Here is a 57671-nt window from a genome sequence, read left to right on the forward strand (position 1 = left end):
TATCAAGGATTCCGGCCTCGGTTACAAGGAGGGCGTCGTCGAGGCCATGAAATCCTTCACAAACGTCAAGACGTGGTCGATGCCCTGGACCGCGTGAAACAAGAAAAGCCAACGCAGGCGGAGCGATCCGCCTGCGTTTTCGTCTGTCAGGGGAAGAAAACGTCGCAAGAGCGTTCAAACCAATCGAAAAACAGGGGATGAGAATATGAAGAACTGGCTTGCTTCCTGCGTCATCGGGGCCATCGCGCTCGCGCTTCCGGGCGTTGCCCAGGCGCAGAAGACCAAGGTCACCGTCTACACGGCCCTTGAGAACGATCAGCTCGCGCCGTTCAAGGCCTCGATCGAGAAGGCCGTGCCCGAGGTGGAGGTCGTCTGGGTCCGTGACTCCACCGGCGTCATCACCGCCCGATTCCTGGCCGAGAAGGACAATCCCCGCGCCGACATGGTGATGGGCCTGGCCGCCTCGAGCCTGCTGATGTTCGAGAAGGCGAACCTGCTCGAAACCTACAAGCCCGCCGGAGCCGATGCGCTGAAACCGGTCTTCCGCGACGGCAAGGAGCCCTACACCTGGACCGGCATGGACGCCTATCTCGGCGTCGTCTGCTACAATACGGCCGAGGCCAAGGGCGTGCCGGTCCCGAGTTCCTGGAAGGACCTGCTCAACCCGGCCTTCAAGGGCAAGATCGTGATGCCGCACCCGGCTTCGTCGGGCACCGGCTATCTGATGGTCGCAGGCTGGCTGCAGAGCATGGGCGAGGCCGAGGGCTGGAAGTTCATGGACGGGCTGCACGAGAATATCGGCGCCTACCTGCATTCCGGCTCGGCGCCCTGCGTCCAGGCGGCGCGCGGCGAGCGCACGATCGGGCTCGCGCTCGACATGCGCGGCGCTTCCGAGAAGAGCAAGGGCGCACCGATCGAGGTCGTGATCCCGAAGGAGGGCGTGGGCTGGGAGATGGAGGCCAGCGCCATCGTCAAGGGCTCCAAGAACCTCGCTCTCGCCAAGAAGATCGCCGACTGGTCGACGACCAAGGACGCCAACGAGCTCTATTCGAAGACCTACGCGATCGTCGCCGCGCCAGGCGTCGGCACCAAGCCGGCCAACTATCCCGCCAATGCCGAAGCCGGCATGATCAAGAACGATCTCGGCTGGATGGCCGATAACCGCGACCGCGTGCTCGCCGAATGGTCGAAGCGCTACGAGTCCAAGGCGGCGCCGAAGAACTGAGCCTTTGCCATGCCGCCGGCCGCTCGGGCGGCCGGCGGCATGGTCTGTGCAAGACGTCTAGAGAAGTCCCGCCGTTGTCCGCGGGACGGATCTCTGCCCGTTCAGATGAAGGCCGGCCCGATGTCCACCACCACGACCCCGTTCCTCTCGGTCCGCAATCTCGCCAAGAATTTCGGCGCGTTCCGGGCGCTTCACGATATCGATCTCGATATCCATCGCGGCGAATTCGTCTGCTTCCTCGGCCCGTCCGGCTGCGGCAAGACCACCTTGCTGCGGGCGGTCGCCGGCCTTGATCTCCAGGATAGCGGCACGATCCATATGGGTGGGCGCGACGTCTCGCATGCCAGCCCGTCCGAGCGCGATTTCGGCATCGTCTTCCAGTCCTATGCGCTCTTTCCCAATCTCACCGTCGCCGACAATGTCGGCTACGGGCTGGTCAACCGGCGCCGCACCCGCGACGAGATCGCCAAGCGCGTCAATGAACTCCTGACGCTCGTCGGCTTGCCGGAGCAGGGCAGGAAATATCCGGTCCAGCTTTCGGGCGGCCAGCAGCAGCGCGTGGCGCTGGCGCGTGCGCTTGCCACCGCGCCGGAATTGCTCCTGCTCGACGAGCCGCTTTCGGCGCTCGACGCCAAGGTCCGGGAGCGCCTGCGCGGCGAGATGCGCTCGCTGCAGCAGCGACTGGGTGTGACCACGATCATGGTGACGCATGACCAGGAGGAGGCGCTCGCCATGGCCGACCGCATCGTCGTGATGCGGGATGGCGCGGTCGAGCAGGTCGGCTCGCCCGAGGAGATCTACCGTCGCCCGGCGACGCCCTTCGTCGCCGATTTCGTCGGGCACATGACTTTCATGGACGCGATCGTGACCGGGCCGGGCAAGGTCCGCGTCGACGAGCTCGACCTCGTCGTCGCCAATGCCGCGCCCTTCGCCGCGGGCACGCCGGTGCGTCTGGCGATGCGGCCGGAGGAGGTCCGCACCCGCGGCATCGGCGCGGAGACGCCGAACCGCTTCGAGGCGACGATCGGGGATCTCGCCTTCCTCGGCTCCTATTGCCGGGCGCATCTTGAACCGACCGGCTCGCGCGCGACCCGGATCGCCGCCGATTTCTCGTCCAACGCGATGCGCGATCTCGGGATCGTGCCGGGGCAGGTGCGCACAGTCGCCTTTCCGCCCGAGGCCCTGCACGTCTTTGCCGGGGAGGGACGATGAGCGATCTCGTACAGCCCCTGCCGATGACCGATACCCCCGTGAAAGTCGCACCGCTGCGGGTCAGCGAGCGTCACGTCGCCGGCGCGCTCATCCTGGCCCTCTGCGCCGTGCTGGTCTTGATCATCGCCCTGCCGCTCTGGGCGCTGCTCTCCAAGAGCCTGGAGAACACGGACGGCAAGTTCGTCGGCCTCGCCAATTTCGTCAGCTATGCGACGACGCCCTCGCTGTTCTATTCGCTGCTGAACAGCCTGCTCGTCGCCGGCGTGACGACCGCGATCGTGGTGCCGCTCGCCTTCCTTTACGCTTATGCTTTGCGCCGCAGCTGCATCCCGGCCAAGGGCGCCTTCTACGCCGCCGCGATGGTCCCGGTCTTTGCGCCTTCGCTGCTCTCGGGCCTGGCGCTGATCTACCTCTTCGGCAACCAAGGCATTCTGAAATCCTGGATGATGGGCGCCTCGCTTTACGGCCCCGTCGGCATCATTGCGGCCGAGGTGCTCTACTGCTTCCCCCATGCGATGCTGATCCTCGTCACGGCGCTGGCACTCTCCGACGGCCGTTTGCGCGAGGCGGCGGACGCGATGGGCACCTCGCGCTGGCGCATCTTCCACACAATCACCCTGCCGGGTGCGCGCTACGGCGTGATCAGCGCGACCTTCGTCGTCTTCACGCTGGTCATCACCGATTTCGGCATTCCCAAGGTGATCGGCGGGCAGTTCAGCGTGCTGGCGACCGACGCCTACCGGCAGGTGGTCGGCCAGCAGAATTTCCCGATGGGCGCGGTCGTCGGCATCATCCTGCTGGTGCCGGCCGTGCTCGCCTTCTTCGTCGACCGTGTCGTGCAGCGGCGCCAGAGCGCCATGCTCTCGGCCCGTGCCGTGCCTTATGTTCCCAAGCCGGAGCGGCGCCGCGACCTCGGGTTGCTCGGCTTCGTCAGCCTGGTCGCGCTCGCCATCGTCGGCCCTTATGCGATCGCCTTCTGGGGTTCCTTCGTCAAATACTGGCCGTACAACCTGTCGCTGACGCTGGGCAATTACGACTTCTCGGCAGTCGAGCCCGATGGCTGGGGTCCGTATCGCAACTCGCTGCTGCTGGCTTCGCTGACGGCGGTGATCGGCACGTCGCTGATCTTCACCGGCGCCTACCTGATCGAGAAGGTGAAGCTGTTCCCGCGGCTGCGCGCCTTCGCCCAGTTCCTGGCGATGCTGCCGATGGCGGTGCCCGGCCTCGTGCTCGGCCTCGGCTATGTCTTCTTCTACAATGCCGGCTGGAACCCGCTCGGCTTCCTCTATGGGACGCTGGCGATCCTGGTGATCAACACCGTCGCGCATTTCTACACGGTCGGGCACATCACGGCGCTGACCAGCCTGAAGCAGCTCGACGGCGAGTTCGAGTCGGTTTCCGCCTCGCTCAAGGTGCCGTTCTGGTCGACCTTCCGCCGCGTGACCGCGCCGATCTGCCTGCCGGCGATCCTCGACATCGCGGTCTATGTCTTCGTCAACGCGCTGACCACGGTCTCCGCCGTGATCTTCCTCTATGGGGCCGACACCAAGCTCGCCTCGATCGCGATCGTCCATATGGACGAGGCGGGCGCCATGGCCTCGGCCGCGGGCATGGCGAGCGTCATCATGGCCACCGCGATCGCCGTGAAGCTCCTTCATGTCGGTCTCGACAATCTGGTCTTCGGCCGCCTGCAGCAATGGCGCCAGCGTTAGGATATCGACTGTGCGTCTTGGAGTGATCGCCGACATCCATGGCAACCTGCCCGCGCTCGAAGCGGTACTGGCCAAACTCGATGCGCTCGCGCCGGATCGCATCGTCAATCTCGGCGATTGCGCCTCAAGCCCGCTCTGGCCGGTCGAGACCGTCGCGCTGCTGCGGTCACGCGTGATGAGCCATGTCCGGGGCAATCACGACCGGGCGATGGGCGCGGCCTCGCCCGACGAACTCGGCACCTCGGACAGCTACGCCTGGCAGGCGCTCGATCCGGAGTCCCGTGCCTGGCTCGCCGGCCTGCCTGTCGAGATCACGGTGGAAGGCGCGCTCTGCTTCCACGCCTGTCCCGGCAACGACTCGACCTATCTGATGGAGGAGGTCCAGAACGGGTATCTCGTGCCGTCTCCGATCCCGACGATCGAACAGCGCCTCGCCGGGCGGACGGCGCCCCTCATGCTCTGCGGGCACAGCCATCAAACGCGCACGGCGCGGTTGAGCTCCGGTGCGGTGGTCCTCAATCCCGGCAGCGCCGGCAATCCGGCCTATCGCGACGCCAAGCCGCCCCATGTGTCCGAGAGCGGCATGCCGCACGCTCGCTTCGCCGTCGTCACGCTCGGGACGGAGATCACAATCGAGCATCACCTCGTCGCCTATGACTGGGAGCGCTCGGCCCGGCGTGCCGAGGAGAGCGGGCGAACGGATTGGGCGCACGCTCTGCGGACGGGAAGGGCGCTGCCCTAGCGCTGTCATCCACGCAGGGATCGCGCCAGCGCGAAGAAGGCCTGGATGATCTTGCTGTTGCGGCGCTCGTGCAGGCAGATCAGCTTCTCGTGCATCAGGAGCGGCGGCCCGCCGAGCGGGATGCGGACGAGCCGCGGATCGTCCTCGCCGAATTCGGCCGCCGAGACGAAGCCGATGCCGCCGCCTGCCGCCACGATGGCGCGCACCGCCTCGCGGCCTTCCGCTTCGACGGCGTAACTTAGCGCAACACCCTGTTCCGCCGCCCGCTGCTCCAGCAATTGCCGCGTGCGTGAGCCACGCTCGCGCATGACCAGCGGCCATGTCGCCAGCTCCTGCAATGAAAGCGCTGGACGCGCTGCCGCGGGATGGCCCTTCGCCGCGAAGGCGATGATCGGTGAGACGTTGAGCGGCAGCACTTCGAAGGGCCGCTCGTCGGCAAGTTCGCCGAGCACGCCGATCTCGGCATCGTAGCCGATCAACGTCTCGACGATGCTCCCGGTATTGCCCTGCGCGATCGAGACCTGGATGCCGGGATGGCGCTTGCGGAAGGCGGTGAGCACGTCGAGCACATGATGCACGGAATCGGCGACGATCCGGAGTGCGCCGGTACGCAGCGAGCGCTCCTCCTGCAGAAGCTCCAGCGCCTCGCCCTCGGCCCCGAACAGGCGATGCGTGACCGCGAGAAGCCTCTGACCGGCCGGTGTCAGGACGACCTGGCGATGGCGGCGGCTGAACAGCGCGACGTCGTATTCCTCCTCCAGCTTGCGGACCTGATCCGAGATCGCCGGCTGGGTGAGGTTGAGCGCCAGCGCCGCTTTCGAGAAGCCGCCGGACAGCGCGACCTGATGGAAGGCCCGGAGCTGGACATGACGCATGACGGACGAAGCCTCGAAAATCGATGCGCGACGATATCGCTGAAATTTATACCTGGATATGAAATAGCGATTTTTCAGATTGATAAGGCGCAGGCATTGTGACCTCGACAGCGCTGCACCGGCGCGAACCGAGGCCTTGCCATGCGCGCCGAAACCGCTGCCATCGTTCATACCGAAGGCGAATCCAACACCTCCGCGGCACGCAGCGACTGGTCTGCGGGGATCGGCGATGCTGGAACCCGCGAATTGCTGGCGCGCGATTCCGCCGCCTTCCTGCACCAGAGCCTGTCGAGTCCTTGCCTCACCGCCATCGCCAAGGCGGAGGGCATCTGGATCGAGGACACGATGGGGCGCCGCTACATGGATTTCCATGGCAACAGCGTCCACCATATCGGCTATGGCCATCCGCGCCTGAAGGAGGCGATCAAGGCGCAGCTCGACGAGCTCTGCTTCGCGCCGCGCCGCTTCACCTGCGAGCCGGCGGTCGAACTGGCCGAGACGCTCGCGCAGATGGCGCCGGGCGACCTCGGCAAGGTGCTGTTCACCACCGGCGGCTCGGATGCGATCGAGGTCGCGCTGAGGCTCGCCCGCGCCGCGACCGGCCGCTTCAAGACCTTGTCCTTCTGGGATGCCTTCCATGGTGCCGGCTTCGGCGCCTCCAGCGTCGGCGGCGAGGCGACTTTCCGCTCCGGCATCGCTGGGCCGTTACTGCCGGGCGCCGAGCATGTCGCGCCCTGGGGCACCCGCAACTGCGCCTATGGCCATGACAATCTGGAGGATTCGGCGCGCGCCTGTGCCCGCATGATCTCCTATGTGCTGGCGCGGGAAGGGGACGTCGCGGCCGTCGTCGCCGAGCCGATGCGGGCGACGCCTTATCCACCGGCGCCCGGCTTCTGGAAAAGCGTGCGCGAGGCCTGCGACCGGCATGGCACGTTGCTGATCTTCGACGAGATCCCGACCGGACTCGGCAAGACCGGGCGCTTCTTCGCCCATGAGCATGACGATGTGCAGCCGGACATGGTCGTGCTCGGCAAGGCGCTGGGCGGCGGTATCCTGCCGATCGCCGCGGTGATCGCGCGGCGCGATCTCGATGTCGCCGGCGGCTATGCGATCGGCCATTACACCCATGAGAAGAACCCGGTCACCACCCGTGCGGCGCTGACCACGATCAACATCATCCGCGAGGAGGGGCTGGCGGAACGCGCCGCTGAGCTCGGCGCTTATGCGATGGAGCGGCTGCGAAATTTCGGCGCGAGCTGCCCGGCCGTCGGCGACATGCGCGGACGCGGCCTACTCTTCGGGGTCGAGCTTGTCGCGGATCGCGATGCCTGGACGCCCGACAATACGCTCGCCGAGCGGGTCTATTACCGCTGCCTCGAAGCCGGGCTGAGCTTCAAGATCAGCCAGGGCAATGTGCTGACCCTGTCGCCGCCGATGGTGATCGCGCGGGCCGATCTCGAACGCGCGCTCGGCATTGTCGAGCAGGCGATCCTGGCCGGCTGAGGGAACGATGATGAAGGCCGTCCGCACCGACCGGGAACTGGAATGCCCGGAGATCGACGCCGGCTTGCGTGCGCGGGGCGTCGACCTCGTCACGCTCCCCGACGGGATTCCCGAGGAGGCGCTGATGCGGGAGGTCGCCGACGCCGACCTGCTATTGATGTGCTACACGCCCGTCACGGCGCGAGTAATCGCGGCGGCGCCCAGGCTCAAGGGCATCGTCAAATACGGCGTCGGCATCGATGCGATCGACATCCCCGCCGCGATCGCGCGCGGAATCCCCGTGGTCAACGTGCCCGAATATGCCGAGGAGACGGTCGCGGAGGGCGCCTTCGCCCTGATGATCGCGCTGGCCAAGCGCCTGCCGGAGATCGGCCAAGCCGTGCAAAGCGAGGGCTGGATTTGGCCGGCTGCGCGCTGGCTCGGCCGCGACATCGCCGGGGCGACGCTGGGCTTGGTCGGTACCGGCAAGATCGGCCGCAGCATGGCGCGGATGGCGGGGCAGGGGTTCCGAGCGCGCGTCCTCGGCTACGATCCGCATGTCGATGCCGCGACCATGGCGGCGGCCGGGATCGAGAAGGTCGACGACCTCCACGCGATGCTCCGGCAATGCGATCTGGTCTCGCTCCACAGCGTCCTGAACGATACGACCCGTCACATCATCGGCCGGGCCGAGCTCGCCTGCCTCAAGCCCGGAGCCATCCTCGTCAATGTCTCGCGCGGCGCGCTGATCGACGAGGCGGCGCTGGTCGAGGCGGTGCTGGCGGGGAAGCTCGGCGGTGTCGGGCTCGACGTCTACAGCCAGGAGCCGCTCGCCCGGCAGGGCCATCCGCTCAGCCCTTTGTTCGGCCGTGACGACGTCATCCTGTTCCCGCACCTGACCTTCTTCACGGCCGAGGCGATGCGGCGGCTTTCGGACGACACGCTGGCCCGCTGCTTCGAAATCCTCGACGGCAGGCTGGTCGAAATCCGCTCCTACGATCCGCGTCTGCGCGCACAAACGCGGAATGTCGCTTTCGTCTGAGCGGATCAGGCGAGCATCAGGGCGCTGCTCACCTCTTGCGGTCGAGTGGCGCCGCGAGGCTCGCGCTGACCGGAACGGTGGTGCCGGCGAGGTCGATCGCCCAGCTCCGTGCATCGAGCCAGGCCTGGTCGATCGGCTGGTCGCTTGAGGCCCAGCCCAGAGCCACGATGCCGTCGAGGCTCGCGCCGAAAGCGGCCGAGGTGATCTCGCCGACCGGCTTGCCATCCGCCAGGATCGCTTCGCCGCCCCAGGCCATTTGCCCGTTCGGGCGTGGCCCGACAAGAGCGATCAGCCGTTTCGTGCGCGACGCCGCCTTGGCGGCGACGAGCGCCTCCCGACCGAGGAAATCGCCCTTGCCGAGCTTCACCGCGAAGCCGAGGCCGGTCTCGTAGGGGTTGACGTCCGGCGTCAATTCGCGACCCCAGGCGCGAAAACCCTTCTCGATGCGCAGCGAGTCGACGGCGTAGTAGCCGGCATCGACCAGCCCGAGATCGGCGCCGGCCTCGTGCAGCGCGTCATAGATCGCGGCAGTGAACTCGACGGGCGCATAGAGCTCGAAGCCGTCGCCGAGATAGGAGCGGCGGCAGGCCCAGGTCGTGGCATAGCCGATCGTGATCTTGCGGATTGCGTTGGCTGGGAAATCGGCGAGGTCGAAGGAGGTCGGCGAAAGACGGCTGAGGATTTCGGGGACCTTCGGCCCGGCGAGCGAGAGCACGGCATAGGACGAGGTGACGTCCGTCAGCGTCACGCCCTCGGGCAGCTGCCGCCTGATCCAGTGGGCGTCGCGCGTCGCCTGGGCGGTGCCGGTGAGCAGGAGATAGCTGTCGGGCGCGATCCGGGCGGCGGTGAGGTCGCTTTCGAACGTACCTCGGGCATTGAGCAGCGCGGTATAGACGGAGGTACCGACCGGAACCGCGACATCATTGGCGGCGAGGCGTTGCAGGGCGGTCTCGGCCTGCGGCCCCTGCAGCAGGAACTTGGCGAAGCTCGACATGTCGACGAGCCCGGCCGCTTCTCGACAGGCGCGATGCTCGGCCGCGACCGTCTCGAACCAGTTCTGCTGACCGAAGGAATAGCCGATCGAGCGCTCTGCCTCGGTGCGGGCGAAATAATTGGCGCGCTCCCAGCCCATTTTCGAGCCGAAGACGGCGCCCTTGGCGGCGAGCCGGTCATAGAGCGGCGAGCGCCGGAAGGGGCGGGCGGTGTCGAGCTCGCGGTTCGGCCAGGGCATGGCGTAATGCAGCCCGAGCGTTTCCTTGATCCGGTCCTTCAGCCAGGCCGGGTTGTTGTTGAAATCGGCGAAGCGGCGGATATCGACCGGCCAGAGATCGCTCGTCGCCTCGCCCTCGACGATCCATTCGGCCAGCGCCCTTCCGGCGCCGCCGGCGGACGCGATGCCCATCGAGTTGAAGCCGGCGCCGACATAGACGCCCGCCACCTCCGGCGCCTCGCCGAGCAGGAAGTTGTTGTCCGGCGTGAAGCTCTCGGGGCCGTTGAGGAAGGTCTTGATCTCGGCCGTCTCCAGCGCCGGCACGCGCTGTAGTGCGTTCTCCATCAGGATGCCGAACTGGTCCCAGTCGTCGGGCAGGAGCTGGAACTCGAACGGATGGGGGATGCCATCCATGCCCCAGGGCTTCGCATCCGGCTCGAACCCGCCCATGACGAGCCCGCCGACCTCCTCCTTGAAATAGATATAGCCGTCGGGGTCGCGCATCACCGGCAGGTCCGGCGTCACGCCGGCGATCTTGCCGGTGACGATGTACATGTGCTCGGCCGAATGCAGCGGCACCGAGACGCCGCACATCTGGCCGATCGTGCGCGACCACTGCCCGGCGCAGATCACCAGCACCTCACATTCCACCCGGCCCTGATCGGTCTGGACCGCCTTGACCCGGCCCTTCTCCGTCTCGATGCCGGTGACGCGGACGCCCTCGCGCACGGTCGCGCCGCCGCTGCGGGCGCCGCGGGCCAGCGCCTGCGTGATGTCGGAGGGGTTGGCCTTGCCGTCGCCGGGCAGCCAGACGCCGCCGACGAGATCGTCGGTGCGCATCACCGGCCATTTATCGCCGGCCTCCTGCGGGCTGAGCTCCTCGATCTCGACGCCTTGCGCGCGCGCTGCCGAGATCGTCCGGCGCAATTGCGTCATGCGCTCCTCCGTGCGGGCGACCGAGACCGAGCCGCAGCGCTTCCAGCCGGTAGCGAGCCCGGTCTCGTTCTCCAACGAGGCGTAGAGCTCGGTCGAGTAGCGGATCAGGCGCGTCATGCTGGACTGGCTGCGGAGCTGCCCGACGAGGCCGGCCGCATGCCAGGTCGTGCCGGAGGAGAGGCGCCCCTGCTCCAGGAGCAGCACGTCGCGCCAGCCGAGCTTGGTCAGGTGATAGGCGACCGAGCAGCCGATGATGCCGCCGCCGATGATGACGACACGGGATTGGGTGGGAATGGACATGAGCGCCTCCGCGATGGAAGGCAGCTTAGCGGCTTGAATTCAGGAAACAACAAAAAACCACAAAAACGGGCAATTCATGCGGCGTGGATTCGAACCCCTTGCTCTGCCAGTTTCGCGGCGAGCGGGGTGGATGGAACCTGATCAACCAGAAGCCCGGCGCAAGGCTTGTCGCCAACGATGCGGCTGGGCAGCACGAGCCCGAACTTGCCGCTATCCGCCATCAGGAAACCCTGCTCGGCCGCGTTCAGCAGGGCGGTGCGGGTCGCGGCACCGGCGCGGGTGTAGTCGGTGAGGTGCCCGTTCGGATCGACGCCGCCGACGCTGACGAAGGCGAAATCGGCGGAGAGCCGCGCGATCGCCCGCAGCGTCTCCGGGCCGGTGGTCGCATCCTCGTTGCGATCGAACTCGCCGCCGATCAGGAAGACGCGGGCGCCGGCCAGCCGGCTGACGAGCCGGGCATTCTCCAGCGAGGTCGTATGCACGATCAGGCGCTTGCGGTCGGACCGGGCCAAGGCGCGGGCCAAGGCCTCGGTCGTCGTGCCGGAATCGAGCAGGATGGTCATGCCGTCGCCGATCAGCGAGACCGCGAGATCGGCGATCGCCTCCTTACCGGCGCGGTTCACGGTGCGGCGGCTGGCGAAGGAGGCTTCCGAGCGCTCGTTGCGGATCGCGCCGCCATGGACGATCGCGAGCAGGCTGCCCGCCGACAGGGCCTTGAGATCGCGCCTCACCGTCTCGCGCGAGACGTCGAGCGCCTGCGCCAGTTCCTCCACCGTGACGGAGCCCGTCTCATCGAGCTTCGCCAGGATGGCGTTGTGCCGTCGCGCTGCGAGGTCGCGTGTCATGGATGCGGAGCCAGCTAGGCCGTTGCCCCGATCCCGCCGATGCAGGTGTATTTCACGTCGAGATAGTCCTGCAGGCCGTATTTCGAGCCTTCCGAGCCGAGCCCGGATTCCTTGACGCCGCCGAAGGGCGCGACCTCGGTGGTCACCAGTCCCTCGTTCACCCCGACGATGCCGTATTGCAGCGCCTCCGAGACCCGGAAGGTGCGGCCGAGATCGCGGGTGTAGAAATAGCAGGCGAGCCCGTATTCGGTGTCGTTGGCGAGGCGCAGCGCCTCCTCCTCGGTCTCGAAGCGGAAGACCGGGGCGACCGGCCCGAAGATCTCCTCGCGCGCGAACTGCATGGCGCTGGTCGCGCCTGCGATGACGGTCGGCTCGTAGAAGCTGAGGCCCAGCTCCGAGCGCTTGCCGCCGGTTGCCACGGCGCCGCCCTTGGCCTTGGCGTCAGCCACCATCTCCTCGACCTTGGCGATCGCCTTGTCGTCGATCAGCGGTCCTTGCGTCACGCCGGTCTCAAGCCCGGAGCCGAGCTTGAGCTTCTTGACCGCCGCGGTCAGCTTCTCGACGAAGGCGTCGTAGATGCCGGCCTGCGCGTAGAAGCGGTTGGTGCAGACGCAGGTCTGGCCGGAATTGCGGAATTTTGCGGCGATCGCGCCTTCGACCGCCCGGTCGAGATCGGCATCGTCGAAGACGATGAAGGGCGCGTTGCCGCCGAGCTCCATCGAGACCTTCTTCACCGTGTCGGCTGCCTGCTTCAGCAGCACCTTGCCGACCGGTGTCGAGCCGGTGAAGGTGATCTTGCGCACCAGCGGATTGCCGGTGAGCTCGCCGCCGACGGTGCGGGCATCACCCGTCACGACATTGACGACGCCGGTCGGGATGCCGGCCTTCTCGGCGAGGATGCCCCAGGCCAGTGCCGAATAGGGCGTCTGCGAGGCCGGCTTCGCGACGACGGTACAGCCCGCCGCCAGCGCCGGGCCGATCTTGCGGGCCAGCATCGAGGAGGGGAAGTTCCAGGGCGTGATCGCGCCGACCACGCCGAGCGGCTGCTTGGTCACGATGATGCGGCGGTCGGCCCAGGGCGAGGGGATGACGTCGCCATAGACGCGCCGCGCCTCCTCGGCGAACCACAGCACATAGGCCGCGCTCATGCCGACCTCGCCCCTGGCCTCGGCCAGAGGCTTGCCCTGCTCGCGGGTCAGGAGTTCGGCCAGCGCATCCTGATGTTTCAGGATCTCGTCGGCGAGCTTGCGCAGCAGCACGGCGCGCTCCTGCGCGGTCTTGGCAGCCCAGGCCGGGAAGGCGGCATGCGCGGCTTCGATCGCGGCGCGCGTCTCCTCGACACCAGCCGAGGGCACCGAGCCGAGCATCTTACCCGTCGCCGGATCGGTCACGTCGATTGTTCCACCCGACGCCTTGTCCAGCCAGCGCCCGCCGACGAAGATCGCGTCGCGCTTGAAATCGCTCCACTTGGACATGATTCAGCCTTTCAGAAATCCGGGGAGTCGCTGCCTCGTGCCGTCATGGCGCCCAATGGCGACAAGGCGATACGAGAATGGCGTCACGCATCCGTTCTACTGTGCGGCCGTCGCCATGTGAACACGCAGCGGCTCGAAGCCCGCTGCGGTAGGGGCGCGGTGGTCCATGCCGCTGCGGCGGCCGTGCACTGCACCCCAAGCGTCGGAGGCCATTTACGCCGCGCCTGCAATGGATAGGCTCGCCACGATTCCCGCCGCTTTCCACCTGCGCCGGGTCGTTGCTCGAGAAAGGTGTTCCGATGACCGAAAGCCTCCGTCCGTCCGCCACCGAGCGCCTCGACCAGGCGCTCGGCCGGATTCGCGATCCCAAGCTCGAAGGCGGGAAGGTCTTCACGACGCTCTACGAAGCCTCCGCACGGCGCGAGGCCGAGGCGTCCGATGCCCGGATCGCGGCCGGAAAGCCGTTGGGGCCGCTGGATGGCCGGATCGTCTCGATCAAGGACCTGTTCGATGTCGCCGGCGAGACGACGCGCGCCGGCGCAGCCGTCTTGCGCCGCCAGCCGCCGGCCGCGGCCGACGCGCCGATCGTCCAGCGTCTGCGCGCTGCCGGCGCCGTCATCGTCGGCAAGACGCAGATGACCGAATTCGCCTTTTCGGCGCTCGGCACCAACGCCCATGACCCGGTTGCCGGCAATCCGCATGATCGCAGCCGGGCGCCTGGCGGCTCGTCCTCGGGCGCCGTCGTCTCGGTGGTGGACGGCATGGCCGAGATCGCGATCGGCAGCGACACCGGCGGCTCGATCCGCATTCCGGCAGCCCTGACCGGTGCGGTCGGCTTCAAGCCGACCTCCGGCCGCGTTCCGACGACCGGCGCCTTCTCCCTTTCGAGCACGCTCGACACGGTCGGCCCGATCGCCCGATCCGTCGTCGATTGCGCCATGACCGATGCCGTTCTGGCAGGGCAGGCGCCATCGCCATTGGCGCCGCGGCCGCAGGCCCGCTTCGTGGTCGCGCGTGGGCGCCTGTTCGATGCGATGGAGGCCGAGGTCACCGAGGCGTTCGAAGCGGGTCTGGACCGGTTGCGGCGCGCCGGCCTGAGCGTCGAGGACGGCTCGCTCGATCCGAGTCTCGATGCTCTGGCCGCGCTCGACAGGATCGGCGGCTTCCCGTCGATCGAGCTCGGCGCGACCCTGCGCGATCTCGGCGTCGACGGCCTCGACGAGGTCGACCCCAAGACGCGCGTGCGCATCGAGGCCGGCGCCGGCATCCTCGGCGTCGATTATGTCCGTATGCAGCGCTGGCGGGCGGCGGCTGTCGCGGCTTTCGCGGCGGCGATGACCGACGATACCGTCTATCTCATCCCGACGACCCCGATCCGGGCGCCGCTCCTTGCCTCGGTCGCCGACGATGCCGGCTTCCACCATGCCAACGGCCTCGTGCTGCGCAACCCCCGCATCGGTAACCTGCTCGACACCCCCTCGCTCTCGCTGCCCCTGCCGGTCCCGGCCGGCGCGCTGCCGGTCGGGATGATGCTGATCGGCCGGCGCGGCGCGGATCGCCCGCTGCTGGCGATGGCTGCAAGTGCCGAGGCCGCGCTCGCCCGCGTGTGAGCGGAATCGGTCGGTTCGCGCTCGCCTGGAGGCGTGGCGGTCTAGCCGTATCTGCGCCCGTTGGCGAAGGGGCCGACGCGCCAGCCGAGCTTGTCCTCGATGCGCCGGGCCGCAGCCTTCACGGCTTCGACGAAATTCGCATGCTCCTCGTTCACGCGGAATTCGGGCAGGACGATCGAGACGGTGATCGGGCAGGCGCCGGCCTCATCCAGGACCGGCGCCGCGATGCAGGCGACCGCATAGTCGGATTCCCCGGCCTGAATCGACACGCCCGCCGCGAGCGCGTCGCGCGCTTGCGCGAGCAGGGTGGCGGGATCGGTGACGGCGCGCCCGGTCGGCGAGGCCTTGGCGCTTCTGCGGAAGAGCGCAGCCCGCTCGGCCTCATCGAGCCCGGCGACCAGCAGCCGGCCTGAGGCGGTCCAGTTCAGCGGGACGCGCGTGCCGACGCGCGAGGTGATGACGAAATGGCCGGGGCCCTCGGCCATCGCCTCGACCACCATCATGCCGCCGTCACGGCCACAGATCTGCACGGTCTCGCCGACCTCGCGCGCCAGCACATGCATCTCATGCGTCGCGACATTGATGACCTGGAGGTCACGGGCATAGGCGAGGCCGTAATGGTAGAGCCGGGGACCGAGCCAGACGCCGCCATCGCCGGAGCGCGCCAGCAGGCTCTTGTCGAGCAGATCCTCGACGATGGCATAGACGGTCGAAAGCGGCGCGCCGATCGCGCGTGCGACCTCATAGGCCGTCTGGGCCCGGCCCTCCTGCTGGAGGTGGTCGAGGATCTGCACGGCGCGGTCGATGCCGCTGACGCGCGAGCGTCGCTGCGGCGCGCGCTCCGGCTCGTCTCCGCTGGCTTCCGTCGTCGTGGCTTTGGTCATGTCCGGGCTTTCATCCCTGCCGCGTATCGACTCAAACGGCGGTGACCCGCAGTGGTTTCCGTCGGGGCCGCGAACCTCTCCGCTTTGCCGCCCGTTTCGTCAACGCCGGTCGCTATAGCATCGGCCCGAAAAGTGGCATCCGGTTTTCGGGAAAAGCCGATGCAAGATCAAAGAGCTAGAGTATCGGACTGAATACGATATTCAGTCCGATACTCTAGTCCGGCCATTTCGCCAGCGAGGCGGCGCGCCGGTTGCGGCGCTCGATCAGCGGGCTTGCGATGATCGTGTTGCTGCGCCGCGCGGTCTCCAGTTCGGTGACGATGCGCGCGGCGACGATCTCTTCCTCATCCGGATGCAGGTTGCAGGGATCGAGGAAGAAATGGCCGTGCTCGACCTCGTGATCCCTGACGATGACCGGCGGCGTGCCGCGCGCCAGCGCGTCGGCGAGGTCCCAGGCGGTGATATGCGCCTGCTCGGGATCGACGGAGAGCTTCATCCGGTCGAGCGGATTGTTGGTCGGATCGGGCTCGATGACGGCCGTCACGCCGGGCCGCTCGGTGAAACGGGAAAGCCAGAGGTCGAGCGCGCGCTGCTCGCGCGCCCTGATGCCGGCATGGTCGCGCTTCTCCCAGGCTTCGAGCGCGGCCATCGTGCCGAGCACGCTTTCCTTGCCGACCTTCATGCCGCGGCCGATGCCGCCATTCTGGATGAAGGCGGCACGGACCAGCGCCTTGCGCCCGGCGACGATGCCGCCGGTCGGCCCGCCCAGGAACTTGTGCGAGGAGTAGAGCACGATGTCGGCGCCGGCCTCGAGGAAGCCGCGCAGGTCGTATTCGGAGGCCGCGTCGACGATGACCGGCACGCCGCGCTCGTGGCAGATCGCTGCGAACTCGTCGAGCGGCAGCAGCCCGTACTGCACGGTATGGTGCGAGACGACGTAGAGCGCGGCCGCCGTGTGTTCCGAGATTGCGCCGGCGAGCTGGTAGGCGCGGGCGCTGGTGGGCTGCCCGACGACGATCGGCGTCGCGCCCGCAAGCCGGATCGCCTGTTCGACCGGCGCGCCATAGCCGACCATATGGCCCATCATGATCACGACCTCGTCCTGGAGGCCGCTGGCATCCGGCAGTTGCTCGACGGCGTAGAGGTCGTCGCCCGTCATCGCACCGGCGATCGCCAGCGTGATCCCGGCCGAGCAGGAGGCGGTGACGAAGCCGGCCTCGCTGCCGCAGAGCCGCGCGATGACCGCGCTGGCCTTGCGCTGGAGATCGTCGATCTCGACGAATTGCGGCAGGATCGCTGTCATTGCCGCAACCGCTTCCGGCACGACGATCGAGGCGCCGAGCGCGGTCATCGTACCCGAGACGTTGATGACGGGGCGCAGGCCGAGGGAGGGGCGGATATCGGGGGCAGTCATCGGTTTCTCCTGGAGGGCGGGCGGGGCTGCTGCCCCGGTTAGAGCATCGGCCCGATGCTCTAGGACACGGCGACGATCGCCTCGATCTCGACGGTGATCTGGCGTGGCAGCGAGCCGAAGCCGACAGCCGAGCGGGCGTGTCGGCCGGCTTCGCCGAAGACGGCGACGAAAAGGTCGGAACAGCCGTTGATGACGGCCGGGTGATCGCCGAAATCCGGCTCGGCATTGACCATGCCGAGCAGCTTGACGATACGCCGGACGCGGCCGAGGTCGCCGAGCGCGCCATGCAGCACGGCGAGCAGGTTGAGGCCGGTCAGCCGGGCATGGTCATAGGCCTGGGCGACGCTGACGTCGCGGCCGACCTTGCCGGTATGGAGCCGGCCGTCCTCATGCGTCGGCCCCTGGCCCGAGAGATAGATCAGGTCGCCTTCGTGGATATGGGTCGCGAAATTGCCGATCGGCAGCGGCAGCGCCGGAAGCATGAGGCCAAGCTCCGCCAGGCGCCGATAAGGCGCGGTGTCGGGCAGGGTGGACAGGGCGGCGCTCATGGTTTCCTCACGCCGGGTTGGGGCGGAAGCCGGCGAAGCGCGACAGGAAGGACCGCAACCGCTCATGCGGCTGTTCGCCGAAAACCTGCGCGGGCGGCGCGTCGATCACGATCCGGCCCTGGTCGGTGAAGACGACGCGGTCCGCCACCTCCTGCGCGAAGGCCATCTCATGCGTGACGAGGATCATGGTGCGGCCCTCGGAGGCGAGCTCCTGCACCACGGCCAGCACCTCGCCGACGAGTTCCGGATCGAGCGCGGAGGTGATCTCGTCCAGCAGCAGCACCTTCGGCTCCATCGCCACCGCGCGGGCGATGCCGACGCGTTGCTGCTGGCCACCTGACATCTGCGCCGGCAAGGCATCGACCTTCGCGGCAAGTCCGACGCGGGCGAGCCATTTCTCGGCGATGGCGCGCGCCTCGGCCTTGGAGCGCCCGCGCGACTTCATCAGCCCGAGCATGATGTTCTGCGCCGCGGTGAGATGCGGGAACAGGTTGAACTGCTGGAACACCATGGCGGCATCGACGCGGATCGCGGCAAGCTCCCGGTCGTTGCGGCGCTTGCGGCCACCTGCGCCATCGCGATAGCCGACCTCGGTGCCGTCGATCCGGATCGAGCCGCCGTCATACTCCTCGAGGAAGTTGATGCAGCGCAGCAGCGTGGTCTTGCCGCTGCCGGAGGGGCCGATGATCGCGACGACCTCGCCCTTGCCGACGGAGAGGTCGACCCCCTTCAGCACCTGGTTGGCGCCGAAGGACTTGGTCAGGCCCTCGATCGCGATGACCGGTTGCGCGGCGGAGGGACGGGCATCCGTCTCGGCCATGGATGCCTCCTTTCAGACGAAGCGCTTCTCGAGCCGGCGGCTGAGCGCCGAGAGCGGGAAGTTGATGGCGAAATACATCAGCGCGCCGATCAGATAGAGCGGCAGCGCCACATGGGTGCGCCCGATCACCTGCTGCAGCGACAGCATCAGGTCGACGATCCCGAGCAGCGAGACCAGCGAGGAGCCCTTCACGGTGTCGACGACGCTGTTGACGAAGGGCGGCAGGAAACGGCGCACGGCTTGCGGCGCCAGCACATGCGCGAAGCGGTCGAACATCGTGAGGCCGATCGCCTTGGCGGCCTCGGTCTGGCCGGCCGGGATCGACTGGAACGAGCCGCGCGTGATCTCGATGATCTGCGCCGATTTGAATGCGGTCAGCGCAACGATCGCGGCGAGCAGGCTCGGCAGGTTCACCTTGATCGCCGGCAGGCCGTAATAGACGAAATAGAGCAGGACGAGGATCGGCACGCCGCGCACGAAATCGGCATAGAGCCGGATCGGTGCGCGCGCCCAGAGCGGCCCGAAGGCGAGCACGCAGCCGAGCGGCAAGCCGACGATCAGCGACAGCACGATCACGCAGGCCGAGACCAAGAGGGTCGTCAGCAGGCCGTCGACGAGGAAGGGCAGGGTCTGGATCAGCGTCGCCATGCCGTCACCGCGCGATCGCGTAGCGCCGCTCGGCGAGCCGAAGCAGCAGCAGGATGGCATAGCTGGTGATCAGGTAGATCGGCGTCGCCACGAGATAGACCTCGACGGTGCGGAAGGTCTGGGTCTCGATCCAGCGCATGCCATAGGCAAGCTCGGGCACGGCGATGGCCGAGGCTATCGAGGTGTCCTTGAACAGCGAGACATAGGTGTTGGAGAGCGAGGGCAGGGCGATGCGCATCGCCGTCGGCAGGCGCACATGCCAGAGCACCTTCATCGGTGTCAGCCCGATCGCCTTGCCGGCCTCGATCAGCCCGCGCGGCACGGCTTCCAGTCCGGCCCGCATCACCTCGACCAGATAGGCGCCGGAATAGATCGACAGCGTCGCGACGAAGGAGGTCACCGCGTCATATTGCAGGTCGATGGCGCTGGGGATGCCGTAGAAGACGAGATAGACCAGTAGTAGCAGCGGCACGTTGCGGACGAATTCGACATAGGCCGCGATCAGCGGGCGCGCCCATTTCGGGCCGTCCAGGCTGATCAGCGCCAGCACGAGGCCGATTGCCATGCCGATCGCGATGCTCGCGGCGGCGAGTTCGAGGCTGAGCCAGAGCCCCTCGAACAGCTTGCCGGCATAGCGCCAGACGATCGCGAAGTTGAAGTGATAGTTCGCCATGGTCCCGCGATCAGCCGGGCGACAGGGACGGAAGGGCGCCGGGCGCCCTTCCGCTTGCGAAGCGTGGAACGGTCAGAACCGGGGCAGGCCGGGCTGGCGCTGCGGCGGCTCGGCGCCGAAATAATCCTTCACCGCCGCGTCGTAGAGCTCGTTCTGGTGGCCGAAGATCGCGATGTCGAAGGTGGTGTTGACGAACCGCACCCAGTCCGGGTCGCCCTGTTTCATGCCCGCGCCGTAGAGCATCGTGTTCCAGGACTTGCCGGCATCGGCGTATTTTTCGGGATGGCGCTTGGCGAGCCACCAGACGGTGGAGAGATCGACCGCCGCGGCGTCCGCCCGCTTGGAGTCGAGCGCCAGGATGACGTTGGCCTGGCTGTCGAGCTGCATCACCGTCGATTGCGGCAGCACCTTCTTCACCGAAGCCTCGGCATCGACGTTCTGCAGGATCGAGACGCGGGCCGAGGAGCCGGCTTTGAGCAGCGCGTCGAAGCTCTTCTTGTCGCTGTCCGGCCGGGTCAGGAGCGCGATGCCCTCGACATAATAGGGGCGCGAGAAAGCGATCAACTGGGCGCGGGCCGGCGACATCGTCATGAACTGGATGACGATGTCGACCTTGCCTGTATTGATGTTGGGGATGCGCTGGGCCGCGTCCTGCCGGACGAACTCGACCTTGCTGGCGTCGTCGAACAGCCCCTTGGCCAGGATGCGGCCCATGGTGATGTCCATGCCGACGAGCTGGCCCTTCTCGTCCTCGAAATGCCAGGGCGCATTGGTGGAGCCCGTGCCGACGATCAGCTTGCCGCGATCCAGCACCGTGCGCAGCAGGCTGTTGGGCGCCGATTGCGCCGCGGCCTCGCGGGCCGTGCTCGCAGCCGCAGCCAGCGCGAGGCCGCCGACCAGTCCACCCTTCAGCAGAAGCCTCTTGCCTTCATCCGTCTCGCTCATCGGCGTTTCCCCTCTTTGCAAGAATAATCCATAATTAGAGAATATATCTTGTAATTAAGGATGCTAGAGAGTCTTTCGCCCGGAAGTCAAGCACCCGGTCGGCGGGCCTCGGCGCCAAGGCGGCACAGGGCCGCGCCGCAGCATCGTGCCTGCAACTTCAGCGGGCTGCGCCGGAGTTTCGCGAGCCACGGAAGGCATTGACAAGCTCGCACACGAAATCATTCTTTCCCTTCGGCCGTTCGAGCCGCCAAAAACAGGGAGGGGTATTCGATGGTGCCGGTCTCTCGCCGTACCGTGCTCGCCGCCGGTGCAACCCTGCCTCTCCTGAGCCTGCGGGCCCACGCCCAGGCCGCGGGCAAGGTGCTCCGCTTCGGCCTGTCGAGCTTTCCGCCGAGCCTCCAGCCCTGGCTTCACACCGGCACTGCGGCGCTCACGGTCAAGCTCCTGATCTTCCGGGGGCTGACCGGCTTCGACGAGAAGGGCGAGGTCAGGCCTGAGCTCGCCGAGTCCTGGGCGCGCGAGGGCGAGACGACCTGGGTCTTCAAACTGCGCCAGGCGACCTTCCAGAACGGCAAGCCGGTTACCGCCGAAGACGTGAAATGGACGCTGGAGCAGGTCGCCGCACCCAATTCGACCGCCTTCATGAAGGCCGAGTTCGGCGGCGTCGAGCGCATCGAGACGCCCGATGCCCGCACCGTCCGGATCGTCATGAAGCAGCCGACCGTGACGCTGCCGATCTGGCTCGCCAGCCCGCATATGCCGATCATCGCCAAGGACTCGATCGAGGGGCGTGCCGGGCTCGGCGTCGGCGCCGGTCCGTTCATGATCAAGGCGCAGGAGCGCGGCGCCTCGATCGAGGTCGCGAAATTCGACAAATATTACAAGCCGGGCCTGCCGAAGCTCGATGGCATCAGGCTCGTCGCCTATGCCGACGAGAACCTGCGTGTCGCAGCCCTCCAGGCCGGCGATGTCGACCTGATCGAATACGTGCCCTGGCAATCAATGGGCACGATCGAGAAGGATTCGCGCCTGCGGCTGGTCGCGGTCGACGGGCCCTTCATGGGGCTGAACTTCAATGGCGGCGCCGGGCCGTTCAAGGATGTCCGTCTGCGCCAGGCGGTGGCGCACGCCATCCGCCGCGAGGACATCGTGCAGGCGGCCTTCTTCGGCCGCGGCAGCAAGCTGCAAGGCATCCCGATCGCATCGAGCAGCCCCTATTTCGACAAGGGCCGCTCCGAGTTCTGGAATTACGATCCGGCCAAGGCGAAGAAGCTGATGGCCGAGGCCGGCGTGCCGAACGGCTTCACCTGCACGCTGCTCTCGACGGCGCAATACGGCATGCACAAATCGACCGCCGAGGTCGTGCAAGCCAATTTGGCCGAAATCGGCATCCAGGTGACGTTGAACCTGCCGGACTGGGCGGCGCGCGTCGATCTGGCCGGCAAGGGCCGTTACGATTTCATGGTGCAGGGCACGACCGCGGACAATAACGACCCCGACGGCCTTGCCCCGCTGATCGACGGCGACCTGCCGCCCAATATGGCCCGAAGCTGGCAGATTCCCACGCCCGAAATCCATGCGCTCTTCGCCAAGGGCCGCGCCGAGTTCGATCCGGCCAAGCGCAAGGCGATCTATGCCGAGCTGGAGAAGCTCGCTCTGGAGCAGGCGCCGCTCGTCGGCCTCGCCTGGCGCTCGCAGGGCTATGCCATGGTGACGGGCCTCAGCGGCTTCAAATGCTATCCGGGCGGCACGAACTTCTTCTCGGCCTATTCACTGGACGAGGCGGCGCTCGCCTGAGTGGCCGCCTCACCTCGCCCGCGTCGTCCGCTCCAGCCGCGCGAACCGCTCCAGCCGGAAGGGCTTGGGATCGATCAGCGGTGTGCGGCCGCTGACCAGGTCGGCGATCAGGCGGCCGGCGCCGGGGCCGATGCCGAAACCATGGCCCGAGAAGCCCGTCGCAAGGAAAAAGCCGGGCAGGCGTGGCACCTCACCGATGATCGGCACGGCATCGGGCGTCGCATCGATCAAGCCGCCCCAGCTTTCCCTGATTCTGAGGCCGGCAAAGGCGGGGAAGGCGGTGATCAGGTTCCGCCGCGCTTCCTGCAGGATGCCCTCGGACGGCTTGGGATCGAGGATGCGGTCGCGCTCGAACGGCGTTTCCTGATCGAGCGACCAGCTTTTCGGCGTGCGAGCCTCCTCCAGGAAGCGCTCGCCGAGCCGCAGCCGCAATTCATGGCGCTGCCTGGCCAGGGACGGCAGGAAATCGAAGAGCAGCCGGAAGCTGTCCGGCACGATCTCGGCGACGCTCGCGCCGCGATGGGCGATCGTATAGCCGCCGTCCTGCCGTTTGCGGAAGGCGAAGTCGGAAGCACCGACGGCATGGGTCGGCGGGCCGTCGAGCGGCTCGGTCCGGAACACCGAACCCAGAATCTTGAGCGCCGGCAGGTCGATGCCGAGATTGCCGAGGAACAGGCGCGACCAGGCGCCGCCTGCCAATACGACACGCTGGCAGGCGATGCGGCCGCGCTCGGTGACGACGCCGCTGACGCGTCCCCTAGCCGTCTCGATGCCGCGCACGGCGCAGCGCGTCAGCACGGTGCCGCCATGGCGGCGCAGCGCCCGCGCCATCGCCGGAACGGCCTTCTGCGGCTCGGCCCGGGCGTCGCTCGGGGTGAACATCGCCCCCGCATAGGCGCGTTTGCCGCCGGGCAGGACGGCGTCGATCTCGCGCTTGCTCAGGAGCCGGGAGTCGAGCTGATAGGTCTTCGCGTGCTCGAGCCAGGCTTCCTGCTCGGCGAACTTCGCTGCCGTGTCGGCGACATAGACGATGCCGGAGCGGGTGAAGCCGGTATCGCCGCCGACGAGCCGGTCCATATCCTCCCAGAGCCGCATGCTTTCGAGCCCGAGCGGGATTTCGCCGGGATCGCGCCCCATGACGCGCACCCAGCCCCAGTTGCGCCCGGACTGCTCATGGCCGACCTCGCCCTTCTCGCAGACGGTGACCGAGATGTCCTCGCGCGCCAGGAAGAGCGCCGTGGTGATGCCGATAATGCCGCCACCGATGACGACGACATCGCTGGCGGCGGGAAGGGATGCGTCCGGCTCGATGGTCTCGATGGTGATGCCCATCACGAAGGCTCCGGCGGTGGCGGGAAGGGGCTGGCGGTCGGCGGCACGAGTGTCCGGTATAGACCAAGCTCAACGCCCTTCGTAGGCCCGACGAATCTTGCGCCGAGCCAGTCCTGCGCTGATCGAAGAGATGTTCGGCGTCGACGGCGCTTTCATCGCCGCCGCTTCGCTTGCCATACTGGGAGCCGGCGTCGCAGCCTGCCGAGGCGGCGATGCTGTAACGGGAGGAAGGCAGAGATGGCGTGGCGGATCGGGATCGATTCCGGGGGCACATTCACCGATGTCTGCCTGTTCGAGGATGCGACCGGCATGGTCGCGGTCTGGAAGGTGCCGTCGACGCCTGACGATCCCTCCCGCGCCATCGCGCGCGGCACGCAGGAAGGCGTCGAGCGCGTCGGCGCCAGCCCTGGTGACATCGTCTATTTCGGCCACGGCACCACGGTCGGCACCAATGCGCTGATCCAGCATCGCGGCGTCAGGACCGGGCTCATCACGACCGAGGGTTTTCGCGACCTGATCGAGATAGGCCGGCAGAAGCGGCCGGATCTCTATGACCTCCAGGCCGACAAGGCCCCGCCGCTGGTCACCCGCGACCTGCGCTTCGGCGTCGCCGAGCGTGTCCGCCATGATGGCACGGTCGAGACGCCGCTGGACGAAGAGGCCGTGCGGCAGGCGGCGCGGGCGCTGAAGGCGGAGGGCGTCAAGGCCGTCGCCATCGGCTTCCTCTACGGCTTCGTCCGCCCGGAGCACGAGGAGGCGGCGAAACGCATCGTCACCGAGGAATTCCCGGAGGCCTTCATCTGCGCCTCGCATGAGGTCGCGCCCGAGTTCCGCGAGTACGAGCGCATCTCGACCGCGGTGGTCAACGCCTATCTCGGCCCGGTCATGCAGAGCTATATCCGCCGCCTCGCCGACCGGCTGAAAGAACTCGGCCTCAAGGCGGTGCCGCATCTGACGCAGTCCAATGGCGGCGTCATCGGCTTCGACATGGCGGCGCGCCTGCCGGTGCGGACGGTTCTGTCCGGGCCCTCGACCGGCGTCGTCGCGGCGCAGGCGATCGGCGCGATGATCGGCATCCCGAACCTGATCACCTTCGACATGGGCGGCACCTCCTCGGACGTCGCCCTGCTCGATGACGGCGAGGCCAAGCTCGCCTCCGAAGCCAATGTCCACGGCTACCCGATCAAGGCGCCGATGCTCGACATCCACACGGTTGGCGCCGGCGGCGGCTCGCTCGCAGCGATCGATTCCGGCGGCTTGCTCAAGGTCGGCCCGCGCTCGGCCGGTGCCGATCCCGGCCCGGTCTGCTACGGGCGCGGCGCGACCGAACCCGCCGTCACCGACGCCAATGTCGTGCTCCAGACCTTGAATCCGACGCATCTGCTCGGCGGCCGCATGCCGATCGACCAGAGCCTGTCGAAACAGGCGATCGGTCGGCTGGCCGACGAGCTCGGCCTCGATCTGATGGCGACGGCGCAGGGCATCATCTCGGTCGTCACCGCCAACATGGCCAAGGCGATCCGCGTCATCAGCGTCCAGCGCGGCCATGATCCGCGGGATTATGCGCTGGTCGCCTTCGGCGGGGCCGGGCCGTTGCACGCGGCAAGGCTCGCGCGCGAACTCGACATGAAGCGCATCGTCGTGCCCCGCAATCCCGGCATCGGCTGCGCGCTCGGCCTGCTGCTCACCGACCTGCGCGCCAATTTCGCCACGACCCGACTCGCGACGCTCTCCGACGCGCTGGTCCCCGACATGGCGGAGATCTTCGTCGCCCTGCAGGAGCAAGCGGATCACTGGTTCGAAGAGGAGGGCGTCGCCTCGGCCGACCGTCGGCTGAAACGCACCGCCGACCTGCGTTATCACGGCCAGAACTACGAACTCGGCATCGACGTGCCGGACGGGCCGATCACGCCGGCGACCGTGGCCGCGCTGGCGGAAGGCTTCGCCGCCACGCACAAGCGGCTCTACGGCTTCGTCGCCGAGGGCGAGGCGGTCCAGCTCGTGACCTATCGTGTCGAGGCGGTCGGCCTCGTGCCCAAGGCCGCCTTCCGGCCGGAGCCCGATGCCGGGCCGGATGCGTCCCACGCTGTCATCGGCAGCCGCGAGGTCTGGTTCCCCGAGGCCGGCGGCTTCGTCGCCTGTCCGATCTATGACCGCGACAAGCTCAAATCCGGCAATCGCTTCGCCGGGCCGGCCATCGTCGAGCAGATGGATTCGACCACCGTGCTGCTGCCGGGCATGACCGCCACCGTCGAGCCCTATCTCAACCTGATCCTGGAGATGCCGTGATGACCGCGACCGCATCCGTCAGCGTCGACCCGATCACCGTCGAGGTCATCGGCTCCTCCTTCGCCTCGATCGCCGAGGAGATGGGCGAGGCGCTGGTCAAGGCGAGCTACTCGACCAACATCAAGGAGCGCCGCGACTGCTCGACCGCGCTCTTCGATGTCGAGGGCCAGACGCTCTGCCAGGCCGAGCATATCCCGATGCATCTCGGCTCCTTCATCGGCATCATCCCGCATATCCTGAAGCGCCACTCCGTCGCCGACATGAAGCCGGGCGACGTCTTCATCGGCAACGATGCCTATGAGGGCGGCGGCACCCATCTGCCCGATATCGTCCTGGCCGAGCCGGTCTTCCACGAGGGCGTGATGATCGCCTGGGCGGTGAACACGGCGCACCACTCCGATTTCGCCGATCGCGGCCACGCCCATATCTACCAGGAAGGCCTGCGCATCCCGCCGATCCGCCTCTATGACGGCGGTGTGCTGATGAAGGACGTGCAGGAGCTGATCCTGCTCAACTGCCAGGTCCCGCGCGAGCGCCTCTCGGACCTGCGCGCCCAGATGGCGGCGAACCGTCTCGGCGTCGAGCGCCTGCGCGCGCTCTGCGACAAATACGGCCGCGATACGGTGCTCGCCGCCGGCAAGGCTTTGCAGGACTATGCCGAGCGCAAGATGCGCGCCGGCATCGCCTCGATCCCGGACGGGACCTATCGCTTCTCCGATTCCTTCGACAATCCCGAGATCGACGAGCCGCTGACCTTCTCGGTCGCGATCACCGTCGCGGGCGAGGAAATGACGCTCGCCTTCGACTCGCCACCGCAGATGCGCGCCGGCTTCAACATGGTCTACACCGCGCTGCTCTCGACCGTGTACTACGCGGTCAAGACGGTGGCCGACCCGACCATCCCGCCCAATGCGGGGCTGGCGCGACCGCTCACCGTCACCGCGACCGAAGGCACGGTGCTGAACTGCGTCCACCCGGCCGCCGTCAACGGCCGCATCGCCGCCTGCCAGCGCGTGGTCGACCTGATCCACGGCGCCCTCGCGCAGGCCGTGCCGGACCGCGTCATCGCCGCCTGCTCGGGCGCAGTGGCATCCGCGACATTCGCCGGCGAGCAGCCCGGCAGCGGCGAGCTCTGGGTCTATCTGGAGACGATCGGCGGCGGTTCCGGCGCTCGGGCCAAGAAGGACGGCCTTCACGGCGTCCACGTCCACATGACCAATACCTCGAACCTGCCGGTCGAGGCGCTGGAGCTCGAATACCCGCTCACCCTGCTGCGCTACGAACTGGTCGATGGCTCGGGCGGGGACGGCCGCCAGCGCGGTGGCATGGGCCTGCGCCGTGTCTACCGGGCCGAGGCGCCGTGCCGCCTGAGCGTCGACAACTCGCGGCTGACCTCGCGGCCCTGGGGCCTCGCCGGCGGCGGCGAAGGGCAGGGCGGATCGTTTTCCTTCAGCGAGGGCGTCGTCCCCTTCTTCAAGGGCGACGGCGCGCTGGAGAAGGGCCAGATCGTCGAGATCATCACGCCCGGAGCGGGGGGCTACGGCCCGGCATCCGAGCGCAGCGCCGAGGCGCGGGCACGCGACAAGGCCGAGCAGCGGGGGTGAGATGGGTTGGCGAGGGCTGCGGCCCTCGCTCTGCGCCGCTTAGGCGGCAAGCCACAACAACGAGCGCGGCGACAGCCTGAGCGTCGCCCCGCTGCCGACCTCGAACAGGCCGCTGCCGGACTGGAACGGCACGTCGACCGCCACTTCCGTCGTGCCGATACGGACGCCGTAGCGCACGCTGGCGCCGAGGAACTCGCGATTGGCGACGGTGCAGGGCAGGGCCAGCATCCCATCGCCGGCCGGGCCGGCATCACCGAGACTGGCATGTTGCGGCCTGAAGACGAGCTTGGCGCCCTCCGGCACCTGCGCATCGGCCGGAACCGGCACCCGCGTCCCGCCCTCGATCTCGAAGACTCGGGTCCCGCCGTTGCCGGAAAGCTTCCCCCCAAGGATATTCGCCGTTCCGAGGAAGCCGGCGACGAAGAGGTTCGCCGGCCGCTCGTAAAGCTCCATCGGCGTGCCGACCTGCTGGACGATGCCGTCATTCATCACGGCGATGCGGTCGCAGATCGTGTTCGCCTCTTCCTGGTCGTGGGTGACGAAGATCGTGGTCAGGCCGAGCCGCTGCTGCAGGTCGCGCAGTTCGCGGCGCACTTGCACGCGCATCTTGGCGTCGAGATTGGAGAGCGGCTCGTCGAGCAGCAGCACCTTGGGCTCGACCGCTACAGTCCGCGCCACCGCGACGCGCTGCTGCTGACCGCCCGAGAGCTGCGAGGGCCGCCGCTCGGCGAGATGGGCGAGGCCGACGAGTCCGAGCGCCGCCTCGACCCGCCGCTCGACCTCAGCACGCTTCACGCCGCGTTCCTCCAGCCCGAAGGCGACGTTACGGCGCACCGTCATGTGGGGCCAAAGCGCATAGGACTGGAAGACCATTCCGACATCGCGCTTCCACGGCGGCAGGTCGGTGATCGGCTTGCCGCCGATCCGGACCTCGCCGGTATCGGCATGGTTGAAGCCCGCGATCAGGCGCAGCAGCGTGGTCTTGCCGCAGCCGGACGGGCCGAGGAAGGCGAAGAACTCGCCCGGCTCGATCGCGAGGCTGACGTTCTTGAGCACATGGTTGGTGCCGTAGGACAGGTTGACGCCTTCGATATCGACGGCGACGGCGGGCGTGGTCAGGGAGACGGTCGCGTTCATGATCAGTGGCCCATTCCCTTGGCCTTCTGGCTGCGTTCGATGATGAGATGGGAGAGGAAGGTGCAGGCCGCGACGAGGATCACCGCGACGACGCCGAGCGCGGCACCGGGTCCGCGCCCCGCCGCCGACTGCATGAAGACATAGAGCCCATAGGCCAGCGGCGCGTCGGAGTTGGACTGCACCAGCATCAATGTCGCCGAAAGCTCGACGGCGGCCGTCGAGAACGAGGTGACGAAGCCGGCGAGGATGCCGCCCGCCATCAGCGGTACGACGATGCGCCGGACCGTGCGCGCCTTGGTGGCTCCGAGGTTCTCGGCCGCTTCCTCCAGCGAAACCGAGATCTGCTGGAGTGCCGCGTAGCAGGCGCGCAGGGCATAGGGCAGGCGCCGGATCGCCAGCGCCATCACGATGGTGATCCAGAGCGCCGCGAGCGGCGTCCCGTCCGGCAGGGTGATGCCGTAGAAGGTCCTGAGATAGCCGATGCCGAGCACCACGCCGGGGATGGCGAGCGCGGCCGACGCCATCCAGTCGAGCCATTCGCGGCCGATCAACCTCGTGCGCAGCACCAGATAGGCGATGGCGACGCCGAGCACGACGTCGATGCCGCCGGCGATCGAGGCATAGATCAGCGTGTTCTTGATGTAGATCGAGCTCTCGCCGAAGACGCGGGCGTAATGCGCCGTGGTGAAGGCATCGGGCAGCGGCGAGAACGACCAGATCGTGGCGAAGGAGAGCAGCAGCAGGCCCAGATGCGGCGCCAGCACCAGCGCCAGGATCAGGATGACGATACCGTAGCCGAACACGGCCTCCATCGGCGTCATCACCCGCTTGGCGAGGCCGCCGCCGCCGCGCTGCGTCGTGGCATAGTCGCGGCCCTTGAGCGCCCGCGCCGAGAGCCACATCGCCAGCACGGAGGCGATGATCAGCACGACCGAGATGACATAGCCCATCGGGTCGGCGATGCCGATCGAGGTCACCCTGAGATAGGCCTGCGGCGCCAGCATGTCCTTGACGTTAAGCAGGAGCGGCGTGGCGAGATCGTCGAAGACCTTGACGAAGACGAGTGAGGCGCCGGCGAGATAGCCCGGCATCGCCAGCGGGAAGACGATCCGCCGGAACAGCCGGAAGCCCGAGGAGCCGAGATTCTGCGCGGCCTCTTCCATGGCGCGGTCGACATTGCGCAGCGCCGCCGAGAGGTTGATCAGGATGAACGGGAAATAATGGACCGACTGGACGAAGATGACGCCGTTCAGCCCCTCCATGAAGTCGATCTTGAAGCCGAACCAGTCGTCGAGCAGCAGGTTGACCGAGCCGTTGCGGCCGAAGAAGAGCTGCATCGCCACCGCGCCGACGAAGGGCGGCATGATCAATGGCAGGAAGCCGAGCGTCTGGACGATGGCCGCGCCGCGGAAGACGAAGCGCGTCGTCAGATAGGCCAGCGGCAGGGCGAAGACCGAGGCCCAGACCACTGACATCGCAGAGACATAGAACGAGTTCCACAACGAGCGCATGAACAGCTCGGTGCGGACGAAGTCGTAGAAATTGACCAGAGTGAAGGTCGATGTGCCCTTCTCGGTGAAGGCGACATAGATCACCGTCGCCACCGGCAGCACCAGGAACATCAGCAGGAAGGCGGCGATCGCCAGCGCCAGCGCGATCTGGCCGGGCGTGCCGGCGATGCGACGGGGGCGGGGAACCGAGGTCGGAATGGCTGTCATGGGTGCGGCCGGGTGTCATCCCGTGCGCGCTGCGGCATGCAAATGCCGCTGCGCAGACACGGGACCGTTGTCAGGAAAAGGCGCCTACTGGTCGCGCGGTCCCGTGTCTGCGCCGCAGCGTTTCACGCTGCAGCGCGCACGGGAAGACCCGCGGGACGACGATGACGCGCGCGCTTACTTCGCCGCCTTGAGCGCCTCTTCTGCCCTGGCCTTGGCCTTGGCGTAGTTGTCGCGGGCGAAGCTCGCCCACTGCGCCTCGACCTCGGCCTGGCGGGCGCCCTTCTCCTTGCCGCCGGTGAAGGCGCCGCGCAGCTCGGGGCTCGCGGCCTGCGCCTCGCTCACCGGCATGGCGGCGATCAGGACGCGGGCCTCATCGGCCAGCGCTTTCGCCTTGTCGTTCGGCTTCTTGGCGAGCGCCGCATCGACCTCGTGCAGCACCTTGGTGACACCCTTCAGCCCGCCGAGCTGGAAGGAGATCATCTGGTCGAACAGCGTATCGACGACCGCGGTGCGGCCTTCCGATTTGTCGACGTCGAAGCCGATCATCTTCTGGAAGCGCGGATCGGTGAAGGGGTTCGGATAGTCGGCGCCGGCCTTGGCATAGACGGCCGGGTTGACCGGCAGGCGGCGGATGCCGGGCTCGAGCAGCACTTCCTGGCCGGTCGGCGAGAGCAGGAACTCGATGAAGGCTTCAGCCGCAGCCTTGTTCGGCGGGTTGGCGATGATGCCGACATTGGCCGGAACCACCGTCGTCACGCTCGGATAGACGAATTTGACCGGGAAACCGGAGGCCTGGGCCGAGAAGGCGAAGAAGTCGATGACGATGCCGACGCCGACCTGGCCGGAATTGACCTGCTCCGGCACGCCGAAGGAGCGCTCGTTGATCGAGCGGAAATTGCCGGCCATCTCCTTGATGGTGCGCCAGCCCTTGTCCCAGCCCTCGCCCTGCAGGATCGTCTCGATCGTCAGGTGTGTCGTGCCGGAGCGCGAGGGCGCAGCGATCGACACATGGTCGTAGAACACGGGCTTGGCGAGATCCTGCCAGTCCTTGGGCTCGGGCAGCTTGTTGGCCTTGGCGTAACGGTCGTTCCACATGATGCCGTAGCCGGAGGCCGCGAAGCCGAAATAGAAGCCGGCGGGATCGTTGATCGGATAGGAGCCGATCTTCTCGGGGATGCCGGTCGCCTTGGGCTTGTAGGCGGTGAGCAGCTTCTTGCCCTTCAGCACCTCGAAGGCGTCGGGCGCCGAGGCCCAGAACAGGTCGACCTGGTTATTGGCCTTGGTCTCCTCGACGTATTTCACGCCGGCATTGGTGTTGCGGTTCTGCACTTCGAGCGTGACGCCCGGAACCGCCTTCTCGAAGGCCTTCTTGATCGGATCGGTGACGTCCTTGGAGAAGGAGGTCACTACGGTGACCTTGCCGGCGGGCGCCTGCGCCAGCGCGATGGCCGTAAACGAGGCGCTGAGCGACAGGCCGAGGGTGGCCGCGAGCGCGAGCCTGCGATTGAGCATGATTTCCTCCGAAGCGTTTTTTCTGTTCGACGTCGAGGTCGATGGCTTCTTCTCAGCAACGGTGATGCCAAGTGTCGGCGGCTTTGATTTCCTTGCGGAATTCGGAAGGAAGGGTCTTCAGATACCCAATTTCGGGGGCATGGCGGTAACCTGCCGGAGCCGCCGATGGGTCATTGCGGTAACATCGCCACTCAGTCCGCGAGCGCCGCCGTGCCGCTCAAGCCATAGCGGCGCATCTTGAGGTAGAGCGTCTTGCGGGTGATGCCGAGCGCCGCGGCCGTGACGCCGATGCGCCCGTTATGGCGCTTCAGCGCGGCGCCGATTCCTTCTGCCTCCGCAACCGCAACCAGCTCCTCCAGCGTGCGTTCCGCGCCATCGGATGTGCCGGCGCCGGCATCCGCATCCTCGAAATCCTCGTCCATGCCGAGCAGGCTGCGTTCGGCGGCATTGCGTAGCTCGCGGACATTGCCCGGCCAGTCCTGCCGCGCCAGCCGCTGTAGCAGGTCGCGCCCGAGCGGCGGGGCCGAGCGGCCGACGCGGGCGGCGGCGAGCGCGAGGAAGTGCTGGAACAGCAGCGGAATATCCTCGCGCCGGTCGCGCAAGGGCGGCAGGCGCAGCGTCACGACGTTGAGTCGGTAGACCAGGTCTTCGCGGAAGCCGCCCGTCTTGGCGAGCGCGGCGAGGTCGCTCTTGGTCGCCGCGACGATGCGGATATCGACCGCGATCTCCTTGTTGGAGCCGAGGCGCTCGATCCGGCGCTCTTGAAGCGCCCGCAGCAGGCGCACCTGCGCGGCGATCGGCATCGACTCGATCTCGTCGAGGAAGAGCGTGCCGCCGCTGGCATGCTCGATCTTGCCGATCCGCCGCTCGCGCGCCCCGGTGAAGGCGCCGGCCTCGTGACCGAACAACTCGCTCTCGATCATCGTCTCGGGGATCGCCCCGCAATTCACCGCGACGAAGCGCCCGTTGCGGCGATTGCCGAGATCGTGCAGGGCCCGTGCCGCGACCTCCTTGCCGGTTCCGGTCTCGCCGAAGAGCAGCACGTCGGTATCGGCATCGGCCAGCAAGGCGAGCCGGCTGCGCAGGCGCGCGACCGCCGGCGAGTGCCCGACGACGCGCGCCGCCCAAGGGTCCTCGGGATGGGCGCCGGCCTTCAGCGAGCGATTCTCGATGATCAGCCGGCGATATTCGCTGGCACGCCGGATCGTCTCGATCAGGCGGACGGGATCGGCCGGCTTCTCGACGAAATCCCAGGCACCTTCGCGGATCGCCTTCACCGCCATGGGAACATCGGCATGGCCGGTGATCAGTACGACCGGGATCTCCGCATCGACGGCGGTCACCGCGGAAAGCAGCCCGAACCCATCGCGGCCGGGCATGCGGACATCGCTGACCAGCACGACGGAGGCGTCGCGGCCAAGCTCGGCGAGCGCGGCATCGCCCGAGCGCTTCGCGGTGACCGCGAAGCCTTCGAGCTCCAGCGTCAGCCGCCAGGCTTCGAGCACCTCGGCATCGTCATCGACGAGGACGATTGTCGGAGCGCTCATGCGTCGATTTCCAGCGGGGCCATGACGTGGGCTGTCGTCCCTTCGAGCGTGATCAGGAAGCGCGTGCCTTCGGGGCCGGTCTCGGCAACGGCCAGCGTGCCGCCGAGGTCCTTGATGATGTTGTAGGACAGCGAGAGCCCGAGGCCGAGCCCCGAGCCCACCGGCTTGGTGGTGAAGAACGGGTCGAAGATGCGCTCCAGATGCGCCCGGTCGATGCCGGGGCCGCTATCCGAGACCCAGATCTCGACCTTGTGGCCATTTCGCCGTGCACCGATCGCGATCGTCGCATCCTCCATGCCGGCGACGGCGTCGAGCGCATTCGCGACGAGATTGACCAGCACCTGCTCCAGCCGGATTTCCTCGGCATGGACATGCAGGCGCCCGGCGGGCAGCTCCCGCGTGAGCGTCACGCGCTCGGCGTCGAAGCGCGGCTCGAACAACGAAAGTGCTGTTTCGACGACATCGCCAACCGGGACCGGCGCCAGAACAACGCCGGGCTTGCGGGCGAAGCGCCTGAGATGCGCGATCAGGTCGGCTGCTCGCGTCGTCAGCGCCTGGATCCGGCCGATCGCCTTTCGGGCCTCCTCGGGCCGGCCCCGCTCCAGCAGCAGCGCGCCGTTATGGGCGTGGGAGCGGATCGCGGCAAGCGGCTGGTTCAGCTCATGGCTCAGGCCCGCCGCCATTTGTCCCAGCGCCGCGAGCTTGGCCGCCTGGATCAGGTCGTCGCGGGTCTGCTGGAAGACGGCGAGTGCGCGGGTGAGGTCGCCGAGCTCGTCATTGCCCGCCTTCGGCAGCAGCGCCGAGGACTGGCCGCTGGCGATGCTGGTCGCGGCCTCGGTCAGGACCCGCAGGCGCGCCACCAGATGGCGCCGGACATAGAACCAGCCGATCAGCAGCGCGCCCAATAGCGAGGCTGCCGCGATGGCGAGCAGCAGGTTGCGGCCGAGCCGGATCGCCTGCGCCGAGCGGTCGGCGGCCTCCTTCGCCACGGCCTCGGTTCGCCGCACCTCCTGCGAGACCAGCCTGCCGAGCTCCGTGACGAGGCGGCGGCTTTCCGAGATCAGGCGCTGCGCGTCGGCCAGCGCAGCAAGCTCTGAGCGCTTGAGGCCAGGCAGGCCTGTCGTCGTATCGGCGAGCCCGATCAGGCGCTGGGTGATCTGCCGGACCGTGATCGTGTCGGGCCAGCCGGCGAGCGCCTTGGCCTCGACCTCGAGCTGGTCGACAGCCTCGCCGATGACATGGCTGGTCTGCTCCATGTCCTCGCGGGTCTGGACCGTGCCGAGCCGCCCGAACAGCCCGACGATCAGGTTGGCCTGGGCGTTGAGCGTCATCAGCGCTTCGCTCTTGCGGGTCTCCTCGCGGATCGTGTTCGGCTTGGCCGATGCTGCTTCGCCGCCGCTCTGGCCGAGCGCGGTATCGATGTTGAAGCGGGCATCGTCGGTCAGCGGCTCGATCTCGTCGATCAGGTCCGCCTGGAGCCAGCGCAATTCTTCGCTGACGCCACGGATGCGCTCGGCCAGCGTGAAGCGGCGCCCCGAGACGTCGTCGATCGCGCCGAGATTGCGCCGGATCTCGGCAGCCACCGCTGTCAGCTGCGGCGCGTCGAAACCGCTGCCCGTCCGTTCGGACAGCACCTTGTCGAGCTCGCTCAAGCGCTCGCCGACCACGCGCCGGCCGCGCTCATAGCCGTCGCGTCGCTCGGCGTTGGCCAGTTCCGGCATGCCGGCAATGACGCGGGCACTGGCTTCCGCCAGCCGTGCAGCGGAAGCGAGGCCGGGCAGATGCTCGCGGGCGATCGCCGCCAGCTCCTTGCTCAATCGCTCATAGGAGATGACGCCTACGATGCCGGCGCCGACCGCAAAGAGGCCGACGCCGAGGAAGGCCGCGATCAGGCGCCCGCCGATGCCGAAGCGGCGCCTGGACAAGGCAGGCGTCATGGCCTGCTCCCGGTCAAGCTCTCGTCGCGCCAGCCCAGCGCGGTCAGCCGCTCGGCCGCCTGCTGCAGGCTGTCGCCGGCCTCGGTTGCGTGAGTCACGATCGCGTTCCGGAGTGCGGCTTCGATGCGCGCCTGCTCCTCGGGCACGGGCAGGCCGCGCGGCACGCGGACGATATTCTGGAAACGCCCGGGCTCTCCGAGTTCGGCAGCGGAGACCGGCGGCTGCGTTAGGGCGGCTCGCGCCCGGGTCAGGAGTTTGGCGGCCTGCTCGTCGGGGCGCGTAAGCAGGGCCGCTTCCATCGCCTGCAGGCTGCGCCAGAGCCGGGCATGCTCGGTGCGGCGGAAGGTGATCCACTCGTCGAAGATCAGGTTGACCAGCTCGTAGCGCCCGGCAGAAAGCCCAGCGTCGAAGCCAGTGCGGTTGAAGATGCCTTCGGTCTCCGAAAGATGCGGCGGCGTCTCGTCCGGCCCATAGGCCGAGGGCGAGACGGCGAGGCGCCCGATCCGCGGCTCGCGCAGCATCTTCTGCCCTTCGGGCGAGAGCACGAAATCGATGAAGAGCTCTGCATCCTTCGGGTTGGGTGAGGTCGCAAGCCTTGCGATGCTGGCGGGCGCGAACAAGGTCTCGCCGGGCAGTACGAAGCGGTTGCCCTCGCCCTCGGTCGTCCTGGCCTCCGTCAGGAAATCGATGGAGATGCCGATGCCGAAGCGGCCGCGGGCGACCCCGGCGGTGACGCCGAAGCTGCGTGCCGTGATCGTCGCGAGATTGCCGCCGATCGCCGACCACAAGGCCCAGCCGCGCTCCCAGCCGAGCGATTGCAGCAGCGCCTCGACCATGAGGTGCGTGGTGCCGGAGCGGGCAGGCGAGGTCAGGCCGATATGCCCGGCATAGACCGGCGCGGCGAGATCGGCCCAGTTGCGCGGCACCGGCAGGCCGCGCGCCGCGAGGTAGGCGGGGTTGTAGACCAGCCCGTAGCCCGAGACGGCGAAGCCGAGATAGCGATGATCGGGGTCGTTGACCGGATAGCCGGCGATGGTCTCCGGCGCGCCGGTCGCCCGCGGCTGCAACGGCGCCAGCAGGTTCTCGCGCTTCAGCAATTCGAAGGCGTCGGGCGCGGAAGCCCAGAACAGGTCGGCATCCGGTCGCTTCTGCGTGCGGATATCGATGACGGCCGCCGTGGTCTTGCGCTGCACGACCTCGACGGCGATGTCGGGATGCCTGTTGCGGAACGCGTTGCGGAAGGGCTCGAAGAACGAGGGCGGAAACGAGGTGATGATCTGGACGCGCCGTCCCTCGGCCATGCCGATGGCAGGCCAGCCGAAGGCCAGCACGGCGATGACGACAAGCCTGATCTCTGCGGCGAAGCGGGCCATGAATCCGTCATATAGCCGGCTCGACGGTCCGGCTAGGCTGCCGCGCCTCAGTCGAATTCCTTCTTGAACTTCTCGCTGACGGCCGTGGCGGTGCGGAAGCGTTCGATCGAGAACGGTTCCAGCGGCGTCGGTGTTTCGCCGTCGACGATCATCTCGCTGAGGCACAAGCCCACGCCGGGGCCGATCTGGAAGCCGTGGCCGCAGAAGCCGAAGGCGTGGAACAGGCCGGGCGTCGTCCCGCTCGGGCCGATCACCGGGATCATGTCGGGCAGATAGGCCTCGATACCGGACCAGACGCGGATGACATGGCATTGCGCCAGCATCGGCGCGACGCGGGCGAGCGCGCGCATCGCGGCAAGCGTCTTCGCTGGGGGTACCGGTGCGCGGTTCGCCTGCGGATCGGCCGCCGTGCGCGGGTAGCCGGCGAGGATGATGTTGCCGCGCGGGATCTGGCGGAAGATCACCGAGCCGTCGATCGCCTGCACCGAAGGCTCGATCCGATAGGGGAAAGGCTCGGTCACGAATTGCGGTGGGCCGGCTGGAAAGACCGGCGCGGTCTCGCCGAAACGCTCGGCTATCTCCAGCGCCCAGGCCCCGGCGCAGTTGACCAGTGCACCGCAGCTCAGCCTGGTGCCATCGGCCAGCGTCAGCGAAAAACCCTCACCTCCGCGGTCCACGGCTGTGACGCGCGTGTTCTCAAGAATGGTGGCGCCATGTCTCGCTGCTGCCCGTGCCACGGCCGGGGTGGCGAGCCTTGGATTGGCGGTGGCGTCGCGCGCCGAGAAGGTCGCGGCCATGGCGCGCTCGCCGAGCCAGGGCCAGCGTCGGCGCAGATCGGCGGGGCCGACGCGCTCGATCGCGAGCCCGTAGGATTCCGAGACCTTCGCATAGCCTTCGAGCTTCGCGTGCTCCTCCTCGTCATAGGCGAGGTAGAGATGGCCGGTCTGCTCGAACTCGCAGCCTTCGCCGATCAGCGCATCGAAATCCTCCCACAGCGCCTGCGAGCGCAGCGACAGCGGATATTGGCCGGGAAAGCGGCCTTGAAGACGAAGATTGCCGAAGTTGACGCCGCTCGATTGCGCGCCGACGACCCCCTTTTCGATCAGCGTCACGCGCTGGCCGCGCCGGGCGAGGAAGAAGGCGGTCCAGGCGCCGATCAGCCCGCCGCCGATAATCGCGACGTCCGTGGTTCGCGCGCTCATGCCGGTTCTTCCGCAGCGGCGAGTGCGATCGGCTTGACCGGCGCCTGTCCACGCAGGCGCCCCGCGGACTCGCCGCCTTGTCCTGTTCCGGCTGCGACGATCTCCTGCAGAGCCGGTCCGCAGACGCGGCCCTGGCAGCGCCCCATGCCGCAGCGGGTCATCGCCTTGACGCGGTTGACCTCGACCGGGCCGAGGCTTTGCGCCATGGCGGCGCGGACCTCGCCGATGGTGACGTTCTCGCAGCGGCAGAGCGTGACGGAATCGGGCAGGGCGGCGATCTGCTGCTTCGGCCAGGCGAAGGCCTGCGCCAGCCCGCGTTGAAAGCCGCGCAGCCGCGCGACCCGTCGGGCCAGCGGCCTGATCGCCGCAATATCCTGCGGCCGGCCGAGATCGGAGAGGATGGCATGGGCAGCGAGCGCCCCGCTGGCTTCGGCTGCATCGGCGCCGCCGATCCGCACGCCATCGCCGGCGAGGTAGAGCCCCGGCCGCGCCCGGCCGAAGCCGTCGATCTTCGGCAGGAACAATCTGAAGTCCGGATCGTAAGTGAATTCCGCTCCGGCGAGATCGGCGAGCTGCGTCTCGGGTTTGAGGCCATAGCCGAGCGCAACCGCATCGCAGGCGAAGCGCCGTTCCCGCCCGCTGCCGTCGCGCAGGACGAGAGCCTCGACACGGCCGTCTCCCTCGACGGCGACCGGCGTCACGCCGTTCAGCATCGGGATGCCCGCGCGCAGGGCCGTGGCCATATACCAGAGGCCGCGCAGCAGCGTGCGCGGCGCGCCGAGCAAGGCCGGCATCGCCGCGAGCTTGGCCGAGAATGGGGTCGTGTCGGCGATCACCGCGATCTCGGCGCCCATCGCGCGATATTGCTTCGCGGCCAGCGCCAGCAAGGGCGAGGAGCCGAGGAAGGCGACGCGGCTGCCGATCAGGCAGCCCTGGTCCTTGAGCGCGACCTGTGCCCCGCCCAGTGTGAAAACGCCGGGCGTTGTCCAGCCCGGAAGCGGCGCTATCCGGTCCATCGCGCCGCTGGCGATGAGTAGCTTGTCGCAATCGAGCGTCTCGGTCCGGCCATCGCGCAGCAGATGCAGGCGCTTGCCGTCGATCGCCCAGACCAGCGTCTGGGGCCGGTAATCGATCTGGGGACGGAGCGCCGCGAAGCGTGCGTGCAGCGCGGCGTATCGGCCGGCTTCCGAGCCCATCAGCTTGTTCATGTCGAGCGCGAGGCCGTCGGCCGGCCGACGATAGCCCTGTCCGCCGGCGCGCGCGCCTTCGTCGATCAGGATCGGCCTCAGCCCGTTTGCGACGAGGATTTCGGCCGCGCTGATCCCGGCCGGCCCGGCGCCGACGATGACGATCTCAGCCATGGGGGTCGGCCATGCCCTGCGGTTCGGCGAAGAGCTTCATGCCCTGGCTGACGGGCGTGGTGCAGGCCCTGATCCGACCGCCCTCGCTGCTCCAGACCCAGCAATCCTGGCAGGCGCCCATCAGGCAGAAGCCGGCGCGCGGCTCGCCGCCGAATTCGAGATGGCGGATGAGGGCGCCGTTCTCCAGAAGCGCGGCGAGCACACTGTCGCCGGCGGTCGCGCGGATCGGCAGGCCGTCGAAGCTGAGGGTCACCGCCGCTCCGCTCCGAAATGCCACGCGGCGGAACTGGGCCTGCGAACGGTCCATGCGACCTCAGGTTTATCTCAATGCAATAGAAGTTCGTGGATTTTGATAAATCAAAGGATGTCCTGTCAAGGCCATCGGCCTGGTTTCCTCAGACGCGCGAGATGGCGTGGGCGGCGGCGATGACCAGCGAGGAGAAGCGCGAGACGACCTCCTCGTGGCTGTAGCGCGAGGTCGAGGTCGCGATGTTGACGGCGGCCTCCGGGCGGCCGTGATGGTCGACCACCACCGCGGCGATCGAGGCATCGCCGAGATAGACCTCCTCGAAGGCGGTCGCGTAGCCCTGGGCGGCCGACTGGCGCAATTTCTCGCGCAGGGCCTCGCGCTCCCAGGTCGTCGAGGGCGTATGCGCCCTGCGGTCGGACGCATCGATGATCGCCATCGCCTCGCTCTCGGGCAGGCGCGACAGCATCGCGATGCCCGGTGCCGTGGCATAGGCGGGCATGCGTGTGCCGATGATGACGTCGGTGTTGAGGACGTGCCGGCTCAGGAAACGCGAGACGAAGATGATCTCGGTCTCTTCCCGCACGGTGAGGTTCACCGTCTCCTCCGTCTCCTTGCTGAGATGCATGAGATAGGGCATCGCCCGGTCGAGCAGGCGGCTGCTGCGCACGAAATGATAGCCGAGATCGAGTGTCTTGGCGGTCAGCTCGAAGCGCTTGGTCTGCGCATCCTTGCGGAGATAGCCGAGCCTGGTGAGCGTATGGGTGAAGCGCTGGGCCGCGCTGACATCCATCCCGGTCTCGGAGGCGACCTGCGACAGGTTGAGCGTCGGGTGCTGGCGGCCGAAGGCGGAGAGCACCCGGAACGCCTTCTCGACCGAATTGACCATCAGCGCGTCGTCCTTGCGGCCGGCCTGATCGGGCGGCTGCGCCGCGCGCTTGCGGCCGGTCTCTCTCTCTTCGGGCATCGTCATCGGGCCTGCTCTCCTCGGCGCGATCAATGGCTGCGGCTAACGATCTTGACAAGCTGGGTCGTTCGCGCAGAATAAGCAATAGAAATTATCGCATTGCAATAAAAACTCATCGGAGAGCGCTATGAAGGACTCTGTTCTGGTCGAGTTGCGTGGCGCGGTCGGCATCATCACGCTCAACCGCCCCGAGATCCTGAATGCCTGGAACGCACCGATGCGCGAGCGGCTGGTCGCCTGCTTCGACGAGCTGGAGGCGAACGAGGCCGTCCGTGCCATCGTCCTGACGGGTGCCGGCGAGCGCGCCTTCGGCGCCGGCCAGGACCTGAACGAGACCAAGACCTTCGACCCTGATCGCGCAGAGCTCTGGATGGGGGAATGGGAGCGGCTCTATGACCGCATGCGCTCGCTCTCCAAGCCGCTGATCGCGGCGCTGAACGGCGTCGCTGCTGGTTCCGCCTTCCAGGTGGCGCTGCTCTGCGACCTGCGCATCGGCCATGACGGGGTCACCATGGGCCAGCCCGAGATCAATTCCGGCATCGCCTCGGTCACCGGCCCCTGGATCATGAAGGAGATGATCGGGATCGCCCGCACCATCGACCTGACCCTGACCGGGCGGATGATGGATGCCGACGAATGCTTCCGCATCGGCCTGATCAACCGGATCGTGCCGAAGGAACAGGTGATGCAGGCCTCGCTCGCGCTGGCCGAGGAGCTCGCCGGCAAGCCGCCGGTCGCCATGCGCCTCAACAAGGCCCGCTTCCGCGAGGTCACCGAGGAGAGCTTCCGCGAATGCCTCGCCGCCGGCATCCGCAATCAGCGCGCGGCCTACGCCACCGGCGAACCGGCCCGGATGATGGAGGAATTCCTCGCCAAGCGCGCCGCGCGCAAGACCGCCTGACCATCTGACCACCCACGGGGAAATGCGGAAAACCGCTTGTAAGGGGAGAAGACGATGACGAACCTGACCACGAAGCCGACCCGGCGCACCCTGCTGCAACTCGCCGGCGGCGTTGCTGCCGGCGCGGTCGCCGCGCCTTATCTGTCGGGCACGGCGCGTGCCGCGACGCAGATCACGGTCGCCGATCCCGGCGGCCCGTTCGGCCCGGCCTTCCGCAAGGCCTTCTACGATCCCTTCGAGAAGGCGACCGGCAACAAGGTCGTCAACGTCGCCCGCGAGGCCGAGCCCACCGCCCAGTTCAAGGCGATGGTCGAGACCAAGTCCTATACCTGGGACGTCTGCACGCTGACGCTCTCGGCCCGCGACATCCTCAAGAAGCAGGGCCTGCTCGACCCGATCGGCTTCTCGCATGCCGACGTGCCGAAGCTGATGCCGGAGGCGATCTCGGCCGAGTTCATGGGCACGGACGTCTACTCGACCGTCTTCGCCTATCGCACCGACCGCGTGAAGAACGCACCGGCGAGCTGGACCGACTTCTTCAATGTCGAGAAGTTCCCCGGCCGGCGCGCGCTGCGCAAGAACCCGATCGACACGATCGAGCAGGCGCTGCTCGCCGACGGCGTGCCGCTCGACAAGCTCTATCCGCTCGATATCGAGCGCGCCTTCAAGGTGCTCGACAAGATCAAGCCGCATGTCGCGGTCTGGTGGACGGGCGGCGCCCAGTCGACGCAGCTCCTGCAGAGCGGCGAGGTCGACATGCTGCCGGGCTGGAACGCCCGCCTGCAGGCCGCGATCGACGGCGGCACGCCGGCAAAGATCGTCTGGAACCAGGGGCTCTACTCGATCGAGGGCTGGGGCCTGCCGAAGGGCGGCCCGAAGGCGGATGTCGCGCGCCAGTTCATCCGCTTCTGCTCCGATCCGAAGGCGCAGGCCGCTTTCACCGAGGCGCTCGCCTACGGCCCGACCAATCTCGACGCCTACCAGACGATCGCAGCCGATCGTGCCAAGGTCCTGCCGACCTCGCCGGAGAACCTGAAGCAGATGGCGATCGCCAACGAGGATTGGTGGAGTGCCAACCGCTCCAAGGTCACCGAGCGCTTCAACGCCTGGCTGCTGGCCTGATGGCGACGGGGGCGGGGGCCGGGATGGCTGTGCGCGAGCCGAACACGGGCAAGCTGGTCATCGAAGGCAAGCTTGTCATCGAAGGACTTGGCAAGCGCTACGGCGCGACCACGGCCCTCGAGCCCAGCTCGCTCAGCGTTGCCGAGGGCGAGTTCCTCACCTTGCTGGGGCCTTCGGGCTCCGGCAAGACGACGCTGCTCCAGCTCATCTGCGGCCTCGTCGAGGCCAGCGAGGGCCGAGTGGTGATCGACGGGCGCGACCAGTCGAACATGCCGGTCCACCAGCGCGATATCGGCCTCGTCTTCCAGCACTACGCGCTCTTCCCGCACCTGACCGTGGCGGAGAACATTGCCTTTCCGCTCAAGATGCGTGGGCGTCCCTCGGCTGAGATCGCCGGCCGGGTCGCGTCCACGCTCGACATGGTCCATCTCGGCCATCTCGCCGGGCGCTTCCCGCGCGAATTGTCCGGGGGCCAGCAGCAGCGCGTCGCGCTGGCGCGCTGCTTCGTCTACCAGCCTTCGATCATCCTGATGGACGAGCCGCTTGGCGCTCTCGACAAGAAGCTGCGCGAGCACATGCAGATCGAGATCAAGCGATTGCACCGCGAGAGCGGCGCCACCATCGTCTACGTCACGCACGATCAGGAGGAGGCGCTCGCGATGTCCGACCGCATCTGCCTGATGAACCACGCGAAGATCGAGCAGCTCGGCACGCCGCGCGAGATCTACGAGCGCCCGCGCACCGCCTTCGCCGCCGATTTCATCGGCATCTCCAACATCTTCCGCGGCAGCTGGGACGGCAACGGCGCGCTCGATACCCCGCATGGCCGCTTCGCCCTGCCGCGTGGCGCCCATTGCCAGAGCAAGGATGCGGCGCTGGTCATCCGGCCCGAGAACCTCCATCTCGGCGAGCGCGACGGCAACGCCGTCAGCGGCCGGGTCAGCGAGATCGTCTATGCCGGCTCGGAGACGCGCGTCATCGCCGCGCTCGGCGATGGCAGCCCCCTCGTGCTGCGGCTCGGGCCGGACGATCCGGTGCCCGCCATCGATCAGGCCATCGTCGCCGGCTGGGCCCGCGACAAGGCGGTGCTGGTCGCATGAGCGCGGTCGCGGCACGAGCGGCTCCGGCGCGCCGGAGCGGGTTCCGGTTCGGCCCATTGTGGCTGGCGGTTCCCGGTCTCCTCTTCCTCGCGGTCTTCTTCGCCTGGCCGGTGGCGCAATTGCTCGGCCTCAGCGTCGTCGACCCCGAGAATGGCGGTTTGTCGACCGAGTCCTATCGGCGCATCGCCGCGACCGACGTCTATCTGCGCGTGCTCGGCATCACCTTCCGCATCGCCGGCTGGACCGCGCTCTGGTCGCTCCTGATCGGCTATCCGCTCGCCTATTGGCTGGCACGCCTGCCCGACATGTTCCGCGGCCGCATGCTGCTCTTCGTCATGGTGCCGTTCTGGACGAGCTATCTCGTCAAGACCTTCGCCTGGATGATCGTGCTCGGCCGCAGCGGCATCATCAATTCGCTAGCGACGGGCTCCGGCCTCATCGACCAGCCCCTGCCGCTATTGCACAACATGTTCGGCGTGATGGTCGGCATGGTCCATGCCATGGTGCCGCTCGCCGTGATGACCATGCTGCCGGTGATGACCGGCATCGACCGCCGCCTCGTCCAGGCCGCGCAGACGCTGGGCGCCGCGCCGGCGCGAGCCTTCTGGCTGGTCTATTTCAAGCTCTCCCTGCCGGGCGTCGCGGCGGCGGGCCTGCTCGTCTTCATCTCCTCGCTCGGCTTCTTCATCGTGCCGGCCTTCCTCGGCGGGCGGCAGGAGACGATGCTGGCGCAGCTCATCATCACCCAGGTGCAGGAGCTGCTGAACTGGTCCTTCGCCGGGGCGCTGGCCGCGATGATGCTGGCGGCGGCGCTGGTCTCCTGCTGGATCTACGACCGGCTCTTCGGCATCTCGACGATTGCCGGCGGCTCAGCGCAGGCCGGGGCCGGGCGCATCCGCGATCTCGGCCTCGCCATTCTCGGGGTCGTGGGCGACATCGCCGGGCGTGCCGCAGCGGTGACGCAGCGGCTCCTCGGCAAACGCATCTGCGGCTGGCTGCTGCCGGGCTTCTGCTGGCTCGTCATCGGCTTCCTCGTGCTGCCGACGCTCTTGGTGATCCCGCTCGCCTTCACCTCCTCGCAATTCCTCGAATTCCCGCCGCCGGGCTACGGAATCGGCTGGTTCCGCACCTATTTCGAATCGCCGCTCTGGATTCAGGCGACGATCCGTTCCTTCATGGTCGCCTTCGCCACGGCGCTGGCTGCGACCGCGATCGGCGGCTTCGCGGCGCTGGCGCTGGCCCATAGCCGCACGCGCTGGAGCGGGCTGATCTTCGCCTTCTTCCTCGCGCCGATGATCGTGCCGCGCATCGTCATCGCGGTCGGGCTGTTCTATCTCTTCGCCCGCATCGGTCTCGTCGCCACCGATCTCGGCCTGATCATCGGCCACACGGTGCTCGCGATCCCGTTCACGCTCGTCACCATCGCCGCCGTGCTCAAGACCTATGACCAGCGGCTCGACCAGGCGGCAGCGACCCTCGGGGCCAACCGTGTCCGCACCCTCACGGGCGTGACGATCCCGCTGGTGAAAGGCGGCCTCGTCGCGGCCTTCCTCTTCGCCTTCATCACCTCCTTCGACGAACTGACCATCGCGATCTTCATCTCGGGCGGCGTCAAGACGACCCTGCCGAAGCAGATGTGGGACGACATGATCCTGCAGCTCAACCCGACGCTTGCCGCGGTTTCGGTCGTCGTCTTCGTGGTCGTGACGGTGATGCTGCTCCTGGCCGAACGCTTCCGCTCCTCCTCTTCTTCCTGATCCTGTCGACCGAAGCGCAACCATGACCTCCCCAGACCAAGACGGCTTCGTAGCCCTCCTGACCGCGCGCGCAGCCGCCGAGCCGGACCGCATCTATGCCCGCTTCGGCGGCGAGCCGGTGAGCTATGGCGAGATCGAGCGGCGCTCGGCCGCCTTCGCGGCGCATCTGCGGGCGCAGGGCATCGTCGCGGGCGACCGTGTCGCGGTGATGATGCGCAATTCCATCGCGACCATCGCCGTGGTCTTCGGTCTCGCACGGGCCGGCGTCGCCTGGGTGCCGGTCAACGCCCAGCAGCGCGGCGAGGGGCTGAACTATCTCCTGACGCATTCCAGCCCGCGCCTCGTCGTCGCCGATGCCGAGCTCGCGCCGCAGATCGCCGAGGCGATGGGGCCGGATGCGACCCTGCCGGTGCTGCTCCATGCGCCGGACGGCGCGCTCGACGCCGTGCTCGCCACGCCCGTGCGTTTCGACGAACCGGCACCGGCAGCCGATGCCGTGTTCGCGATCATGTACACCTCCGGCACGACCGGGCGGCCGAAAGGCGTGATCGTCTCGCACCGCATGCTGCGGCTGGCGGCCGAGAGCGTCGTCCGCCTGTCCGATGCAAAGCCGGGCGATGTCTTCTTCGTCTGGGAGCCGCTCTATCACATCGGCGGCGCCCAGCTTCTGCCGTTGCCGATGATCCGCGACGTGACGCTGGCCATGGTCGAGCGCTTCAGCGCCAGCCGCTTCTGGGCGCAGGTCCGGGAGGAGGGCGCGACCCATATCCACTATCTCGGCGGCATCCTGCAGATCCTGCTGAAGCAGCCGCCTTCCGCTGGCGATCGCGAGCATGGCGTGCGCATCGCCTGGGGCGGCGGCTGCCCGGCCGATATCTGGCCGCAGTTCCGCGATCGTTTCGGCACCGAGATCCGCGAATGCTACGGCATGACGGAAGCCTCCAGCCTGACCACCTGCAATACCAGCGGCGTGGTCGGTTCGGTCGGGCGCCCGATGCCCTGGTTCACCGTCAGGCTGCTCGATGGCGAGGGCAAGCCCGTCGCGGCGGGCGAGCGCGGCGAGATCATCGTCGAGACCAGCATCCCCGGCGCGATCTTCCCCGGCTATCTCGACAATCCCGAAGCGACGGCGAAGGCCCTGCGCAACGGCGCGCTCCATACCGGCGACCTCGGCTCCTTCGACGCCGATGGCAATCTCTATTTTCACGGCCGCATGACCGACAGCGTGCGCTGCCGCGGCGAGAACGTTTCGGCCTGGGAGGTCGAGCACGTTGCCGCCGAGCACGACGCGGTCGAGGATTGCGCCATGATCGGCGTTGCCGCCGATATCGGCGAGCAGGACATCAAGCTCTTCGTCAAGCCGCGTCATGGCGCGATCATCGATCCGCAGGCCTTGTCCGGCTGGCTCGGCCAGCGGCTCGCACCCTACCAGAACCCGCGCTACATCGCCCTCGTCGACGAGTTCGAGCGCACGGCGAGCCAGCGCATCATGAAGCACAGGCTCTCGCCCCGGCTCGACGATTGCTGGGACCGGGCCGGGACGGGGCGCTGACATGGCCGGCTGCGACATCCTCATTTCAGGCACCGGCGGTTTCGCCGCACGGATCGCCTTCGACATCGCCGCCACGGCCCGCGAGCCGGTCGATGTGGTCATCGCCGGCCGCAATCTCGAACGGCTGAACTGGCTGCGCACGGCTGCCAATGCCCGCGCCGCGCTCTTTGGAGCGAAGGCGCGCTTCACCACTCATGCGATCGATCTGCTTGCTCCGGACGCCTCAGACACGCTGCTCGCGGCGACCGGCCCGCGCATCGTCGTGCAGGCCGCCTCGATCCAGACCTCTCAGGTGATCGCCCAGAGCGGCAATGCCTGGACGCGCCTCGTCGCCGAGGGTGGCCTGAGCGCAACGGCCGTCTTTCAGGCGCTGATCAGCGCCCGCGTCGCCGCCGCCATCACGCGCAGCCGCAAGCCGGTGACCCTGGTCAATTGCAGCTTCCCCGACGTGGTCAACGGGATGATCCGCGCGATGGGACACGATGTCGCCTGCGGCATGGGCAATGTCGCGATCCTGTCCAACGTCTTCGCCGGCTCGGCCGCAGTGCCTGCCGGCACCGCGGTCAAGGTCCTTGCGCATTACCAGAACCTTTCAGCCTGGCGCCGCCGTCCCGAGGAACGCGACGGACGCGCCCCGTGCGTCTGGCTGGATGGCGAGGAGGTCGCCGACGTCTATGCCCGCTTCGCCGATATCCAGCTCACGCCCGAGCCGGTGATCGAGATTTCCGGCGCGAGCGGCGTGCCGATGCTGCTCGCCATGGCGGCGGGCCGGCCCTGGCAGGGGCATGTGCCCGGCCCGGATGGCTTGCCCGGCGGCTATCCGGTCCGGCTCGCGGGCGGCAGGCTCGAACTCGATCTGCCGCCGGGGCTGACGCGCGAGGACGCCATCGCCTGGAACGCGTCCTTCGAGGCGGCCAACGGCCTCGTCGTGTCGTCCCAGGGGAGGGCGAGCTTTACCGGCATCCTCGGCGGCAGGGTCGCGGGTCACATTCCGGAGCTGCGGGATGGGTTCGACATCCGCGAGCTGGAAGCCGTGTGCGAAACGCTTCTCGGCTTGCGCGAGACCTTGATGCGAAGCGCGTAGCCCGCGTTGCCGCGGATTGTGCCGCTATACGGGGCGTGCCACTATTCCGCCTCATTCGCGGCGGGGTTCCTCATGAGCAGCACATCGACCGGCGGATTTACCGCCGCGCCCGGGCAGTTTCGCATCGGCTCGGTCATGAACAAGACTTTCGCGATCCTCGGACGACAGTTCGGCAAGTTCGCCCTGCTGGCGCTTGTGCCGATGATCCCGATCTTCCTGCTGACGCTGGGCGCGCTGTCGTCAGGTGCCCCCTCGCCGTCGGGCATCGCCTTCGGTGCGGTGCTGACCGGGCTCCTGACCTTCGTACTCCAGACCGTGGCGCAGGCGACGAGCCTTTACGGTGCCTTCCAGGAGATGCGCCAACAGCCCTTCACCATCGGCGACTCCCTGCGGATCGGGCTCGCACGTGCCGTTCCCGTCATCGGTGTCGGCATCCTCGTCGGTCTCGCGACCGGTCTCGGCTTCCTGCTGTTCGTCGTGCCGGGCGCCATCATCGGCTGCATGCTCTATGTCGCGATCCCCGCCTGCGTCATCGAGAAGACCGGGGTGACGGCGAGCATGAGCCGCAGCGTCGCGCTGACCAAGGGCTATCGCTGGCAGATCTTCGGGCTCTTCCTGCTGGTCATCGTCATCGCCCTGGTCGGCGCTCTCGTGCTGGCGCGGATCGGTGGCGGCGGCCTGATCGGGGATATTCTCGGCTTTGCCTGGCAGGTCATCTCGACCGCTTTCGGTGCCGTGCTCTCGGCCGTGATCTATCACGACCTGCGCATGGCCAAGGAAGGTATCGACCTCGATACGCTGGCGAGCGTCTTCGACTGACGCAAGCTTGCCGAACTGCGGCAGGCCCTCACGGGCCGGTCGCAGCCGGCTCGTGCTTGTCGGCGCGGTAGCGGCCGAATTGCTGCTCGCCTTCGAGATGCGCCCGCTCGGCCGTGTAGAAGGCCCTGAGGAAATCGAGCGTCTCGACTGGCGGAACCTCTTCCGTCCAGCCGATCTTGCGGCGGATCTTCTCGCAGACCTGGCGCTGCATGCTGTGCGTGTCGGGTGAGGACGGGCGGCGCAGCAGTTCCTCCAGAACCTGCAATTCGAAGGCGCCATAGGCGTCGAGCTGCTTGCGGCTGAAGACGAAGCGGCTCTGCGCCTCCGCGAGCTCGGCCAGCAGGGCCCGCCGTGGCACCGAGATGACCATGGTCCCGCCGATCAGGTCGCCGGCCCGCAGGTGGTCGCGGTTGAAGAAGGGCAGGGCCGAGAGCGCGACCGCCCAGCCGAAATAGCTCGCCGCCGTCCAGAATTCCGCGCCGGCCCCGATCTTCGGCACGGCGAAGAACAGCCCGAGCGGCAGGAAGATCTCGACCTCGCGCGTCAGGTTGCGGGCGACGATCGCGCCGGGCAGCAACGGGCCGCCGCTGCGGTCGATCACCTTCAGGTTGACGATTCGCTTGCCCGGCGTCGCGCCCTGGCTCTGCAGCTCGAAATGGATGAAGTAGAGGTTCCGGAGCAGAAAGGACAGGAACAGCACGACCGTGACCGTCACCGAGCCGGTGACGCCGTGGAGCAGGGTCAGGCCCAGCACGAGGAAGAGCAGGGCGGTCGCCAGCATCCAGAACAGGAAGTCGATCAGGAAGGCGACGAGCCGCTCGCCGTGGTTGGCGATGTCGACCTCCAGCGTCACGCCCTCCGGCGTACTGATCTCGCGCCGGTTGCGGGTGGTGCCGTCGAGCAGGCGGTTGATGCGGTCAAGTCGCTGGGCCATGGGTTCAGCGCCTGCCGCTCAGGAGGAAATAGGCGGTCCACAAGGCGCCGGTCGCCGCGCCGATCGCCAGCCGCCAGGGCGTCGAGGCGATGAGCTGGCGCAGGCCGCCCTCGATGATCCCCGCGACGAAGAGCATCAGCACCGCTCCGCCGGCGAGCCCGGCCGCCGCCTTGCCGGCCATGGCCAGGCTGTCGAGGCGGCTGTAGCGACCCGGAAACAGGATCTTCTCGGCGATGACGAGCCCGCCGGCGCCGCACAGGATCAATGCGCCGATCTCGGTCACGCCATGGATCGAAATCCAGCCGATGAAATCGACGAGCAGGCCGCGATTGTAATGCAGCGCCAGGAAGGCGCCGAGCACGAGGCCCTGGTAGCCGAGCAGCAGCAATGTCGGCACGCCGCCGAGCACGCCGAGCCCGAAGGTCATGATCCCGATCGTCGCGTTGTGGCGGAACAGGAAATTGGCGAAGACGACGAAGGAATCGACGAATCCGGGCCAGGGCGCGAAGATCTCGGTCCGGCGCAGCTGGTCGGCGGTGCTCGCAGCCCCGCGCCCGCCGGCCATGCTCTCGGGCACGAGCATGCCGAACCAGGCTTCGTTGGGCAGCACCATCAGGTAGCCGATGGCGATTCCGGCGGCGATGGCGAGCGTCGCCAGCAGGATGTGCCAGCCGGCCGCGCGGACGGCAGCCGGGAAGCCGCGCTTCAGGAATCCGCCGAGCGCTTCGAGGATGCCGATGCGTGGCCCGTAGACGACGAAGAAGGCCCTGAGCACCAGCCCTTCGAGATAGAGGATCAGGTTGCGGTCGAGCGCGATCGAGCGGGCGACGGAAAGCGAAGAGGCCGCGGTCCGATAGAGCAAGGGCAGTTCCTGCAACTCCTCGGCGGAGAGGCGCGACAGGCCCTTCTTCTCGACACGCGAGACGAGACCGTCGAGCATCCGCCAGGCCGTCTCGCGGCTGCGGCGGAATTCGGCGCTGCGCAGCGTCACGGTCGCGACCGGGGCCGGCGGCGGAACGGCGGAAGGGCGAAGCGGTTCTATAGCAGCCCCCTCTGCTTGATGGTCAGGTAGCGGTTGACGAGACCGACGGCGAGGCCGCGTGGCGGGATCTCCAGGCAATGCACGCCCATCCGTGCCAGCCGCTCCAGCACGACGGCGCGCTCGCGCTGCAGGTCGCGGGCGACGACCGCCTCGGCCACCGGCCGGAAGCCGGCGGGCTCGGCATCGACGATATCGGCGAGCAGCGGGTCGCGCAGGGTGACGAAGATCACGGCATGGCGGTTGGCCATGCGCTGCAGGCTTTCGAGCAGCAGTCCGGCCGTCGTCGTGTCGATGAACTCGGTGAACAGCACCACCAGCGCCCGGCGCTTCAGGCGGCTGTTCAGCTCGGCGAGGCCGAGGGTGAAATTGGTCTCTTCGGCACGGTAGCCGAGCTGGCCGGACGCATTCTGGAGCCTGGCGAAGGCGTTTCGGCCGGGCGAAGGCTGGAGATATTGCCGGATGCGTGAATCGAAGCCGAACGAGCCGACATGGTCGCCGCTGCGCAGCGCGACCCAGCCCAGCAGCAAGCCGGCATGGATGGCGTGATCGAGCCGCGGCAGGCCGTCGATCGGCTCGGCCATCAGGTAGCCGGTGTCGAAGGCGAGCACGATCTGGTGGTTGCGCTCGATCCGGAATTCCTTCGACAGCAGCTTGAGATGCTTGGCCGAGTGCTTCCAGTCGATGAAGCGGTTGTCGAGCCCCTGGACATGGTCGCGCAGCGCCTCGAACTCGGTGCCTTCGCCCTTCTGGCGCTGGACCTTGATGCCGTCGATCGCATCGCGGCTGAAGAACTGCACGGCGGCCGAGGCGATGCCGCGGATATCGGGCACGACGTCGATCGTGAGCGCCTGCGGCCGACGCTGGCTCCGGCCGGCGAGACCGAGCGGCCCGCGCCAGCGCAGCCACAACGCCTCGATCGTGATCCGCCCGCGCCGGAGCGGACGCACCCGCAGCGTGACCGAACCCACGGCTCCCGGCGGGACATCGAGCCGAGCTGGCTCGGGCGGCGCGGTGTCGCCGCTCTGCTCCGGCAGGACCTGGATCGACACCGCCCGCGACGCACCTTCGATCGCGGCGCTGACGCTCAATTGCCCCTCGCTGCCGATATACAAGCGCGGCGGCGCATCGACTGTCAGCGAAAGCCGCGACGGCCGGGCACAGAGCAGGGCATCGAGCCCGATCAGCGCCAGCACGAACAGGCCGAGATCGAGCGCGATCGGCCAGAGCGTCTGGTCATGGATCATGAGGCCGATGGCGACCGGCACGGTCGCCCCGAAGAGCAGCACGGCGCGCGGGGTCGGCCTGATCATCGCGGCACGGCAACCTGATCGATCAGTTCCAGGATGACCTTGTCGCTGACCAGCCCGTCGATCTCGGCATTCGGCGCGAGCACGATCCGGTGCCGCAGCAGGGGCAAGGCGATGCCCTTGACGTCGTCGGGGATGACGAAGTCGCGCCCCTGCGTCGCGGCCCGCGCCCGGCTGGCCGAGGCCAGCATCGTCGCGGCGCGGGGCGAGGCGCCGGTCTCGATCGCCGGATGGCTGCGGGTCGCGCGGATCAGGTCGACGATATAGCCGACCAGAGGCTCGCCGAGCGCGATCCCCCCGACCAGCGCCCGCGCCGCCAGCAGGTCCTGCTCAGAGACGATAGAGGCAAGGCCGAACTCCGCGAGCTTCGGCATGGCGGCGCGGTGCCCGTGCCGCGCGACAATGGCGAACTCCTCCTCGCGGCTCGGATAGGCGAGGTTGACCTTGAACAGGAAGCGGTCGAGCTGCGCCTCGGGCAGCGGATAGGTGCCCTGCTGCTCGATCGGGTTCTGCGTCGCCACCACCATGAAGGCCTCGCCCAGCGGATGGGTCGTGCCGTCGATGGTGACGTTGCGCTCGTTCATCGCCTGCAGCAACGCGGCCTGCGTCTTGGGCGGTGTCCGGTTGATCTCGTCGGCGAGCAGGATGTCGGTGAAGATCGGGCCGCGCGTCAGGTTGAAGCTGCTGGTGCGGAAATCGAAGAGATTGGTGCCGAGCAGGTCACCCGGCATCATGTCCGGCGTGAACTGGATGCGCCCGAAGCGCAGCGACAACCCGGCGGCGAAGGATTGCGCCAGCAGGGTCTTGGCCGTGCCCGGCACGCCCTCCAGCAGCACATGCCCACCGCAGAGCAGGCTGACGAGCATCAGCTCGACGACCTCGTCCTGGCCGACGACGGCTTTGCGGATCTCGCCGCGAAGCGCTTCAGTGATCGTCGAGACGTCGCGGAGTTCCATGCGGCAGATCCTTGCGCCAGTGATGGAGGGCCTGCGCGGCGGCAAGCAGCGAGGCGAGATTGCGGGGGCCGGCCGCAGGGCTGTCGCCCAGCCCTGAGAGGGGTTTCGGATCGATGCCGCGTGCCTCTGAAGCCCGCGCCAGCCATGCGGTAAGCGCGGCACCTTGGAGCCCGGCGGGAGCGCGCAAGGCCCGCGCCGCGTCCTGGAGCGTCATGGCGATATAGCGTTGCAGGATCGCGGCATGGTGCCCGGCATAGTCGACCAGCGCCGCGGCATTGCCGATCAAAGCATGCCGGCCGGCATCGAGCCGACGCGGTGCCGGCAGCGGCGCGCCGAAGCGCCCCATCGCGGCCCAGAGCAATAGCGCCACGGCAGCCAGGATTTGGACGAGCACGAGGTTAAGCGGGAATTCATAGAGGAACTTCAGCAGGTTCGGCGGCGATCTTCTGAAGCCGTGGATGGTCTCGTCGAAGACCAGCGTGCCGCTTCTGCCGTCCAGCAGGGCTGCGACGATGTCGCGTGCGAAGGTGGCGTTCCCGCCCTTGCCGATGCCGTGGTTCTCGATCGGGTCGGGATCGGCCAGCACGAGCGTCCGGCGGTTGCCCTGCCGCAATTCGCCGAGCAGGATGCCGTCCGGCGTCGAGATCAGCGGCGTGAGGTTGGAGCCCTTGATGAGCTGGAGCTCGCCCTGGACGGTCGGGTCCGCCGCTGGAATCGTCTTCTGGAAGGAGGCCGGCGGCTTGGCCCGGACGATATCGCCGCCGCTCACGGCAGCGCCGAGCACGGATTGGACTTGTAGCACCGGAGCCAGTTCCGCCTCGCCGATCCAGTCCTTGCGCCGCTCGCCCGGTTTCACGGTCCATTTCGGCAGGACGAGCAGGATGCGGCCGGCGATCCGGAGCTTGTTGCGATTCTCCTCGCCCGCGAGGCTCCCGGAGGGCTCGGCGAGGATGAGCACGCCGTTCTCGCCGACGGCGGCAAGCGGGCGGTCCTCGGCTTGCACCGTCTTGTGGCCGAGGCCATCGAGCAGATCGTGGAAGGCGAGATGCCCGACGGCGGAGCTGGAATAGCTGTTGGCGCCGGAGGCGAGGCCGCCCGCCTCGCGCCCGCCCATCCCCGTCAGCAGCAGAGATGCCGCGAAGAGTGCGAAGAGCGCGGCAGCGAGTGCGGCCAGGATACGCGGCTGGAAGGTTATTCCCCCCATCAGGCCGGCCCTGTCGCAAGGGAGCGCCGCAGTGTCTCGAATTCCTGCCGGCAGCCGAGATAGTCCTCCTGCCCGGCGGGCCGCCCGCCGAAATAAGTCTGCTCGACCGATTGCACGATCGCGCCGAGCGCGCCGGTCCCGCTCTGTGGCAGGGCAACCCGGCGCAGGATCTCGCGGCTGGTCAGCGACACCGCGAAGCTGGTGCCGAGCCGCAACCGGATTTCGGCGAGGCTCTTCAGCAGCAGCACATGCATGGCTTCGCCATATTGCCCTCGTCTGGCGAGATCGTCCGCCTCGAGCTGTGCTTCCTCCATCCGGCCGGAGGGGTCGGAGAAGCCGGACATTGTCTCGGCCGCTTTGATCCGGCGCGAGCGGCTGAAGGCGGGCAGGCTGTCGCGCAGGGACCAGAGCGTCACGGCCACGCCGAGAATGACGGCGCCCCAGAGCAGGATGCGCAGTGTATCGGGCGAGAGGTCGAATTTCAGCCAGTCGAGCCAGCCCGGCTGGCGTGGCTCGGGCACCGGCATCGTCGCCTGGATATCGTGGCGGCGGATGGCCAGCCTGACGATCTCGCCCGCATCGCTGGCGGCCTGCGCCACGCCGCTCAGGGTGACGGCGCAGAATGCAACGAGCAGGAGAGGCAGTCGCTTCACAACCTTCGAATCCGTCGGCGGCCGAAGGGCACTATGGCGAAGAAACCGGCCGCGCCATAGCCGGAGAATGCACGGCGGGGCGATATGCCCCGCCGGCCTATGCGATCAGTTCAGGCTGGCGCGCTTCATGAAGGCGCCGGCCTTCATGATCAGCGGGATATGCCGGCCCTGGCGGGTCAGCAGCGAGAGGTCCTTCAGCGGGTCGCCGTCGACGACGATCAGGTCGGCATGGGCGCCGGCCGCGACCGTGCCGATCAGGCCTTCCATCTTCAGGAGCTTGGCCGCGATATGGGTCGCCGAGGCGATGACCTCATGGGCCGGCAGGGCGCGGCCGCGGATCACGAACTCCTCCGACTGGTACTTGTGCATCTCGCCGAGCAGGTCGCTGCCATAGGCCATGGTCAGGCCGGCCTTCTTCATGATCGCGAGCGATTCCATGCCGGCCGAACGCACGACATCGACCTTGGCGACCGAATCCGGCGGGAAGCCGAGCTTCGGCCCGTCCGAGACCAGCTTGTCATAGGTCACCAGCGTCGGCACCGCGACGGCGCCCTTGGCTGCAGCGAGCTTCGCCGTCTCGGCCTTGATCAGGTTGCAATGCTCCAGCGAATGCACGCCGGCCTCGACGCAGCGGCGGATGGCGTCGTCGGTATAGACATGGGCCGAGACATAGGTGCCGGCCATCCGGGCTTCCTCGACCACGGCCTCCAGCTCGCTCACCGAGAAGCCGAGGAAATGGATCGGGTCGGTCGGCGAGGCGCAGCCGCCATTGGCCATGATCTTGATGAAGTCGGCGCCACCCTTCAATTCCTCGCGCGCCGCGCGGCGGACTTTGTCGACACCGTCGCAGATGCGGCCGAGCGCGCCGAGGCGATGGCGTTCGATCACGCTCGGGCGGTCGTCATAGCGGCCGCGGAAATCGGCATGGCCGCCGGTCTGGCTGAGCGCCTTGCCGGAGATGACGAGGCGCGGCGTCGGGAAATCGCCTTCCTCCGTCGCCTGCTTCAGGCCGAAATCGGCACCCCCGACATCGCGCACCGTGGTGAAGCCGCGCATCAGCATCGCCCGCATGATCCCGAAGGAGCGGGCGGTGACCAGCGAATCCGGCAGGCGGGAATTCGCGCCGAGATCGGCGAGGCAGGCGATGACATGGACATGGGCGTCGATCAGGCCGGGCATCAAGGTCTTGCCCTTGAGGTCGACGACCTTGGCCTTGGCCGAGGTCACCGACTTGCCGACCTCGCGGATGGTGCCGCCCTCGACGAGGACGCTGACGGGCGCGCCGGCCTCCGGCGCCGAGCCGTCGACGATGCGGGCATTGGTGAAGAGGGTGGAAGCCACGGGCTTGTTCCTTCGAAACGGCTAAAGGGAGGAGATCAGGCGGCCTTGTTGGCGGCACGCGCGGCGAGGAAGCCGGGTACCAGCAGCGGCGCCAGCCGCTCGACCGGCGCGACATGCTCTTCGCGGTAATGGTGCTCGGGGGCGAGCAGGTTGATCGTGCCGACCACCTTCCCGTCATAGATCGCGGGGATGTTGATGACGGAGCCGAGCCCCATGCTTTCGATCAGTTCATGATCGAAGAAGGCCCAGCGGATGCCGGCCTTGTCCTTGCCGAGATAGGGCTGGCGGCCGTCCAGCACATGCTTGCCCCAGGGCGTCGGGCCCATCGTCTTGCGGCCGGAGACCGGGTACTCGGTCGGCCGGTTGGAATAGATGCGCGCGACCTCCTGCCCGTCGACATAGAGCAGCGTGAACAGCTCGTGGCCGACGAGGCGGCGGGTGATGTCCTCGAAGGCCTTGAAGACCGTATCGGGCTGGCCGGGCTCCTTGATGAGCGCGGAGAGGGTGGCGAGATCGTCGGACATGGGCAGGCCTTCTTTGCTTCAGGCGGTCGTCGGGGGAACCGGCGCCTTCGGGATGCGCTCGGGCAGGATGCCCTGCGGCTTGAGGTGCAGGACGAGGATGAGGGCGATGCCGATCAGCATCTCGCGCGTGGCGGCGAGCTGGACCGGCTGGAGGCCGGGCACCCATTCGGTGATGAAGCGCGTCGCCTCCAGGAAGATCACGACCAGATAGGCGCCGAGCACGGCGCCGCTCGGCCGTCCCACACCGCCGGCGGTGACGGCGAGGAAGATGTAGATCGTGATCAGCGGCTGGAAATGGTCCGGCGAGACATAGGACTGGAAATGCGCATAGAGCGCGCCCGCCAGCGCCGCGATCGCCGCCGAGAGCGCGAAGGCCTGGAGCTTGAAGCGTAAGACCGGTTTGCCGGCGAACGCCGCGAGCTGCTGGTCCTCGCGGATCGCCTTCAAGGCGCGGCCATAGGGCGAGGCATCGAGGCGGCGCAGCAGCGCCCAGACGATCACCAGCACCAGCGTGGCGAGGCCGAGATAGAACCAGGCGAAGTTCTGCGTGCCGAGCTCGGCCTTGAGCGGCGCCTTGATTCCGGAGATGCCGTCCGAACCATTGGTCAGCCAGCGCTCGTTGAGCGCGACGAGGCGGATCACCTCGGCGAAACCGAGCGTCACGATGGCGAGATAGTCGTCACGCAAGCGTAGCGTCGCGAAGGTGACGACGAGGCCGACCGCCGCGCCCACCACGAGCGCCGCGCCCCAGCCG

At 67.9% G+C, this 57671-nt stretch carries 48 protein-coding genes (1 of these 48 running past the window's edge); 17 read left to right on the top strand and 31 right to left on the bottom strand.

What is annotated here, in order from left to right:
* Positions 1-205: 205 nt before the first annotated feature.
* From BLQ70_RS16770 to BLQ70_RS16785, 4 genes are all read left to right on the top strand, one after another.
* Positions 206-1225: a putative 2-aminoethylphosphonate ABC transporter substrate-binding protein gene (locus BLQ70_RS16770; protein WP_091858899.1), complete on the top strand. Its 1020-nt coding sequence runs from the start codon at positions 206-208 to the stop codon at positions 1223-1225.
* 120 nt (positions 1226-1345) lie between these two features.
* The gene (locus BLQ70_RS16775; RefSeq protein ID WP_091859701.1) at positions 1346-2437 is read left to right on the top strand and encodes a putative 2-aminoethylphosphonate ABC transporter ATP-binding protein; all 1092 of its coding nucleotides are present in this window, start codon (positions 1346-1348) and stop codon (positions 2435-2437) included.
* Positions 2434-4149 (top strand): putative 2-aminoethylphosphonate ABC transporter permease subunit, encoded by a 1716-nt coding sequence (locus tag BLQ70_RS16780; RefSeq protein WP_091858901.1) that lies wholly within the window; start codon positions 2434-2436, stop codon positions 4147-4149. Before BLQ70_RS16775 ends, BLQ70_RS16780 begins: the two co-directional genes overlap by 4 nt.
* Positions 4150-4159: 10 nt before the next feature.
* A complete protein-coding gene (locus BLQ70_RS16785; RefSeq protein WP_170843450.1) occupies positions 4160-4891 on the top strand; it encodes a metallophosphoesterase family protein in 732 nt (243 codons plus the stop codon).
* 5 nt (positions 4892-4896) lie between these two features.
* On the opposite strand, the gene BLQ70_RS16790 is transcribed toward BLQ70_RS16785, so the two are convergent.
* Positions 4897-5766, bottom strand: a complete 870-nt coding sequence (locus BLQ70_RS16790; protein WP_091858907.1) for a LysR substrate-binding domain-containing protein — start codon at positions 5764-5766, stop codon at positions 4897-4899.
* A 141-nt stretch (positions 5767-5907) separates the two neighbouring features.
* Here BLQ70_RS16790 and pbfA point away from each other — a divergent pair, with 141 nt between their 5' ends.
* Together pbfA and BLQ70_RS16800 are read left to right on the top strand one after the other, a co-directional pair.
* Positions 5908-7269 (top strand): (R)-1-hydroxy-2-aminoethylphosphonate ammonia-lyase, encoded by a 1362-nt coding sequence (gene pbfA / locus BLQ70_RS16795; RefSeq protein ID WP_091858910.1) that lies wholly within the window; start codon positions 5908-5910, stop codon positions 7267-7269.
* A 7-nt stretch (positions 7270-7276) separates the two neighbouring features.
* The gene (locus tag BLQ70_RS16800) at positions 7277-8290 is read left to right on the top strand and encodes a 2-hydroxyacid dehydrogenase (protein ID WP_244512056.1); all 1014 of its coding nucleotides are present in this window, start codon (positions 7277-7279) and stop codon (positions 8288-8290) included.
* 28 nt (positions 8291-8318) lie between these two features.
* On the opposite strand, the gene BLQ70_RS16805 is transcribed toward BLQ70_RS16800, so the two are convergent.
* The 3 genes from BLQ70_RS16805 to BLQ70_RS16815 form a co-directional block, all read right to left on the bottom strand.
* The gene (locus BLQ70_RS16805; protein ID WP_091858913.1) at positions 8319-10736 is read right to left on the bottom strand and encodes a GcvT family protein; all 2418 of its coding nucleotides are present in this window, start codon (positions 10734-10736) and stop codon (positions 8319-8321) included.
* A gap of 74 nt (positions 10737-10810) precedes the next feature.
* Positions 10811-11581, bottom strand: a complete 771-nt coding sequence (locus tag BLQ70_RS16810) for a DeoR/GlpR family DNA-binding transcription regulator (RefSeq protein WP_091858916.1) — start codon at positions 11579-11581, stop codon at positions 10811-10813.
* A 14-nt stretch (positions 11582-11595) separates the two neighbouring features.
* The gene (locus tag BLQ70_RS16815) at positions 11596-13056 is read right to left on the bottom strand and encodes an NAD-dependent succinate-semialdehyde dehydrogenase (RefSeq protein WP_091858919.1); all 1461 of its coding nucleotides are present in this window, start codon (positions 13054-13056) and stop codon (positions 11596-11598) included.
* Positions 13057-13355: 299 nt separating this feature from the next.
* Between BLQ70_RS16815 and BLQ70_RS16820 the strand changes: the two genes are divergently transcribed.
* Positions 13356-14666: an amidase family protein gene (locus BLQ70_RS16820; protein ID WP_091858922.1), complete on the top strand. Its 1311-nt coding sequence runs from the start codon at positions 13356-13358 to the stop codon at positions 14664-14666.
* Between the two features lie 41 nt (positions 14667-14707).
* On the opposite strand, the gene BLQ70_RS16825 is transcribed toward BLQ70_RS16820, so the two are convergent.
* The 7 genes from BLQ70_RS16825 to BLQ70_RS16855 all read right to left on the bottom strand — a co-directional run bounded on the left by BLQ70_RS16825 (position 14708) and on the right by BLQ70_RS16855 (position 20598).
* Positions 14708-15550, bottom strand: coding sequence for an IclR family transcriptional regulator (locus BLQ70_RS16825; RefSeq protein ID WP_061968241.1), 843 nt, complete (start codon positions 15548-15550; stop codon positions 14708-14710).
* 214 nt (positions 15551-15764) lie between these two features.
* Positions 15765-16964 carry an aminotransferase class V-fold PLP-dependent enzyme gene (locus BLQ70_RS16830; RefSeq protein ID WP_091858925.1) on the bottom strand — a complete coding sequence of 400 codons (1200 nt, stop codon included), beginning with the start codon at positions 16962-16964 and terminating at the stop codon, positions 15765-15767.
* Between the two features lie 59 nt (positions 16965-17023).
* Positions 17024-17512, bottom strand: a complete 489-nt coding sequence (locus BLQ70_RS16835) for a RidA family protein (protein ID WP_091858928.1) — start codon at positions 17510-17512, stop codon at positions 17024-17026.
* A gap of 7 nt (positions 17513-17519) precedes the next feature.
* Positions 17520-18332, bottom strand: a complete 813-nt coding sequence (locus tag BLQ70_RS16840; protein ID WP_091858931.1) for an amino acid ABC transporter ATP-binding protein — start codon at positions 18330-18332, stop codon at positions 17520-17522.
* Positions 18333-18344: 12 nt separating this feature from the next.
* The gene (locus BLQ70_RS16845) at positions 18345-18980 is read right to left on the bottom strand and encodes an amino acid ABC transporter permease (RefSeq protein WP_061968234.1); all 636 of its coding nucleotides are present in this window, start codon (positions 18978-18980) and stop codon (positions 18345-18347) included.
* Between the two features lie 4 nt (positions 18981-18984).
* Positions 18985-19653, bottom strand: coding sequence for an amino acid ABC transporter permease (locus tag BLQ70_RS16850; protein WP_061968233.1), 669 nt, complete (start codon positions 19651-19653; stop codon positions 18985-18987).
* Between the two features lie 72 nt (positions 19654-19725).
* Positions 19726-20598, bottom strand: a complete 873-nt coding sequence (locus BLQ70_RS16855) for a transporter substrate-binding domain-containing protein (protein ID WP_091858933.1) — start codon at positions 20596-20598, stop codon at positions 19726-19728.
* A 270-nt stretch (positions 20599-20868) separates the two neighbouring features.
* Between BLQ70_RS16855 and BLQ70_RS16860 the strand changes: the two genes are divergently transcribed.
* On the top strand, positions 20869-22395 hold the full coding sequence (locus tag BLQ70_RS16860; protein ID WP_091858936.1) for an ABC transporter substrate-binding protein: 1527 nt from the start codon (positions 20869-20871) through the stop codon (positions 22393-22395).
* A gap of 9 nt (positions 22396-22404) precedes the next feature.
* On the opposite strand, the gene BLQ70_RS16865 is transcribed toward BLQ70_RS16860, so the two are convergent.
* Positions 22405-23730, bottom strand: a complete 1326-nt coding sequence (locus BLQ70_RS16865; protein WP_425284590.1) for an NAD(P)/FAD-dependent oxidoreductase — start codon at positions 23728-23730, stop codon at positions 22405-22407.
* 234 nt (positions 23731-23964) lie between these two features.
* Between BLQ70_RS16865 and BLQ70_RS16870 the strand changes: the two genes are divergently transcribed.
* Together BLQ70_RS16870 and BLQ70_RS16875 are read left to right on the top strand one after the other, a co-directional pair.
* A complete protein-coding gene (locus tag BLQ70_RS16870) occupies positions 23965-26016 on the top strand; it encodes a hydantoinase/oxoprolinase family protein (RefSeq protein ID WP_091858942.1) in 2052 nt (683 codons plus the stop codon).
* Complete coding sequence (locus BLQ70_RS16875) at positions 26016-27620, top strand: hydantoinase B/oxoprolinase family protein (RefSeq protein WP_091858945.1); 1605 nt, start codon at positions 26016-26018, stop codon at positions 27618-27620. Before BLQ70_RS16870 ends, BLQ70_RS16875 begins: the two co-directional genes overlap by 1 nt.
* 39 nt (positions 27621-27659) lie before the next feature.
* Here the strand turns inward: BLQ70_RS16875 and BLQ70_RS16880 are convergent, their stop codons facing one another.
* From BLQ70_RS16880 to BLQ70_RS16925, 10 genes are all read right to left on the bottom strand, one after another.
* Positions 27660-28757, bottom strand: coding sequence for an ABC transporter ATP-binding protein (locus BLQ70_RS16880; protein ID WP_091858948.1), 1098 nt, complete (start codon positions 28755-28757; stop codon positions 27660-27662).
* A 2-nt stretch (positions 28758-28759) separates the two neighbouring features.
* Positions 28760-30475, bottom strand: coding sequence for an ABC transporter permease (locus BLQ70_RS16885; RefSeq protein ID WP_091858951.1), 1716 nt, complete (start codon positions 30473-30475; stop codon positions 28760-28762).
* 174 nt (positions 30476-30649) lie between these two features.
* Positions 30650-31987, bottom strand: coding sequence for an ABC transporter substrate-binding protein (locus BLQ70_RS16890; RefSeq protein ID WP_091858954.1), 1338 nt, complete (start codon positions 31985-31987; stop codon positions 30650-30652).
* A 191-nt stretch (positions 31988-32178) separates the two neighbouring features.
* Positions 32179-33534 carry a sigma-54-dependent transcriptional regulator gene (locus BLQ70_RS16895; RefSeq protein ID WP_091858957.1) on the bottom strand — a complete coding sequence of 452 codons (1356 nt, stop codon included), beginning with the start codon at positions 33532-33534 and terminating at the stop codon, positions 32179-32181.
* The gene (locus BLQ70_RS16900; RefSeq protein WP_091858960.1) at positions 33531-35471 is read right to left on the bottom strand and encodes an ATP-binding protein; all 1941 of its coding nucleotides are present in this window, start codon (positions 35469-35471) and stop codon (positions 33531-33533) included. The genes BLQ70_RS16895 and BLQ70_RS16900 overlap by 4 nt, the downstream gene beginning before the upstream one ends.
* Positions 35468-36844, bottom strand: coding sequence for an ABC transporter substrate-binding protein (locus BLQ70_RS16905; RefSeq protein WP_244512058.1), 1377 nt, complete (start codon positions 36842-36844; stop codon positions 35468-35470). Before BLQ70_RS16905 ends, BLQ70_RS16900 begins: the two co-directional genes overlap by 4 nt.
* Positions 36845-36891: 47 nt before the next feature.
* Positions 36892-38046 (bottom strand): NAD(P)/FAD-dependent oxidoreductase, encoded by a 1155-nt coding sequence (locus BLQ70_RS16910; RefSeq protein ID WP_091858963.1) that lies wholly within the window; start codon positions 38044-38046, stop codon positions 36892-36894.
* Positions 38043-39407, bottom strand: a complete 1365-nt coding sequence (locus BLQ70_RS16915; protein WP_091858966.1) for an FAD/NAD(P)-dependent oxidoreductase — start codon at positions 39405-39407, stop codon at positions 38043-38045. The genes BLQ70_RS16910 and BLQ70_RS16915 overlap by 4 nt, the downstream gene beginning before the upstream one ends.
* Positions 39400-39660, bottom strand: coding sequence for a (2Fe-2S)-binding protein (locus tag BLQ70_RS16920; RefSeq protein WP_244512059.1), 261 nt, complete (start codon positions 39658-39660; stop codon positions 39400-39402). The genes BLQ70_RS16915 and BLQ70_RS16920 overlap by 8 nt, the downstream gene beginning before the upstream one ends.
* Positions 39661-39802: 142 nt before the next feature.
* Entirely contained in the window at positions 39803-40627 is an 825-nt protein-coding gene (locus BLQ70_RS16925) for an IclR family transcriptional regulator (protein WP_244512060.1), read from the bottom strand.
* A gap of 121 nt (positions 40628-40748) precedes the next feature.
* On the opposite strand from BLQ70_RS16925, the gene BLQ70_RS16930 reads away from it, so the two are divergent.
* The 7 genes from BLQ70_RS16930 to BLQ70_RS16960 all read left to right on the top strand — a co-directional run bounded on the left by BLQ70_RS16930 (position 40749) and on the right by BLQ70_RS16960 (position 48956).
* Positions 40749-41522 carry an enoyl-CoA hydratase/isomerase family protein gene (locus BLQ70_RS16930; protein WP_061968208.1) on the top strand — a complete coding sequence of 258 codons (774 nt, stop codon included), beginning with the start codon at positions 40749-40751 and terminating at the stop codon, positions 41520-41522.
* 54 nt (positions 41523-41576) lie between these two features.
* The gene (locus BLQ70_RS16935) at positions 41577-42644 is read left to right on the top strand and encodes an ABC transporter substrate-binding protein (RefSeq protein ID WP_091858972.1); all 1068 of its coding nucleotides are present in this window, start codon (positions 41577-41579) and stop codon (positions 42642-42644) included.
* A 23-nt stretch (positions 42645-42667) separates the two neighbouring features.
* Positions 42668-43744, top strand: a complete 1077-nt coding sequence (locus BLQ70_RS16940) for an ABC transporter ATP-binding protein (protein ID WP_091858974.1) — start codon at positions 42668-42670, stop codon at positions 43742-43744.
* On the top strand, positions 43741-45501 hold the full coding sequence (locus BLQ70_RS16945) for an ABC transporter permease subunit (protein ID WP_091858976.1): 1761 nt from the start codon (positions 43741-43743) through the stop codon (positions 45499-45501). The genes BLQ70_RS16940 and BLQ70_RS16945 overlap by 4 nt, the downstream gene beginning before the upstream one ends.
* Before the next feature lie 22 nt (positions 45502-45523).
* A complete protein-coding gene (locus BLQ70_RS16950; RefSeq protein ID WP_091858979.1) occupies positions 45524-47053 on the top strand; it encodes a class I adenylate-forming enzyme family protein in 1530 nt (509 codons plus the stop codon).
* A 1-nt stretch (position 47054) separates the two neighbouring features.
* Positions 47055-48137 (top strand): hypothetical protein, encoded by a 1083-nt coding sequence (locus BLQ70_RS16955; RefSeq protein WP_091858982.1) that lies wholly within the window; start codon positions 47055-47057, stop codon positions 48135-48137.
* Between the two features lie 72 nt (positions 48138-48209).
* Positions 48210-48956 carry a hypothetical protein gene (locus BLQ70_RS16960; protein WP_091858985.1) on the top strand — a complete coding sequence of 249 codons (747 nt, stop codon included), beginning with the start codon at positions 48210-48212 and terminating at the stop codon, positions 48954-48956.
* A gap of 28 nt (positions 48957-48984) precedes the next feature.
* Here BLQ70_RS16960 and BLQ70_RS16965 read toward each other — a convergent pair whose 3' ends face one another.
* From BLQ70_RS16965 to BLQ70_RS17005, 9 genes are all read right to left on the bottom strand, one after another.
* On the bottom strand, positions 48985-49890 hold the full coding sequence (locus BLQ70_RS16965) for an RDD family protein (RefSeq protein WP_091858988.1): 906 nt from the start codon (positions 49888-49890) through the stop codon (positions 48985-48987).
* A gap of 4 nt (positions 49891-49894) precedes the next feature.
* Positions 49895-50881 (bottom strand): stage II sporulation protein M, encoded by a 987-nt coding sequence (locus BLQ70_RS16970; RefSeq protein WP_244492851.1) that lies wholly within the window; start codon positions 50879-50881, stop codon positions 49895-49897.
* A 47-nt stretch (positions 50882-50928) separates the two neighbouring features.
* A complete protein-coding gene (locus BLQ70_RS16975) occupies positions 50929-52242 on the bottom strand; it encodes a DUF58 domain-containing protein (RefSeq protein ID WP_091858991.1) in 1314 nt (437 codons plus the stop codon).
* On the bottom strand, positions 52239-53195 hold the full coding sequence (locus BLQ70_RS16980; protein WP_091858995.1) for an AAA family ATPase: 957 nt from the start codon (positions 53193-53195) through the stop codon (positions 52239-52241). The genes BLQ70_RS16975 and BLQ70_RS16980 overlap by 4 nt, the downstream gene beginning before the upstream one ends.
* The gene (locus tag BLQ70_RS16985) at positions 53164-54399 is read right to left on the bottom strand and encodes a DUF4350 domain-containing protein (protein ID WP_091858998.1); all 1236 of its coding nucleotides are present in this window, start codon (positions 54397-54399) and stop codon (positions 53164-53166) included. Before BLQ70_RS16985 ends, BLQ70_RS16980 begins: the two co-directional genes overlap by 32 nt.
* Positions 54399-55052, bottom strand: coding sequence for a DUF4129 domain-containing protein (locus BLQ70_RS16990; protein ID WP_244512061.1), 654 nt, complete (start codon positions 55050-55052; stop codon positions 54399-54401). The genes BLQ70_RS16985 and BLQ70_RS16990 overlap by 1 nt, the downstream gene beginning before the upstream one ends.
* A 105-nt stretch (positions 55053-55157) precedes the next feature.
* Positions 55158-56393 carry a metal-dependent hydrolase family protein gene (locus BLQ70_RS16995; protein ID WP_091859001.1) on the bottom strand — a complete coding sequence of 412 codons (1236 nt, stop codon included), beginning with the start codon at positions 56391-56393 and terminating at the stop codon, positions 55158-55160.
* 35 nt (positions 56394-56428) lie between these two features.
* Positions 56429-56917, bottom strand: coding sequence for a GAF domain-containing protein (locus BLQ70_RS17000; RefSeq protein WP_091859004.1), 489 nt, complete (start codon positions 56915-56917; stop codon positions 56429-56431).
* Positions 56918-56935: 18 nt separating this feature from the next.
* Positions 56936-57671, bottom strand: the 3' portion of a protein-coding gene (locus BLQ70_RS17005) for a branched-chain amino acid ABC transporter permease (RefSeq protein WP_091859007.1). It continues 176 nt past the right edge of the window; the window shows 736 of its 912 coding nt (coding positions 177-912); the start codon falls outside the window, past its right edge; the stop codon is at positions 56936-56938.

It is taken from the genome of Allobosea robiniae, assembly GCF_900102525.1.
Taxonomy (GTDB): Bacteria; Pseudomonadota; Alphaproteobacteria; order Rhizobiales; family Beijerinckiaceae; genus Allobosea; species Allobosea robiniae.

Bases quoted from the DNA above. Each gene is read 5' to 3' on its own strand.
- BLQ70_RS16770 (WP_091858899.1), top strand. From the start codon at position 206: ATGAAGAACTGGCTTGCTTCCTGCGTCATCGGGGCCATCGCGCTCGCG.
- BLQ70_RS16775 (WP_091859701.1), top strand. From the start codon at position 1,346: ATGTCCACCACCACGACCCCGTTCCTCTCGGTCCGCAATCTCGCCAAG.
- BLQ70_RS16780 (WP_091858901.1), top strand. From the start codon at position 2,434: ATGAGCGATCTCGTACAGCCCCTGCCGATGACCGATACCCCCGTGAAA.
- BLQ70_RS16790 (WP_091858907.1), bottom strand. From the start codon at position 5,766: ATGCGTCATGTCCAGCTCCGGGCCTTCCATCAGGTCGCGCTGTCCGGC.
- pbfA (WP_091858910.1), top strand. From the start codon at position 5,908: ATGCGCGCCGAAACCGCTGCCATCGTTCATACCGAAGGCGAATCCAAC.
- BLQ70_RS16800 (WP_244512056.1), top strand. From the start codon at position 7,277: ATGATGAAGGCCGTCCGCACCGACCGGGAACTGGAATGCCCGGAGATC.
- BLQ70_RS16805 (WP_091858913.1), bottom strand. From the start codon at position 10,736: ATGTCCATTCCCACCCAATCCCGTGTCGTCATCATCGGCGGCGGCATC.
- BLQ70_RS16810 (WP_091858916.1), bottom strand. From the start codon at position 11,581: ATGACACGCGACCTCGCAGCGCGACGGCACAACGCCATCCTGGCGAAG.
- BLQ70_RS16815 (WP_091858919.1), bottom strand. From the start codon at position 13,056: ATGTCCAAGTGGAGCGATTTCAAGCGCGACGCGATCTTCGTCGGCGGG.
- BLQ70_RS16820 (WP_091858922.1), top strand. From the start codon at position 13,356: ATGACCGAAAGCCTCCGTCCGTCCGCCACCGAGCGCCTCGACCAGGCG.
- BLQ70_RS16825 (WP_061968241.1), bottom strand. From the start codon at position 15,550: ATGACCAAAGCCACGACGACGGAAGCCAGCGGAGACGAGCCGGAGCGC.
- BLQ70_RS16830 (WP_091858925.1), bottom strand. From the start codon at position 16,964: ATGACTGCCCCCGATATCCGCCCCTCCCTCGGCCTGCGCCCCGTCATC.
- BLQ70_RS16835 (WP_091858928.1), bottom strand. From the start codon at position 17,512: ATGAGCGCCGCCCTGTCCACCCTGCCCGACACCGCGCCTTATCGGCGC.
- BLQ70_RS16840 (WP_091858931.1), bottom strand. From the start codon at position 18,332: ATGGCCGAGACGGATGCCCGTCCCTCCGCCGCGCAACCGGTCATCGCG.
- BLQ70_RS16845 (WP_061968234.1), bottom strand. From the start codon at position 18,980: ATGGCGACGCTGATCCAGACCCTGCCCTTCCTCGTCGACGGCCTGCTG.
- BLQ70_RS16850 (WP_061968233.1), bottom strand. From the start codon at position 19,653: ATGGCGAACTATCACTTCAACTTCGCGATCGTCTGGCGCTATGCCGGC.
- BLQ70_RS16855 (WP_091858933.1), bottom strand. From the start codon at position 20,598: ATGAGCGAGACGGATGAAGGCAAGAGGCTTCTGCTGAAGGGTGGACTG.
- BLQ70_RS16860 (WP_091858936.1), top strand. From the start codon at position 20,869: ATGGTGCCGGTCTCTCGCCGTACCGTGCTCGCCGCCGGTGCAACCCTG.
- BLQ70_RS16870 (WP_091858942.1), top strand. From the start codon at position 23,965: ATGGCGTGGCGGATCGGGATCGATTCCGGGGGCACATTCACCGATGTC.
- BLQ70_RS16875 (WP_091858945.1), top strand. From the start codon at position 26,016: ATGACCGCGACCGCATCCGTCAGCGTCGACCCGATCACCGTCGAGGTC.
- BLQ70_RS16880 (WP_091858948.1), bottom strand. From the start codon at position 28,757: ATGAACGCGACCGTCTCCCTGACCACGCCCGCCGTCGCCGTCGATATC.
- BLQ70_RS16885 (WP_091858951.1), bottom strand. From the start codon at position 30,475: ATGACAGCCATTCCGACCTCGGTTCCCCGCCCCCGTCGCATCGCCGGC.
- BLQ70_RS16890 (WP_091858954.1), bottom strand. From the start codon at position 31,987: ATGCTCAATCGCAGGCTCGCGCTCGCGGCCACCCTCGGCCTGTCGCTC.
- BLQ70_RS16895 (WP_091858957.1), bottom strand. From the start codon at position 33,534: ATGAGCGCTCCGACAATCGTCCTCGTCGATGACGATGCCGAGGTGCTC.
- BLQ70_RS16900 (WP_091858960.1), bottom strand. From the start codon at position 35,471: ATGACGCCTGCCTTGTCCAGGCGCCGCTTCGGCATCGGCGGGCGCCTG.
- BLQ70_RS16905 (WP_244512058.1), bottom strand. From the start codon at position 36,844: ATGGCCCGCTTCGCCGCAGAGATCAGGCTTGTCGTCATCGCCGTGCTG.
- BLQ70_RS16910 (WP_091858963.1), bottom strand. From the start codon at position 38,046: ATGAGCGCGCGAACCACGGACGTCGCGATTATCGGCGGCGGGCTGATC.
- BLQ70_RS16915 (WP_091858966.1), bottom strand. From the start codon at position 39,407: ATGGCTGAGATCGTCATCGTCGGCGCCGGGCCGGCCGGGATCAGCGCG.
- BLQ70_RS16925 (WP_244512060.1), bottom strand. From the start codon at position 40,627: ATGACGATGCCCGAAGAGAGAGAGACCGGCCGCAAGCGCGCGGCGCAG.
- BLQ70_RS16930 (WP_061968208.1), top strand. From the start codon at position 40,749: ATGAAGGACTCTGTTCTGGTCGAGTTGCGTGGCGCGGTCGGCATCATC.
- BLQ70_RS16935 (WP_091858972.1), top strand. From the start codon at position 41,577: ATGACGAACCTGACCACGAAGCCGACCCGGCGCACCCTGCTGCAACTC.
- BLQ70_RS16940 (WP_091858974.1), top strand. From the start codon at position 42,668: ATGGCTGTGCGCGAGCCGAACACGGGCAAGCTGGTCATCGAAGGCAAG.
- BLQ70_RS16945 (WP_091858976.1), top strand. From the start codon at position 43,741: ATGAGCGCGGTCGCGGCACGAGCGGCTCCGGCGCGCCGGAGCGGGTTC.
- BLQ70_RS16950 (WP_091858979.1), top strand. From the start codon at position 45,524: ATGACCTCCCCAGACCAAGACGGCTTCGTAGCCCTCCTGACCGCGCGC.
- BLQ70_RS16955 (WP_091858982.1), top strand. From the start codon at position 47,055: ATGGCCGGCTGCGACATCCTCATTTCAGGCACCGGCGGTTTCGCCGCA.
- BLQ70_RS16960 (WP_091858985.1), top strand. From the start codon at position 48,210: ATGAGCAGCACATCGACCGGCGGATTTACCGCCGCGCCCGGGCAGTTT.
- BLQ70_RS16965 (WP_091858988.1), bottom strand. From the start codon at position 49,890: ATGGCCCAGCGACTTGACCGCATCAACCGCCTGCTCGACGGCACCACC.
- BLQ70_RS16975 (WP_091858991.1), bottom strand. From the start codon at position 52,242: ATGATCAGGCCGACCCCGCGCGCCGTGCTGCTCTTCGGGGCGACCGTG.
- BLQ70_RS16980 (WP_091858995.1), bottom strand. From the start codon at position 53,195: ATGGAACTCCGCGACGTCTCGACGATCACTGAAGCGCTTCGCGGCGAG.
- BLQ70_RS16985 (WP_091858998.1), bottom strand. From the start codon at position 54,399: ATGGGGGGAATAACCTTCCAGCCGCGTATCCTGGCCGCACTCGCTGCC.
- BLQ70_RS17000 (WP_091859004.1), bottom strand. From the start codon at position 56,917: ATGTCCGACGATCTCGCCACCCTCTCCGCGCTCATCAAGGAGCCCGGC.